The 55831-nt window shown below is 64.8% G+C and carries 53 protein-coding genes and 1 other RNA gene (2 of these 54 only partly in view); 25 read left to right on the top strand and 29 right to left on the bottom strand.

From position 1 onward, the window contains the following. Positions 1-1618, top strand: partial view of a hypothetical protein gene (locus QTI24_RS13335; RefSeq protein WP_286601025.1) — the 3' portion only. It extends 23 nt beyond the left edge of the window; the window shows 1618 of its 1641 coding nt (coding positions 24-1641); its start codon lies beyond the left edge, outside the window; it ends in the stop codon at positions 1616-1618. Positions 1619-1669: 51 nt separating this feature from the next. Here the strand turns inward: QTI24_RS13335 and QTI24_RS13330 are convergent, their stop codons facing one another. Then, positions 1670-2629, bottom strand: a complete 960-nt coding sequence (locus QTI24_RS13330) for a class I SAM-dependent methyltransferase (RefSeq protein ID WP_286601023.1) — start codon at positions 2627-2629, stop codon at positions 1670-1672. Positions 2630-2858: 229 nt separating this feature from the next. Between QTI24_RS13330 and QTI24_RS13325 the strand changes: the two genes are divergently transcribed. Continuing rightward, a complete protein-coding gene (locus tag QTI24_RS13325; RefSeq protein ID WP_286601397.1) occupies positions 2859-3893 on the top strand; it encodes a class I SAM-dependent methyltransferase in 1035 nt (344 codons plus the stop codon). 45 nt (positions 3894-3938) lie between these two features. On the opposite strand, the gene QTI24_RS13320 is transcribed toward QTI24_RS13325, so the two are convergent. The 4 genes from QTI24_RS13320 to QTI24_RS13305 all read right to left on the bottom strand — a co-directional run bounded on the left by QTI24_RS13320 (position 3939) and on the right by QTI24_RS13305 (position 7418). After that, on the bottom strand, positions 3939-5168 hold the full coding sequence (locus QTI24_RS13320; protein ID WP_286601022.1) for a class I SAM-dependent methyltransferase: 1230 nt from the start codon (positions 5166-5168) through the stop codon (positions 3939-3941). A gap of 296 nt (positions 5169-5464) precedes the next feature. Beyond that, on the bottom strand, positions 5465-6061 hold the full coding sequence (locus QTI24_RS13315; protein ID WP_286601020.1) for a hypothetical protein: 597 nt from the start codon (positions 6059-6061) through the stop codon (positions 5465-5467). After that, the gene (locus tag QTI24_RS13310; protein ID WP_286601017.1) at positions 6058-6468 is read right to left on the bottom strand and encodes a GtrA family protein; all 411 of its coding nucleotides are present in this window, start codon (positions 6466-6468) and stop codon (positions 6058-6060) included. The genes QTI24_RS13315 and QTI24_RS13310 overlap by 4 nt, the downstream gene beginning before the upstream one ends. After that, positions 6465-7418 carry a glycosyltransferase gene (locus QTI24_RS13305; protein ID WP_286601015.1) on the bottom strand — a complete coding sequence of 318 codons (954 nt, stop codon included), beginning with the start codon at positions 7416-7418 and terminating at the stop codon, positions 6465-6467. The genes QTI24_RS13310 and QTI24_RS13305 overlap by 4 nt, the downstream gene beginning before the upstream one ends. Before the next feature lie 301 nt (positions 7419-7719). Here QTI24_RS13305 and QTI24_RS13300 point away from each other — a divergent pair, with 301 nt between their 5' ends. Next, entirely contained in the window at positions 7720-8433 is a 714-nt protein-coding gene (locus QTI24_RS13300) for a class I SAM-dependent methyltransferase (protein ID WP_503011253.1), read from the top strand. Between the two features lie 69 nt (positions 8434-8502). Here the strand turns inward: QTI24_RS13300 and rfbC are convergent, their stop codons facing one another. From rfbC to rfbB, 4 genes are read right to left on the bottom strand one after another with little or no spacing between them, the layout of a single operon-like run. After that, positions 8503-9048 (bottom strand): dTDP-4-dehydrorhamnose 3,5-epimerase, encoded by a 546-nt coding sequence (rfbC, locus tag QTI24_RS13295; RefSeq protein ID WP_286601013.1) that lies wholly within the window; start codon positions 9046-9048, stop codon positions 8503-8505. Continuing rightward, positions 9045-9932: a glucose-1-phosphate thymidylyltransferase RfbA gene (gene rfbA, locus QTI24_RS13290; RefSeq protein WP_286601010.1), complete on the bottom strand. Its 888-nt coding sequence runs from the start codon at positions 9930-9932 to the stop codon at positions 9045-9047. The genes rfbC and rfbA overlap by 4 nt, the downstream gene beginning before the upstream one ends. Before the next feature lie 21 nt (positions 9933-9953). Next, complete coding sequence (gene rfbD, locus QTI24_RS13285; RefSeq protein ID WP_286601008.1) at positions 9954-10844, bottom strand: dTDP-4-dehydrorhamnose reductase; 891 nt, start codon at positions 10842-10844, stop codon at positions 9954-9956. Further along, positions 10841-11920, bottom strand: coding sequence for a dTDP-glucose 4,6-dehydratase (rfbB, locus tag QTI24_RS13280; RefSeq protein ID WP_286601006.1), 1080 nt, complete (start codon positions 11918-11920; stop codon positions 10841-10843). Before rfbB ends, rfbD begins: the two co-directional genes overlap by 4 nt. Before the next feature lie 154 nt (positions 11921-12074). On the opposite strand from rfbB, the gene QTI24_RS13275 reads away from it, so the two are divergent. The 4 genes from QTI24_RS13275 to QTI24_RS13260 all read left to right on the top strand — a co-directional run bounded on the left by QTI24_RS13275 (position 12075) and on the right by QTI24_RS13260 (position 14505). Next, a complete protein-coding gene (locus QTI24_RS13275) occupies positions 12075-12560 on the top strand; it encodes a phasin family protein (RefSeq protein WP_286601004.1) in 486 nt (161 codons plus the stop codon). A 116-nt stretch (positions 12561-12676) separates the two neighbouring features. Next, positions 12677-13351, top strand: a complete 675-nt coding sequence (locus QTI24_RS13270; protein WP_286601002.1) for a TetR/AcrR family transcriptional regulator — start codon at positions 12677-12679, stop codon at positions 13349-13351. Between the two features lie 12 nt (positions 13352-13363). Continuing rightward, positions 13364-14194, top strand: a complete 831-nt coding sequence (locus tag QTI24_RS13265) for a tetratricopeptide repeat protein (protein ID WP_286601000.1) — start codon at positions 13364-13366, stop codon at positions 14192-14194. 56 nt (positions 14195-14250) lie between these two features. Next, the gene (locus tag QTI24_RS13260) at positions 14251-14505 is read left to right on the top strand and encodes an acyl-CoA-binding protein (RefSeq protein WP_286571267.1); all 255 of its coding nucleotides are present in this window, start codon (positions 14251-14253) and stop codon (positions 14503-14505) included. A gap of 36 nt (positions 14506-14541) precedes the next feature. Here QTI24_RS13260 and QTI24_RS13255 read toward each other — a convergent pair whose 3' ends face one another. The 3 genes from QTI24_RS13255 to QTI24_RS13245 are packed head-to-tail and all read right to left on the bottom strand — an operon-like array spanning position 14542 to position 18072. Next, positions 14542-14877 carry a polyhydroxyalkanoic acid system family protein gene (locus QTI24_RS13255; RefSeq protein WP_286600997.1) on the bottom strand — a complete coding sequence of 112 codons (336 nt, stop codon included), beginning with the start codon at positions 14875-14877 and terminating at the stop codon, positions 14542-14544. Further along, positions 14870-16027: an aminopeptidase gene (locus QTI24_RS13250; protein WP_286601394.1), complete on the bottom strand. Its 1158-nt coding sequence runs from the start codon at positions 16025-16027 to the stop codon at positions 14870-14872. Before QTI24_RS13250 ends, QTI24_RS13255 begins: the two co-directional genes overlap by 8 nt. After that, complete coding sequence (locus QTI24_RS13245; protein ID WP_286600995.1) at positions 16027-18072, bottom strand: molybdopterin-containing oxidoreductase family protein; 2046 nt, start codon at positions 18070-18072, stop codon at positions 16027-16029. The genes QTI24_RS13250 and QTI24_RS13245 overlap by 1 nt, the downstream gene beginning before the upstream one ends. A gap of 72 nt (positions 18073-18144) precedes the next feature. On the opposite strand from QTI24_RS13245, the gene QTI24_RS13240 reads away from it, so the two are divergent. Then, a complete protein-coding gene (locus QTI24_RS13240) occupies positions 18145-19272 on the top strand; it encodes an ABC transporter substrate-binding protein (RefSeq protein ID WP_286600993.1) in 1128 nt (375 codons plus the stop codon). On the opposite strand, the gene QTI24_RS13235 is transcribed toward QTI24_RS13240, so the two are convergent. Beyond that, positions 19269-19904, bottom strand: a complete 636-nt coding sequence (locus QTI24_RS13235; protein ID WP_286600992.1) for a 2-hydroxychromene-2-carboxylate isomerase — start codon at positions 19902-19904, stop codon at positions 19269-19271. The two genes, QTI24_RS13240 and QTI24_RS13235, sit on opposite strands and share 4 nt — an antisense overlap. Before the next feature lie 21 nt (positions 19905-19925). Here QTI24_RS13235 and QTI24_RS13230 point away from each other — a divergent pair, with 21 nt between their 5' ends. After that, positions 19926-21491: an FAD-dependent oxidoreductase gene (locus QTI24_RS13230; RefSeq protein ID WP_286600991.1), complete on the top strand. Its 1566-nt coding sequence runs from the start codon at positions 19926-19928 to the stop codon at positions 21489-21491. A gap of 20 nt (positions 21492-21511) precedes the next feature. On the opposite strand, the gene QTI24_RS13225 is transcribed toward QTI24_RS13230, so the two are convergent. Both QTI24_RS13225 and QTI24_RS13220 read right to left on the bottom strand, forming a co-directional pair. Then, positions 21512-22420, bottom strand: coding sequence for a ketopantoate reductase family protein (locus QTI24_RS13225; RefSeq protein WP_286601392.1), 909 nt, complete (start codon positions 22418-22420; stop codon positions 21512-21514). A 35-nt stretch (positions 22421-22455) separates the two neighbouring features. Then, the gene (locus QTI24_RS13220; protein ID WP_286600989.1) at positions 22456-22953 is read right to left on the bottom strand and encodes a nucleoside deaminase; all 498 of its coding nucleotides are present in this window, start codon (positions 22951-22953) and stop codon (positions 22456-22458) included. Positions 22954-23122: 169 nt separating this feature from the next. Here QTI24_RS13220 and QTI24_RS13215 point away from each other — a divergent pair, with 169 nt between their 5' ends. From QTI24_RS13215 to QTI24_RS13195, 5 genes are all read left to right on the top strand, one after another. Then, positions 23123-23746, top strand: coding sequence for a sensor histidine kinase (locus QTI24_RS13215; protein WP_286600987.1), 624 nt, complete (start codon positions 23123-23125; stop codon positions 23744-23746). An 84-nt stretch (positions 23747-23830) separates the two neighbouring features. Then, on the top strand, positions 23831-24691 hold the full coding sequence (locus tag QTI24_RS13210) for a dioxygenase family protein (protein WP_286600984.1): 861 nt from the start codon (positions 23831-23833) through the stop codon (positions 24689-24691). 54 nt (positions 24692-24745) lie between these two features. Then, positions 24746-26275, top strand: a complete 1530-nt coding sequence (locus QTI24_RS13205) for an ATP-binding protein (protein ID WP_286600983.1) — start codon at positions 24746-24748, stop codon at positions 26273-26275. Next, on the top strand, positions 26272-26952 hold the full coding sequence (locus tag QTI24_RS13200; protein ID WP_286600982.1) for a response regulator: 681 nt from the start codon (positions 26272-26274) through the stop codon (positions 26950-26952). The genes QTI24_RS13205 and QTI24_RS13200 overlap by 4 nt, the downstream gene beginning before the upstream one ends. 55 nt (positions 26953-27007) lie before the next feature. After that, complete coding sequence (locus tag QTI24_RS13195) at positions 27008-27277, top strand: hypothetical protein (protein ID WP_286600980.1); 270 nt, start codon at positions 27008-27010, stop codon at positions 27275-27277. A 21-nt stretch (positions 27278-27298) separates the two neighbouring features. Here QTI24_RS13195 and QTI24_RS13190 read toward each other — a convergent pair whose 3' ends face one another. Then, positions 27299-28273: a magnesium and cobalt transport protein CorA gene (locus QTI24_RS13190; RefSeq protein WP_286600978.1), complete on the bottom strand. Its 975-nt coding sequence runs from the start codon at positions 28271-28273 to the stop codon at positions 27299-27301. A 67-nt stretch (positions 28274-28340) separates the two neighbouring features. Beyond that, a complete protein-coding gene (locus QTI24_RS13185; RefSeq protein ID WP_286600976.1) occupies positions 28341-29090 on the bottom strand; it encodes an SDR family oxidoreductase in 750 nt (249 codons plus the stop codon). Positions 29091-29251: 161 nt separating this feature from the next. Between QTI24_RS13185 and QTI24_RS13180 the strand changes: the two genes are divergently transcribed. Continuing rightward, a complete protein-coding gene (locus QTI24_RS13180; protein ID WP_286600974.1) occupies positions 29252-30172 on the top strand; it encodes a LysR family transcriptional regulator in 921 nt (306 codons plus the stop codon). Positions 30173-30204: 32 nt separating this feature from the next. Here QTI24_RS13180 and QTI24_RS13175 read toward each other — a convergent pair whose 3' ends face one another. Then, positions 30205-30990 (bottom strand): slipin family protein, encoded by a 786-nt coding sequence (locus QTI24_RS13175; RefSeq protein ID WP_286600973.1) that lies wholly within the window; start codon positions 30988-30990, stop codon positions 30205-30207. A gap of 3 nt (positions 30991-30993) precedes the next feature. After that, the gene (locus QTI24_RS13170) at positions 30994-32349 is read right to left on the bottom strand and encodes an NfeD family protein (protein WP_286600972.1); all 1356 of its coding nucleotides are present in this window, start codon (positions 32347-32349) and stop codon (positions 30994-30996) included. Positions 32350-32515: 166 nt separating this feature from the next. On the opposite strand from QTI24_RS13170, the gene QTI24_RS13165 reads away from it, so the two are divergent. Further along, the gene (locus QTI24_RS13165) at positions 32516-33025 is read left to right on the top strand and encodes a tetratricopeptide repeat protein (protein WP_286600971.1); all 510 of its coding nucleotides are present in this window, start codon (positions 32516-32518) and stop codon (positions 33023-33025) included. Positions 33026-33043: 18 nt separating this feature from the next. Here the strand turns inward: QTI24_RS13165 and QTI24_RS13160 are convergent, their stop codons facing one another. Then, positions 33044-34048: a Bug family tripartite tricarboxylate transporter substrate binding protein gene (locus QTI24_RS13160; protein WP_286600970.1), complete on the bottom strand. Its 1005-nt coding sequence runs from the start codon at positions 34046-34048 to the stop codon at positions 33044-33046. A 126-nt stretch (positions 34049-34174) separates the two neighbouring features. Between QTI24_RS13160 and QTI24_RS13155 the strand changes: the two genes are divergently transcribed. The 3 genes from QTI24_RS13155 to QTI24_RS13145 all read left to right on the top strand — a co-directional run bounded on the left by QTI24_RS13155 (position 34175) and on the right by QTI24_RS13145 (position 36980). After that, a complete protein-coding gene (locus tag QTI24_RS13155; protein WP_286600968.1) occupies positions 34175-35860 on the top strand; it encodes an MBL fold metallo-hydrolase in 1686 nt (561 codons plus the stop codon). Between the two features lie 10 nt (positions 35861-35870). Next, positions 35871-36578 (top strand): RNA pseudouridine synthase, encoded by a 708-nt coding sequence (locus QTI24_RS13150; protein WP_286600967.1) that lies wholly within the window; start codon positions 35871-35873, stop codon positions 36576-36578. Between the two features lie 267 nt (positions 36579-36845). Further along, positions 36846-36980, top strand: a complete 135-nt coding sequence (locus QTI24_RS13145) for a hypothetical protein (protein WP_286600964.1) — start codon at positions 36846-36848, stop codon at positions 36978-36980. Between the two features lie 1623 nt (positions 36981-38603). Here the strand turns inward: QTI24_RS13145 and QTI24_RS13140 are convergent. Both QTI24_RS13140 and rnpB read right to left on the bottom strand, forming a co-directional pair. Then, the gene (locus tag QTI24_RS13140) at positions 38604-38933 is read right to left on the bottom strand and encodes a hypothetical protein (RefSeq protein ID WP_286600963.1); all 330 of its coding nucleotides are present in this window, start codon (positions 38931-38933) and stop codon (positions 38604-38606) included. Positions 38934-39084: 151 nt separating this feature from the next. Beyond that, positions 39085-39421, bottom strand: an RNA gene (gene rnpB / locus QTI24_RS13135) — RNase P RNA component class A. Positions 39422-39482: 61 nt separating this feature from the next. Between rnpB and cysK the strand changes: the two genes are divergently transcribed. Together cysK and QTI24_RS13125 are read left to right on the top strand one after the other, a co-directional pair. Continuing rightward, positions 39483-40403, top strand: a complete 921-nt coding sequence (cysK, locus tag QTI24_RS13130; protein WP_286600962.1) for a cysteine synthase A — start codon at positions 39483-39485, stop codon at positions 40401-40403. Positions 40404-40474: 71 nt separating this feature from the next. Continuing rightward, positions 40475-42133 carry an NAD(P)/FAD-dependent oxidoreductase gene (locus tag QTI24_RS13125; protein WP_286600961.1) on the top strand — a complete coding sequence of 553 codons (1659 nt, stop codon included), beginning with the start codon at positions 40475-40477 and terminating at the stop codon, positions 42131-42133. A 61-nt stretch (positions 42134-42194) separates the two neighbouring features. Here QTI24_RS13125 and htpX read toward each other — a convergent pair whose 3' ends face one another. From htpX to QTI24_RS13090, 7 genes are all read right to left on the bottom strand, one after another. Further along, positions 42195-43070 carry a protease HtpX gene (gene htpX / locus QTI24_RS13120; protein WP_286600959.1) on the bottom strand — a complete coding sequence of 292 codons (876 nt, stop codon included), beginning with the start codon at positions 43068-43070 and terminating at the stop codon, positions 42195-42197. 54 nt (positions 43071-43124) lie between these two features. Then, a complete protein-coding gene (locus QTI24_RS13115) occupies positions 43125-43913 on the bottom strand; it encodes a DUF3025 domain-containing protein (RefSeq protein ID WP_286600957.1) in 789 nt (262 codons plus the stop codon). Next, complete coding sequence (locus tag QTI24_RS13110; RefSeq protein WP_286600955.1) at positions 43910-44647, bottom strand: NYN domain-containing protein; 738 nt, start codon at positions 44645-44647, stop codon at positions 43910-43912. The genes QTI24_RS13115 and QTI24_RS13110 overlap by 4 nt, the downstream gene beginning before the upstream one ends. Next, positions 44644-45684, bottom strand: coding sequence for a dihydroorotase (gene pyrC / locus QTI24_RS13105; RefSeq protein WP_286600953.1), 1041 nt, complete (start codon positions 45682-45684; stop codon positions 44644-44646). The genes QTI24_RS13110 and pyrC overlap by 4 nt, the downstream gene beginning before the upstream one ends. Before the next feature lie 57 nt (positions 45685-45741). Further along, entirely contained in the window at positions 45742-46395 is a 654-nt protein-coding gene (locus QTI24_RS13100) for a redoxin domain-containing protein (protein WP_286600952.1), read from the bottom strand. 22 nt (positions 46396-46417) lie between these two features. Continuing rightward, the gene (locus QTI24_RS13095; RefSeq protein ID WP_286600951.1) at positions 46418-49681 is read right to left on the bottom strand and encodes an adenylate/guanylate cyclase domain-containing protein; all 3264 of its coding nucleotides are present in this window, start codon (positions 49679-49681) and stop codon (positions 46418-46420) included. 65 nt (positions 49682-49746) lie between these two features. Then, positions 49747-50661, bottom strand: coding sequence for a LysR family transcriptional regulator (locus tag QTI24_RS13090; RefSeq protein WP_286600950.1), 915 nt, complete (start codon positions 50659-50661; stop codon positions 49747-49749). A 133-nt stretch (positions 50662-50794) separates the two neighbouring features. On the opposite strand from QTI24_RS13090, the gene QTI24_RS13085 reads away from it, so the two are divergent. The 4 genes in view from QTI24_RS13085 to QTI24_RS13070 are tightly spaced (at most 11 nt apart) and all read left to right on the top strand, a layout consistent with a single transcriptional unit that may run on beyond the window. Further along, on the top strand, positions 50795-52924 hold the full coding sequence (locus tag QTI24_RS13085) for a 3-hydroxyacyl-CoA dehydrogenase NAD-binding domain-containing protein (protein ID WP_286600949.1): 2130 nt from the start codon (positions 50795-50797) through the stop codon (positions 52922-52924). Positions 52925-52935: 11 nt separating this feature from the next. Then, positions 52936-54126 carry an acetyl-CoA C-acyltransferase gene (locus QTI24_RS13080; RefSeq protein ID WP_286600947.1) on the top strand — a complete coding sequence of 397 codons (1191 nt, stop codon included), beginning with the start codon at positions 52936-52938 and terminating at the stop codon, positions 54124-54126. Between the two features lie 10 nt (positions 54127-54136). Next, the gene (locus tag QTI24_RS13075; protein ID WP_286600946.1) at positions 54137-55345 is read left to right on the top strand and encodes an acyl-CoA dehydrogenase family protein; all 1209 of its coding nucleotides are present in this window, start codon (positions 54137-54139) and stop codon (positions 55343-55345) included. 10 nt (positions 55346-55355) lie between these two features. Continuing rightward, positions 55356-55831, top strand: the 5' portion of a protein-coding gene (locus QTI24_RS13070; protein ID WP_286600944.1) for an acyl-CoA dehydrogenase family protein. It continues 661 nt past the right edge of the window; 476 of the gene's 1137 nt are visible here — the first part of the coding sequence; its start codon is at positions 55356-55358; the stop codon falls past the right edge of the window.

The following is a 55831-nucleotide window of genomic DNA, read 5'->3' as shown; positions in this document are numbered from 1 at the left end:
CCAGCAACCCATGCCGAGGAAAGCGCGGCGAACTGATATGCCTCCTCTCAAAGAAATCAAAATTCCACTGTGGATCAGCCTTGGCCTCGGCGCGCTCGTCTACTGCTTCTTCTATTTCAACTACCCCGCCTTGCCTGGCAATTCGCTGGTGCACCCCCTCGGATGGTGGGGTTGGTTCGATCAAGGCGAGTACATCAAGGCCGCACGGGCGCTGATGCAAGGCGACTTCTCAGCGGGCAAGCACGCTTATCCGCCGCTTTATCCGGCCATCGGCTCGATCCTCCTGCCTTGGGTGCCGGTTCATCCGTTCTTTTTCTTCAACCTGCTTGGGTTGTTGACATTCGCGAACGTCTTCATGGTGTTCGCGACACGCTACACGTCGCAGGTCGAAGCATTCGCCCTTCTGGCGTTGTCAGTTTATTTCAACGAAATCATCATTCTGAACTTCGCCATACCGTGGACGTCGACGGGAACAGCCCTGCTCTATTCGCTCACGATCTACCGTTTGCTGCAGAAGTCAAAGCCGGGGCGGCCGTTGGCGTCCATCCCGGTCGAAAGCGCCAAGGCTTTTCTGTTTTCCGGCACGTTCAGTCTGCTCGCAATTCTCCGGCCTATCGATGCTGGCGCCGCGGCCGTGTTCTACCCCGCTTATCTCTACTTTTCGTTCAAGAGCTTGGGAGGTGCCACGTCACAGGTTCGGGCTAAGGCGCTTTTCTTCCAAGCACTTGCACTCGGTGCTGGTTTGCTCATCGGCCTCGGACTGTTTCTGTTGTTCAATCTCAAAGTCCACGGTCATGTGCTAGGTGGATACTATTCGAGCGCCCTCGCCAACGGCTACTTCCCGTTTGAGCTGCCTAGAAAAGTGTTCTCGCTTGTCTTCGATGCCAACACCGTCTTCTTGGAGCCGGGTGCTTCGCTGATCAGCCATTTCCCTTGGTTGGCGCTCAGCATTATCGGCGCTATTGGTTGCCTCATCTGGGGTTCCGCGATGCTGAAGATCATGGCAGCGGCCATCTGCCTTCAGTTCTCCCTATATGCACCTTACGGAGACTTGACTCCGGTCTCAATCTGGCGCTACTACAACATCCACTACTTCAAATGGATGTTTCCGTACCTTGCTTTCTTCGCTTGGCTGGTGCTGCGTTGGATCTTTGAGCATGCCTCGCTTAGCACGTTGAGGGAGACCGCATTTCGCGCGGTAGTGATTCTTGCATGCGCCGCTGTTTTATTGATGCCACGATTCAGCGTCACGCCCACGGGTCCGATAGTCCTACGACAGGTCGACGCAGAGAATCGGGTCGCCTTTTCTTCCAACGGAGATGCCATCGATTTCATCGACGTCGAGGGATTGGCTGGCGGTTTCAACGAAATTTTCTTGGGCGATCACAAGCTCTTGGCCGATGGCGAGCCGATGCATCGCGTCAAGGATTTCAAGCTAGTGCCTTCCCCCGGCGGAGTTCGCATCTTCTTCAATCAAACTGTCCATGCCAGGGAATTCTTGCTGACGCCAGTAGGACTGAACTTCGCTCCAGGTGGGCTACGGCTGACGGCCTCTAGCTACCGTTTCACGTTGGGCAAACCAAAGCTAATCCATGATATCGCCACGGCAAATCATTGAAAAAAGGTCCGCAGCGTTGAGATCTGGCATTCACGCCGACGTGTATCTCATTCAGAGCGGCTTACGAATGATGAGCAAGATTGAAGTGCTCACGAAGCCATGAATCTTAAGCTTTAGGTGTTGGCGGCCGTGCGTATACCAGGGCGGGAAGTCGTACGCAAGGTCGTGCTGCTCATGTCCCGGGTCGAAGTTCAAAGACTCGATACCACACCCCATCCCACGCAGCCGTAGGTCGAAGGCCTCGATGTCCTTCCGCCGATAGATTACGTCGTCGCCAATTTCCACAGTTGCGTCGTTCGACGAAACGTTGAACTCGGTGGTGTGAACTGCGATTCCACCAGGCTTGAGGCATTCGAGCGAGTCAATAAGAAACTGCAGTCCTGCTTCGAGACTGCCAAGGTGCTCGAACGAACACGAACTCCAATTGAAGTCGTACGCCTCCTTCGGCACTTCGCCCAGGTTGCGCATGTCGATGTTGCGGTACCTCGCACACGCACCAAATTCAGCTTCAGACAGGATCTTGGGCCAGCAGATCGTTTTGAGCGAATCACCAAGTTGACCAGTTTCGGCCCAGGCTTCCCTCGATCCGTCACTATGGAAGTCGGACGCGACCAGGTCGACGCCGCGAGCAGCGAACAGAGAAGGCAGAGGTTCTTGGCCGACGGCAAAGCCAATGCCAGCGCGACCCGGCCTCAACATGTCCCGCTCTTCAAGGGCCTGCGCCACCGCACTCCACTCCCAGAGCTTGCGATGAAGCCACTTTCCCCTCATGCCTTGCCAGACTGGTCCCCACACCGCGACCTGATCCTGCGGCAGGTCGGGAGCCGCATCGGCGATCTGCTGAGTCCAACGGCGATACCACTCGGAGGAGAAGTCCTGTTGACGGCAGATCATCGACGCGATAGCTGGCCCGGTCGAACGGTCCAACTCATGCCGCACAACATGCTCGATGCCCCTACGTATCGGCGTCCAAAATGAACGCAGAGTACTTTTCGGGAGAGTTTTCAGCATTGACCTCCGTTGTGATGTGGGGAGCAGTGACTATAGGGCTTCATCGCACGCCCCCGAGCACAAGGAACTAATGCGTGCTGCGCTGGTGCAGCGGGAGCGAATGTGGCACCCTCGCTAGGCGGGCTGGGACGGAGGCCCAACACTTTCTTGAACAGTCCGAAGAGCGCCTTGGCAATCCAGTTTGCCGTATGCTGCGCGTTAGATGCAGGTCACAAGAAAGGCCTAGGTGATGATCAAGGAAATTGCGCTTCGAATTCCACAGGTCCGACGCTTAAGAGACAGCCGCGACGAGTTGAAGAACGCTCTCGACTCGATGGGTAAGCGCGCGCGAGACTTGGAGGATGAGCTACGTGCACTGCGCTCCCTGCGTCCGCCGGCCGAAAGTCCTTTCTATGCCTATTTTTCGAATTTCGATGCAATAGAAATGATTCGCAGGCACGAGGTCCATGGGCTTCATCCTACACCGGGTTTCCAAACAAATTGGCTGGGCGTTTTGGTGGATCCGAAGATCCATCCGTTTCTGGCTACATCAGGCAATCAACTCGAGCCGGTCCCCCTTCCGGCAAACTGGCACGCAGACATCGCCGAATGGGCAGCCGTACTTCAGTCCGTTGAAAACGCGCCTCGCGACTCGTTCACAATGATCGAGTTGGGGTGTGGATGGGGCTGCTGGATGAATAACGCAGGCGTCGCTGCCCGTCGAACCGGGCGCAAAGTCCATGTTGTTGGCGTTGAAGGCGACGCTGGACACATCCAGTTTGCCCAAGAGGCGCTTATGCGTAACGGCTTTCGATCTGACGAATTCACCATTTACCGCGGAATCGCCGCGGCTGCATGCGGCACAGCGCTATTTCCACGTCAAGAGCACGCCGGGCATTCTTGGGGACTAGAACCGGTCTTTGGGGCAACTCAGGCGGAACAGGATGAGGCCGCCGCATTTGGAAGTCATGACATTCTTCCAATGATCGCCTTGGCGGACGCAATTGGAGAGCACAGCAGGGTTGATCTCGTGCATATCGATATTCAAGGAGGCGAAGCGGACCTCGTCGAACAATGCATGTCGCTGATTGACCAAAAGGTCGCGTATCTGGTGATTGGCACGCATTCAAAAAAGATAGAGGCTCGCCTTTTCGATCTCTTAGGCGAGGCAGGATGGCGGATCGAGATGGAGCGCCCCGCCTTCTATGACGTCAAATCCACCCGGCCGATTTTATATGTTGACGGGCTGCAGGGATGGCGCAATCCTTTGCTCATGAATCCTTAATATACCCCATCATGGTGGCGCTCTCTCATATACACTAACACAAGCTCACCGCCCGTCGTCCTTGCGCGTCGCGATGAATGTTACGCCCATTGCATTGATGAAGTTGTGTTTTTCGACATTCCAACCAAGATCGTCAAGCAGGTCTAAAATGTAATTTTCACGAAACGACAATTCAAGCCAGCCGAATTTCCTGATGCAATAAATCGCCTGGCCATCCGGATTAACGCCCCACGGATAAGGGAGTGCGTTGTTGATGGTCTCGCCCGCAAGCACCAACTTGCCTCCTGGTTTTAGTATTCGGGGGATCGCCTTGAGCAATCTCACATGATCCGAGCAGTGATGAAAGCACTCGAAAAAGAGCACTGCATCAAACTTCCGACCGAGATTTTCAGCATTAAAAAAATCGCCAACCGCAAGCTCGGCCTCTAATCCAAGTGCGTTGATTCGGCGCCTCACCATTTCTACGAAGTTCGGAGCTATGTCTATACCTGTGACTTCATAGCCCGCCATGGCCAGTTGCACGGTCGTGTTACCCCATCCAAACCCAAACTCGAGAATGCTCGCCCCCGCCTTCATATCCATCACATGGATGACGTGGCCCACGGCCATCAGCATGTCGCCGATCATCTTTGCGTTGCCTGACTGGTAGGGCACCGGCCTACGAACAGAACTTTCCAGATCGTAGTCGGTCTCTTCACTGCTGACCTCGTAGGTCTCGCGGTTTGCTATAAGAGAATATGTATTCATCACCCACCGCATATAGGCGCCAGAAGTCGGCGCCACGGCGAAGGGTTGAATCTCCAACCAAAAATCATTGAGCGCGTCGTGATAGCCATCCGGGTCTTCCGCAAGGAGACGATCGATGAGAGCAATCTCCTTATCGATATCTTGTAGTTGAATCTTGCGTTTGCTGCTGAAAAGCTGAAGGCGCTGGAACTCTTCGGATTGCCGCACGACACCTTCGAAATCATTCGCGGTCCGATGTGCGACAAGTTGCGAGGCAATGATCTCTTCGCTCTCAGGCTTTCGCCTCAAAAGATCACGATAGATCTTAATTAGCTGGTCGCGTGTAAACGTCCGTGGCTCGTCGGCCACGACTGATGGCTGGATCGCTGCTCGATGCCGCAACTTGTACTCCTGTGACTCGAGGATCGACGAAATCAATGTTACGACGCCACCGTGGGTCGAGCAATGAGACCTAACCGCTTCCTCTGATTCAGGCTCCCGGCCCAGCAAGGCTAAGTAAGCGTTGACCACTTCTTCGCGTGTTACCATGAGTATGTTCCTTTAGCGTGTTCGTATAGCAATCACTGCTGTCGTGACCATTTTCCACAATCATTGGACGACACGTTGGTGGCAAAAACTGTCGGTCCCGTAGGCAAATCCAAGAGCGGCGGATCGCGTTGAGCACCCGTTGACCTGAGCACCTCAAGCCTTCCCCGCTCGGGACTTTGCGCGCATTTGCCGAAATACACTCGGATCAGGCGCCGGTGTTGGGCGGACTGAGAGGTCATGCATTGATTCGCAATGGCAACCAGAAAATATTCTGGGCCAGGTCAATCGCGACGGGCTCATTTGCAGGTGTAGTCGACCTCCGGCGCACTGGCGCGAAAAGGGTTTGTCAAGTCGTCAGTGTACTGACCCATAAGCAAGCGCTTCTTGGGCAGTAAGTGGGTTCGGAAGAAGCGGCTGAAGCTCGCCAGCCGCTCACCCTTTGGCGTAAGAAGCACGCAACCATGGTCGATGCGGATCGTGCCGGACTGGAGTTGTTCCGTCAGGCGCACATCGACGAGCCGATGCTCCTCGAGGTACTCCTGCGTGAAGACCACCGCAAAGCGGCTTTCCTGAATGCCGCCACCGCGCTGCTGCAGTTTTTCCAAAATGTAGAAGGACAGCGAACGGTCGAGCACCGTCGGCACAGAAATCGCCAGTGCGTAGGCGGTCAGCAGCCAAATCAGCAGCATCTGGGACTTCTCGAAAGCGCCAAAGAGGGCAAAGGTCTTGCAGCGCCAGACGATAGCGCTGGTGGCAAGGGCAGCGAGAATACCGTCTACGATCGCGCTGTAGAACACCACGTCGACCCGGAAAAAGGTGATGTGCAGCCAATAGATCAGGCAGGCGAAGGCGATGAAGATCGTGGAGGCGAACAGAAATTTTCCGGTTTTCATGGGGCGGAGAACACCAGCAATTTGTTACCCAGATAGCTCAACATCGTTTGAATCGTCGTCGCAATCAAGAAGCCGGCTGTGTAGTTCAACCGGAAAAAGTCGGTCCATGCGAACAGCATCAGACCATGCAGGCACGCGATGGGCAGGTACAGCGCCAGGAAGCGCCGGGCTTGCCTACCCCATGGCAACTCTTTGCGACGAAACACGAAATACCGGTTGCCGAGGAAAGACGCCATGATGCCGAACCACGCCGCAATGAAGTTCGCCACTCCCGCCGATGGAATATCAAGCAACTTGAGGTTGACCGTTAGCACGAGGTAGTGCACCGCAGCGGCTGCAAGGCCGTTGACGAGGAAGCGCCCGATTTCCGCACCGCGCGAACCCGAAGGTCTGAATCGCAGGATCACGCAGGAACTCCTTCGCTGTGCTCGACGACGTCAATGAAATGACGATACCCGGTATCCGCAGGCGCGCCCAATTTGCTCACGCCGGTCAACATCAAGCTCATGAGTGCGAGCGAGCCGGTCTGTAGGAAGACCAGCAGCAGGATGCCCAGCGACACCGAAAACCAGCCCGGCGTGGCGTGGCCCGACACCTTGAGGCAAACCGCGATCAGTCCGCCAATGAAAGCCAGCGCGCCCACCAGCGTTGACGCGATGCCCACGCGTACGAGCACGTCTTCGGCAAATACCATCACGCCGCGAAAGCCGTGCAGTGCCAGCCCGACGAAGTTCATCTTGCTCTTGCCGGCGTAACGCGACCCGCGGTCGAGCGGACAATTGATGACGCGAAGGCGGGAGCAAAGCACGCAGCTGGCTACATGGGTCCAGAGTTCCTGCATCGCCGCCAAACGCCGGACCGCCGCAGGCTCGAGTGCCATGAAATTTCCGAAACTGATGCGGCGTCCGGTCAGTATCTTGAACAATCTCTTGTAGACCTCGTAGAACGCCTTGAAGCGCCACGTCTCGACGCGAGTGCGACGGACCGCGACCGCCAGGTCCACGTCGGGAGCATCCAACGCGTGCAACAGGCTGGGAATCGATCCGGGCAGGTCTTCGCCATCGGAATCCATGACCACCACTCGCGCCGCCGGCATGTGCTCGGCGACGTAACTCAGCCCGATGGCGATAGCCCGCTGATGTCCGACGTTCCGGCGAAGGCGCAGCACCGTGCCGGCGAGGCCGCTCTCGCTCAGTTTGCGCACATCGACCGGTTGTCGCACCGAGCCGTCGTCCACCGCCACAACTCGCACGTTGTCACCAAAGACTTTCGCCAGTTCCTGAAATAGCCGGCTGGACGCTTCGCCGTCTTCGAACACGGGGGTGATCACGACCAAAGTGGAGGGGATAGTGTTCATTAACCGGCTGGAAGTGAAAAGGGGATCGGACGCACAGCGCGACCCGAATACGGCCCCCGGGGAACTGGTCTCTCGCCCGACCAGAACGAATATTTCTATTGTGCCGCAGACCAGCGAGGCCGCCGCCGCATGTCGTGCCAGCGTGCCTCACGGAGAATCCGGGACCAAATGCCGAAGCAGGAAACTTAAATGATACTGAAGACCGGCGACATCGCCTTCATCAGCGCCACGTCTTGCTCCGCTGCGACGCCGTAGGGACGTTGCTCGTCAACGCCAAAGACTTTTCCTAGACAATGCGGGCATGACGACGAACATCGACTATGTCGGATCCGAACTGGAAATCTTCTCTCATGCCACCAACTGGAAGGCATACTGGTCCAATGCGATCTCCGGATACCTTGGCAAGTCGGTGGTGGACGTCGGCGCCGGTATCGGCGCGACCGCACAGACGTTGAAGACGCGGCACTTCGACCGTTGGGTCGAACTCGAACCGGATTCCGAGCAAACGAAGAAGATTCGGCGCGCCCAGCTCGAGGGCGCGATTCCTGCGGACTATGAAATCGTCTGCGGCATCTCGCGCGATCTGGATCCTCGCAGCCTGTTCGACACCGCCCTTTATATCGACGTGCTCGAACACATTGAGGACGACCGCGAGGAGTTGGCAACCATTTCAAACTTCGTGAGTCCGGGTGGGCACATCGTGATCGTCGCCCCGGCGCACAACTACCTCTATACCGAGTTCGACAAGAAGATCGGCCACTTCCGGAGATACGATCGCGACTCCCTCATTGCGATAAAGCCTGCAAACTTCGAAGTCGTGAACACCGGCTACCTGGATAGCGTAGGTATGCTTGCCAGCGTGGCGAACAAGTTCTTCCTCAAGTCCGGGACGCCGAGCCTAGGGCAGGTCAAGCTCTGGGACGGCTTCATGGTGCCGATCTCGAGATTGCTGGACAAGGTCTTGATGCATCGGCTCGGTAAGTCGATTGTTTTTGTATTGCGCAAGGCTGCTTGAACGCTGCGTCGTGATCTGCAAGGTGCCTGTCCGGTCGGTGATCATGGACAATGCCAATTCATCGCCTAATCAAAAGAACTCCGCTTCCGCCCACTTGTCACCAGCTTGATCCTTCGCAGAAAGTTGCACGTCAGCTCCAATATCAGGCCACTCGATGCCAATCAACGGATCGTTCCAAACGATGGACCTCTCGTGCGCGGGGGCGTAGTAGTCCGTCGTCTTGTAGAGAAAATCCGCTGACTCGCTGACTACCAGGAAACCGTGTGCAAAGCCCTCAGGCACCCACAACTGCCTGTAATTGTCTTCGGAGAGCTGGACGCCTACCCATTTGCCGAACGTCGGGGACAACCTGCGAATATCCACTACCACGTCGTAAACCTCGCCTCGCACCACGCGCACCAGTTTCCCCTGCGGCTGCTGGATCTGGTAGTGCAGGCCGCGCAGCACTCCCTTGGCCGAGCGAGAATGGTTGTCCTGGACAAAATTCACGCGCCGCCCGACCGCCTCGTGGAACACCTGTTCATTGAAGCTCTCGAAGAAGAAGCCGCGCGCATCGCCAAACACCTTGGGCTCAATGATTAGCACCTCGGGAATCGCTGTCGGCGTGATTTTCACGAGCGCACCTCGTCAGAGAGCAAGCGGATGAGGTACCTGCCGTATCCGCTCTTTTCCAGCGGCTTGGCAAGTGCCTCAAGTTGTTCGGTCGTGATGAAGCCGTGGCGCCAAGCCACCTCTTCCGGACATGCAATCTTGAGCCCTTGCCGATGCTCCAGCGTTGCAATGAACTGCCCGGCTTCCATGAGGCTATCGTGCGTCCCTGTATCAAGCCACGCATAGCCACGCTGCATGATCTGCACGTTCAGAGTTCCGCGGTCAAGGTAGGCCTGATTCACCGCCGTGATCTCCAACTCGCCGCGTGCACTCGGCTTCACCGCCTTCGCGATGTCGACCACCTGGTTGTCGTAGAAATAGAGCCCGGTCACCGCGTAACTGCTCTTCGGCTTGATGGGCTTTTCCTCAATGCTGCTGGCCTTTCCATTCGCATCGAAAGCGACCACGCCATAGCGTTCAGGGTCTTGTACGTGATACGCAAACACAGTCGCACCGGCCTGCTTTGCATCGGCGTCGGAAAGAAGATTCACCAAGTCATGACCATAGAAAATATTGTCCCCCAGCACCAGCGCACTCGACGCGCTTCCGATGAACTTGTCGCCGATGATGAACGCCTGCGCCAGCCCGTCCGGACTCGGCTGCACTGCGTACTGCAGGTTGATGCCCCACTGGCTGCCGTCACCCAGCAGTTGCTGGAAGCGCGGCGTGTCCTGCGGCGTGCTGATGATGAGGATGTCGCGCATGCCGCCGAGCATCAGCGTGCTGAGCGGGTAGTAGATCATCGGCTTGTCGTACACCGGGAGCAGTTGCTTGCTCATCGCCAGGGTCGCCGGGTGGAGGCGGGTGCCGGAGCCGCCGGCCAGGATGATGCCTTTGCGTTGCGTCATGAATCTTTCTTTGTAGTGGGATCAGAGCGTTTCGCGCAGCATGCGCGCGACGCCCGCTTGCCAGCGTGGCAAGACGAGGCCGAAGGTGGTCTGGAGCTTCGCGGTATTGAGGCGCGAGTTGTTCGGCCGCGCGGCCGGCGTCGGAAACGCGCTGGTCGGCACCGGATCCACCGCGCCGGGGCCAGCTTTGAGTTCCACGCCCGCGGCCTGGGCCTGCTCCAGCACGAAGCGCGCATAACCATGCCACGTGGTTTCGCCGCCTGCCACGAGGTGATAGAGCCCGACCTTGCCGGGATCGCGCAGCGTGTCGCGGATCGCGTGGGCTGTCACGTCCGCCAGCAGTTCGGCCCCGGTCGGCGCGCCGAACTGGTCATCGATGACCGTCAGCCGATCACGCTCCCTCGCCAGGCGCAGCATGGTCTTCGCGAAGTTGCCGCCGCGCGCCGCATACACCCAGCTCGTGCGAAAGATCAGGTGCCGCGCGCAGTGCTGCGCGACCAGTTGCTCGCCTTCGAGCTTGGTGCGACCGTAGACGCTCAAGGGGCCCGTCGCGTCGTCCTCTTTCCAGGGCTTGTCGCCACTGCCATCGAAAACGTAGTCGGTCGAATAGTGAACCATGAGAGCGCCAATTTGCTGCGCAGCCTCCGCCACCACGCCCGGGGACGTTGCATTCAGCTTGCGCGCCAATTCAGGTTCGCTTTCGGCCTTGTCGACCGCCGTATGCGCCGCCGCATTGACGATGACATCCGGCCGCACCTTCAGCACCGTCTCGGCCAGTTGATCGGGACGGCTGAAGTCCGCATGAAAGTCCGTGCTGTCGAAATCCAGCGCGACCAGTTCGCCGAGCGGCGCCAGGCTGCGCTGCAACTCCCAGCCGACCTGCCCGCCCTTGCCAAGCAGCAGCACCTTCATGCTTTCGCCTTCGCGGGCGCGCCCGCATATTGCTTCTGGACCCAGTCGCGGTAAGCCCCGCTCTGGACGTTGCGCACCCATTCGCCGTTGGCAAGATACCACTCGACCGTCTTGCGGATGCCCGTGTCGAAGGTCTCCGCCGGTTTCCAGCCCAACTCACGCTCGAGCTTGCGCGCATCGATCGCGTAGCGCCGGTCGTGGCCCGGACGGTCGGTGACATAGGTGATCTGCTCGCGGTAGCTCTTGCCATCGGCGCGAGGGCGGAGTTCGTCGAGCAGTGCGCACACCGTGTTGACGATCTCGATGTTGGGCTTCTCGTTCCAACCACCCACGTTGTAGGTCTCACCGAGGCGGCCCGCTTCGAGGACGCGCCGGATCGCGCTGCAATGATCCTTGACGTAGAGCCAGTCGCGGACCTGCATGCCGTCGCCGTACACCGGCAGCGACTTGCCGGCGAGTGCGTTGACGATCATCAGAGGGATGAGCTTCTCGGGGAAGTGAAACGGTCCGTAGTTGTTCGAGCAATTGGTCGTGACCACCGGCAGGCCGTACGTGTGATGCCACGCCCGGACCAGGTGGTCGCTGGCCGCCTTGCTGGCCGAATAGGGACTGTTGGGCTCGTACTTGTTCTCTTCCGTGAAGGCTGGATCGGATGCCGACAGCGAACCGTAGACCTCATCGGTCGAGACGTGCAGAAAGCGGAAGGCTTCTTTCTGGTCTGCGGGCAGTGCGTTCCAATGGCCGCGCACGGACTCCAGCAAGCGGAAAGTGCCGAGCACGTTGGTTTGAACGAAATCCTCGGGCCCGTGGATGGAACGATCCACATGGGATTCGGCCGCGAAGTTCACCACGGCACGCGGCTTATGTTCCGCCAAGAGCTTGTCGACCAGCTCGCTATCGCCGATGTCCCCTTGCACGAACAGATGGCCGGCGTTGTCCTTGAGCGAAGCAAGCGTTTCAAGATTGCCGGCATAGGTCAGCTTGTCTAGATTCACGACGCCTTCGTCGCTTTGGGCAATCCAGTCGAGAACGAAATTGGCGCCAATAAAGCCGGCGCCGCCGGTAACTAGGATCATCGGAGGTCCCTGTCTGTTTTCGGAATATCGCCTGCCGGCGGGCAAGGCGCGGATTATCCCATCCGAGAATGTTTCAATCGGCAGCTAGACCCCCGCCTCTACACCGGCCCGTCCGACCCCGGCTAGAGTCCCAGAGACCTTCAAGGAACCCACCATGTCCACTCCCGAAGACGACAAACCCGCAGACCGCATCAAAGACTCCGCCCAACAGATCTGGCTCGCCGGCCTCGGCGCCTTCGCCAAGATGCAGCAGGAAGGCAGCAAGGCCTTCGAGGCGCTGGTGAAGGATGGTGTGGGCGTCCAGAAGAAGACGCAGCAGGCCGCCGAGGAAACCCTGGCACAGGCGCAGGCCCGGATGGCCGGCTTCGCGAGCGAATTCGGCACCAAGGCCGCGGGCGGCTGGGGCAAGCTGGAGAACATCTTCGAGGAGCGCGTCGCGCGCGCTCTCGAGAAGCTGGGCATGCCCTCGGCCCAGGAAGTCGCGGCGCTTCAAGCACGGGTTGAGGTCCTCGAGGCGCAGTTGCGCGGCAAGGCCGCGGCCGGCGCGCCGGCCCGTCCGGCGCCGCGCAAGACGGCCGCTCGCAAGTCGCCGGACAGCGCCAAGCCGTCGCAGCGTCACAAGGCCAGCGGCGGTACCTGAACCAGCCTGACCAGCAACTGAGCCCCGTCACCGGGGCGGGGAGGCGGAGATCGCTGCACCGGGCGCGACAGAGTTGCGCTAGAGTCTCCCCCAAGAGACAAAAACGGGGCTCCGACATGGCCAAGAAAGCGCCACGCCGCACTGCGCAACGCATCCTCGAAGCCGCACTTGACCTGTTCAACCGGTTCGGGGAACCGAACGTCTCGACGACCCTTGTGGCCGGCGAACTCAATATCAGCCCCGGCAACCTCTACTACCACTACCCGGCCAAGGACGAGCTGATCAACCGGCTCTACGAAGGCTACGAGACCGAGCTCAACACACTGCTGCACGCGAGCGAAGGTGTGCACGATGTCGAGGACGCATGGTTCTTCATGCACAGCCTGTTCGAGCTCATCTGGCGCTACCGCTTCCTCTACCGTGACTTGAACGACCTGCTGAGCAAGAACCGCCACCTCGAGACGCAATTCCAGCTCGTGCTCAAGAACAAGGCACGTGCGATCCGAACCCTGCTGGCCGGGCTGGGCCGCGCCGGGCATCTCGACATCGACACGCGCGAGGTCGACACTTTGGCGCAGAGCATGGTGGTGGTGCTCACCTATTGGCTCAGCTACGAATACGTACGCAATCCGCGCGAGGCGCTCGAGCCCGGGCATGCCCAGGGCGCCCTTCTTCGCGGCGCCCATCACACGCTGCACTTGCTCGCGCCCTATCTTGCGACGGAGCAACGGCGGCATTTGCTCACACTCAGTAGCGCCTATTCCGGCGAAGATCAACCTGCAACGGTCTGACCCCCCTATCGAATGACCCCACCGGACCTCCAACCACTCCCGCTGCTGTCCGCTGGCGCCCCTCCCGCAACGGCGCCATGGACCCGATTGCCCTACCCCGATGCCCCCAAATTCAACAGCTCCAACCTGCTGACGCACTGGCCCCGCCTGCATGCCGGCCAAGGCTTGCAGCCCCCGGTGCCGGGCCCCTTGGCAGAAGGCTGGGCGCTCTATCACAGCGGGGAGTTCGAGCGAGCCGTGGCGATCGCGCTGACGCACGGCCACGACGGCCTGGCGCTCGCCAACCAGGCCACTGCCATCTATGCCAACTACCTGGAGCCACGCGAATCGGTCCGGCTGGCGCTGTTCAAGCAGGTGGCAGAGCGCGCCACCGCCCAGGTCGCCGCCGAACCCGACAACTGCCAGGCACTGTATTGGCAGGCCTACGCCTTGGGACGCTACAGCCAGGGCATCAGCGTGGCGCGCGCGCTGGCGCAAGGCCTGGGTGGCAAGGTCAAGGGGGCGCTAGAACGAGTGATCGAGTTGCAGCCGCTCCATGCCGATGCGCACGCGGCGCTCGGCGCGTTCCACGCCGAAGTCATCGACAAGGTTGGCTCGCTGGTGGGCCGCATGACCTACGGCGTGCGCGCCGACACGGCCATCGAACTCTTCGAGCGCAGCTTGCAGCTCAACCCTCACTCGGCCAGCGTGCTGATGGAGTACGCCCGAGGGCTGCTGATGCTTCAAGGCGATTCGCGCATGGCCGAGGCCACCCGGCTCTACGAAAAGGCGGCAGCCCTTGAGCCGGTTGACGCTCGCGAGCGCCTGGATGTGGAGCTGGCGCGCGCCGGGCTGTCTGATTGAGGTTTATCGACGACGTCGTCACTTAAGATCCCGTCTTTTGACGAGACCTTGCCGCCATGTCTGACCTGAACGCCCAGTTCGAAGCTGCCCAAGCCAATTCCAAACTGCTTGCCGAGCGCCCGGACAATCCGACGCTGCTCAAGATCTACGGTCTCTTCAAGCAGGCTACCGCCGGCGACAACGCAGAGAAGAAGCCGAGCTTCAGCGACATCGTCGCCCGCGCGAAGTGGGATGCCTGGACCTCGCGCAAGGGCTTGAGCGCCGACGAAGCCAAGCAGCAGTACATCGACCTGATCGAATCGCTGCGCTGAGCCGGTGAGCGATGCCGCCGTGCCCGGCGGCGCGCTTCACAACCAGTCTTTGTCGTTGTAGGCGTCGTCGTCCGCCGGCGCCTTGGCGCCGAGCAAGGCGTCCAGGCTCTGCTGCAAACGCTGCTCGATCTGCTCGCTGAAGCTTCCGTACAGCAAGCCCAGCGTCGCATCCAACGTAAAGGTATCGGCGCTGACCTCGACACTGCCGTCGATGCCGGCCCGGTTGAACTGGGCCACGTCGCAGGTCTCGCCTTCGGCATAGGTGCACTCGATGCCGTAGTCCTCCTCCACCCGCTGCATCCACTGGCGCGCGACCTCGCGCGCGGCGGCCAATCCCAGGCTGTGATTGCGTTCGATGTGAATGTCAGACACCGGGGGCTCCGTTCTTGGTGTTGTTGGGCTTGCAGCACGGGGCCTGCGTTTGCATAAGGTCCGTCGCCGCAGGCGCAGCGGTCCTGAGCGCCTGGTCGCGTCCGTCCTTGGGTAACTTGGCCAGCTGTTTCACGGCAGCGTAGAAGCGCGGCCAGTCTTCGCCCTCGCGCTCGAACAGGGCCTCGAAGCCGGGCACCAGTTCGTCGTAGGCAGCCTGGGCGCCGAAGGTCGCGTTGTTGGCGCGTGCCACCCAGCCGTCGTAGGCGCCCTGCCGGGGGCCGGTCCAGCCGGCGCGCAGCGCGGCGTAGCGCTGGCGAAACGCCTCCATGGCTGCCTTCTTCCTGGCATCGACCGTCTCCCAGTCTTTCGCCTGGGCTTCCTTCGACGTGTAGATCTCCTGCAGCGCACGCCGCGTGTCGGCCGTGAGGGCGCGAAACTGCTGGCGGCGCGCATCGAACTGTGCATATTCGAGCCGAGCCGCGTCGCTGGCATGCGTCTTCAGCCAGCGAGCGCCGCCGATGCGTTCGACTGCTGTCGCGAACGATTCGTTGAACATCGTGTCCCCGGGCACATAGAGCACCTGGTGCGCAAGCTCATGGAAGACGATGCGCGCCAGTTCCCCTTCCGGATAGCCGATGAAAGTGGAGAGCAATGGATCGCCGCCGGCCCAGTTCATCCAGCCGAGCGTCGAGTACGCGGGCACCGGATAGACGGAGGTCTCGAGTCCCTGCGCCTGCAGTTCGGCGGCTTCCGCCTTGGCGGCGGCTTCGTCGTAGTAGCCCCGGTAGCCGATGCAGCCTGCGACCGGGAAGCACCAGGTCTTCAGCGTCAGCGAATGGGGCGACGCCGCAACCACGTTCCAGACCGCGGCGTTGCGATGCAGATCAGCATAGGCCTTGTAGCTGTCGTTGTCGGGCAAGCCGAGTTCAGTCACCGCAAAGCGGCGCACCCGCGTGGTGAGTTCGAGCTTGGCCTTGAGGGCGGCAGAGGTCGTCGGGTCTTCCAGCCACTGGTCCACCGGTCGTGCAGCGCGCATCAGCCCCAGATGGCCGCTGGCCGATTGCCAGTAGTAGCTGACATCGGCGCAGCCCGCGAGCATCGCCAGCCCTGCAACCGTCGCGCATGCCGCGAAACGCCTGCGAGCCGCCATCATGGTGCGACCGCAGCTTCCGCGACGGACTCCACCTCGACCAGGCAGTCGTAGAAGGTCGGACCGCGCCCGATGTCCGTCAGCCGCTGGCTCGTGAGCTGGTTGACGTTGGTGCCGTCCAGTCCCAGTTTGCGCCACCAGATCCCGAGGCCGTGCACCACGCCCGGCCGGGCGCGCCGCGAGACCTCGGCGCGGCAGTGGTGCTCGCCGCGCCGATTGAAGACGCGCACCGTGGCGCCGTCCACGATGCCGCGCGCCAGGGCGTCGGCTTCGTTGATCTCCAGCAGCGGCTCGCCCTCGATCGCGCGCAGGCTGCGCACGTTGACGAAGCTGGAGTTGAGGAAGTTGCGCGCCGGCGGCGAGATCATCGCTAGCGGAAACTCCTTCGAGCTGCCAGCCGGTTCGTAGTTGGGCACATGGTCGGGCAAGCCGTCCTGGCCGTGCGCGGCTAGCCGGGCGCTGAAGAACTCGCAGCGGCCCGACGGCGTCGGGAAGTTTCCTTGGGCGTAGGGTGCATCGGGCAGCTTCAGCGTGGCAAAGCCTTCCGCCTGCAACGCCTCGAAGTCGACCGCCTCCGGGCTGAAAGCGGCGCGACACAGGGTCTCGTCATCGTCGGCGAAACAGGGCTCGTCGAATCCCATGCGCTTCGCGAGCTCGCGAAACACCCAGGTATTGCTGCGCGCCTGGCCGCGCGGCGCGACCGCGGGCTGGTTCAGCATCACGTCGGTGTGACCGTAGCTGAAGTGGATGTCCCAGTGCTCCAGCTGCGTGGTGGCCGGCAGCACGTAGTCCGCGTAGTCGGCGGTGTCGGTCTGGAATTGCTCCAACACCACGGTGAAGAGGTCCTCGCGCGCGAACCCGGCGACCACCTTGCCCGACTCCGGCGCGATGGCGACCGGATTGCTGTTGTAGACGACCAATGCCTCGATCGGATTCGCCGTATCGAGCAGCGCGTCGCCGATCGACGTCATGTTGATCGTGCGCGGGCGCCGGCCCGCCAGCAGATCGGGCCGCTGCAACGCCGCCCGGTCCACCGGGAACAAGCCCGAGCTGCTGAGCAGCAATCCGCCCGCCCGATCGCGCCACGCGCCGACCAACGCCGGCAGGCAAGCCACCGCACGCGCGGCATTGCCGCCGCCGCGCACGCGCTGCATGCCGTAGTTGAGCCGGATGGCTGCGGGCTTGGTGCTTCCATAGGCGCGTGCCAGTTCGACGATCTGCGCCTCCGGCACGCCGCAGACTGCTGCCGCACGCGACGGCGGCCATTGCAAGGCCCGCTCGCGAAGCTGCGCCCAACCCACCGTGTAACGCTCGATGTAGTCATGGTCGAGCCAGTCGTTCACGATCAGCTCGTGCATCAGCGCGAACGCCAGCGCCGCGTCGGTGCCCGGAAGCAAGGCGATGTGCTCGTCGCACTTGTCCGCTGTCTCTGTCTTGCGAGGATCGATGCACACCAATCGTGCGCCGGAACGTTTGGCGGCTTGCGCGTGGCGCCAGAAGTGCAGGTTGCTCGCAATCGAGTTGCTGCCCCAGATCAGGATCAGCTTCGCGTCGGCGAAAAACTCGACCCGCATCCCGACCTTGCCACCCAAAGTAAAACCTAAGGCCTCACCGCCTGCGGTCGAGCAGATGGTGCGGTCCAGCAGCGACGCACCGAGCTTGTGGAAAAAACGACGGTCCATCGATTCGCCCTGCACGAGACCCATCGTTCCTGCGTAACTGTAAGGCACAATCTTTTCCGGATTGTTACTTCTGACTTCATCGAGTCGCGCCGCGATGTCCGCCAGCGCCTGATCCCAGCTCACCGGCTCGAAGAGGCCACTCCCCTTGGGGCCGGAGCGCTTCAGGGGCTGCAACAGACGTTCGGGGTGGTCGTTGCGTTCGATATAGCGCGAAACCTTGGTGCACAGCACGCCCGCCGTGTGTGGATGGGCCGGATTGCCCTGCAGCTTGACGGCGACGCCGTCGTGCACGGTCGTGACGAGCGCGCAGGTATCGGGGCAGTCGTGCGGGCAGGCGCCGAGCACTTGGGTTTCGAGAGTCATGAGTCAAACAGGGGCAGCAGCCAATCGGGCGAGTCTAAGTTGTGCGTCGCGAATGCGCGCGGAGGGGTTTTCATGAAGTTGAATCGCAGGCATTTTTCGATCGCTACCGGGGCAGCAGCGCTCGCCGGCGCCAATTGGGCGCGCGCGCAGAGCGAAACGCCGATCATCCTGGGCCAGTCGGCACCGTTCACCGGCCCCGCCGCGCAACTCGGCATCCAGTTCTACGAAGGCGCCAAGCTCTTCCTGGACCAGTACAACGCGCAGCCCGGCCACAGAGACGTCGCCATCAAGTTCCTGGACGACGGCTACGAGCCCGACCGCTGCGCGGCCAATACCAAGAAGCTGATCGACGACGACGCCTTCGCACTGTTCGGCTACATCGGCACGCCCACCAGCCTGGCCGCGATGCCGCTCGCGGTGAACGCCAAGATTCCCTTCATCGCGCCCTTTACCGGCGCCATGGCCTTGCGCGAGCCCTTCCACAAGAACGTGTTCCATCTGCGCGCCTCGTACAACGATGAGACCGCGCTGATCGTGAAGCAACTCACCCACCTGGGCTTGAAGAAGATCGCGGTCTTCTATCAAAACGATGCCTACGGCAAGGCCGGTCTGGACGGCGTGACGCTCGCGTTGTCACAAATGGACCTCAAGCCGGCAGCGCTGGCCACGGTCGAGCGGAACTCGGCCGACGTTTCCGCGGCGGTCAAGAGCATCGTGGCGGCACGCCCGGACGCGGTGGTCCAGGTCAGCGCGTACAAGTCGTGCGCCGCCTTCATCCGAGAAGCGCGCAAGGCGGGCTACGGTGGCACGTTCTTCAATGTGTCCTTCGTCGGCACGCAGGCGCTGGCCGACGAACTCGGCAAGGACGGCGCCGGCGTGGTCGTCACGCAGGTCGTGCCCTCGCCCTACAACGCGGCGAACGGCATCACGCGCGAATTCAACGATACATTGCGCAAGGCCGGCGGCAACACCAAGGCCAATTTCTCGAGCCTCGAGGGCTACCTGGCCGCGAAGGTGCTGGTCGAAGGTCTGCGGCGCGCACCTGGCAAGGTCACGCGCGAGGGCCTGATCACCGGGCTCGAAAGCATCGACAGGCAACAGTTCGGCGGCTTCGAGGTCTCGTTCTCGCCGCGCAATCACGTGGCATCGAAGTTCGTCGAACTGTCGATGATCACGGGCGACGGCCGGATCCGTACCTAGGCGCCGCGCGCAGCCCTGAGGCGATCCAGCGCGCGATCGAGGAACACCAGCCGGTCCTGGCCCCAGAAGCGCTCGCCGTCGAGGATGTAGGTCGGCGCGCCGAAAACACCTCTTTCCACGGCTTCGGCGCTGTTCGCGCGATAGACGGCAAGCGTTTCCGGCATCTGTTCCAGTGCCTGCAGCGCCGCGCCGTCGTAGCCGTTCTCGTCGGCGACGGCAATGCGCACCGCCGCGTCGGAGGTATCCCGCTCTTCCGCCCACAGCGCGCGCAGCAGCGCGTGCGAGAGCGGCTGCGCGTCGAGCCCCTGCAACTGCGCCGCAATGACCATCCAACCCGGGTACTTGTTCCAGTTCGGATCGCTGGCCGCACCTTTCGGGTAGTGCGCCGGTTCGAGGTTCAGGGCCATGCCGAGGTGATCGCGCCAGCGCGCGAGTTCGAGCGCGTGGTAGGTGCGGCGCGGCTCGGGCCGCGTCTTGAGCGGAATGCCGCCGGTCTGCGGAACCACGGCCTGGAAGTCGTAGGGCTTGAGCGTGAGCTGCACATGGTGGCGGCGCACGATGTCTTGCAGATGCGGGCCGCCGAGATAGGCCCAGGGCGAAGAGAGGCTGTAGTAGCAGTCGAGTGCGATCATGTTCTGGATTATCTTCAGGCAATGGCTTCCGACGACTCCTCTCCCGACGCACTGCCCCCGGTGCCACTGCAATTCATCGCGAGCCCGCGCGACGCGGCGGCGCTCGGGCGCCTGGCTACGCAGGCCCGCGCCGATCTCGAACGCATCAACGTGCCGCCGCCCGCGTGGGTGCTGCCGGCCGAATCATCGACCGCCGAGGCGCCCGTGCTCGACGTTCTGGTCGCCGGCGCCGGCATGTGCGGGCAGACCGCCGCCTTCGCGCTGCGCCGGGAAGGCGTCACGAACATCCGGGTGATCGACCGCGCCGCCCGCGGCGACGAAGGTCCGTGGGGCACCTATGCCCGCATGCTGACCCTGCGCAGCCCCAAGCACGTGGGCGGGCCGGAACTGGGCGTTCCTTCGCTGAGCTTTCGCGCCTGGTACGAAGCCCAGCACGGCGAAGGCAGCGAAGGCTCCGCCGAAGGCACGCCGGGCTGGCTGGCGCTGCACAAGATCGGCCGCGTCGATTGGCGCGACTACCTGCTGTGGGTGCGCGACACCGTCGGCCTGCAGATCGACAACGGCGTGTCGCTGCGGTCGGTGTCGCACGCCGATGGCGGCCGCGTGCTTTTGATCGAGCTGGAGGACGCCCAAGGCCGGCGCGAGATCGTGCGCACGCGGCAACTCGTGCTCGCGCTGGGCCGTGACGGCAGCGGCGCGCCACGCTGGCCGGCGTTTCCTTCGCTGCGGCGTGCCGACCCGCATGCGGCAGGGCGCGTGTTCCATTCCGCCGACCCGATCGACTTCGCGGCCTGGGAAGGCCGGCGCATCGGCGTCCTCGGCGCCGGGGCCTCGGCTTTCGACAACGCCGCCTGCGCGCTCGAAGCCGGCGCCGCGAAGGTGACGCTGTTCGCGCGCCGCACGCAATTGCCGCAGATCAACAAAAGCAAGGCGGCGTCGAGCCATGGATTCCTGCGCGGTTTCGAGGGGCTGGACGACGCGCGCAAGTGGCGCGTCTACACCTACATCTTCGACGAGCAGGTGCCACCGCCGTGGGAGACCGTGCGCCGCTGCGACGCACACGACGCCTTCGAACTGCGGCTGGGCACGCCCTGGGATGACGTCGCACCCGATGAGGACGGCGTCACCGTCACCCTGCCCGACGGCGGCAGCGAGCGCTTCGATGCGGTGATCTTCGGCACCGGCTTCGACGTGGACCTGCTCGACCGGCCGGAGATCGCGCCCTACACGGCGCAGATCGATAGCTGGGCGAATCACGTTTCGGCAACCGAGGCCGAGCATCACCCGGAGCCTGCGCGCTTTCCCTATCTGGGCGCAGGGTTCGAATTGCGCAGCGCGGACCCGGCCAGCTCGCAGGCCGACGCACTGGCGCGCATGCGCCTGTTCAATTGGGGCGCGACGATGAGCCACGGCGCGTTGGCCGGGGACATCCCCGGCCTGGCCATCGGCGCGACGCGACTCGCCCAGGCCATCGCGCGCGACCTTTTCGTGGAGGATGCCGACCGGCACTGGGAACGCCTGCAGGCGCACGAGGAGCCCGAACTGATCGCCACCCGGTGGTACGTGGCGGACAAGCCGTCCGACTGATCCCCGCAGCCCGGCGCAGGTCAGTGCGCTGGGGCTTGCGCCTGACGGTCCTCGATCAGCTTGACCAGCGTGTAGAGCGTGCGATTGACGGGCGCCGGCACACCCAGGGCATCGCCCTTGCGCATCACGTAGCCGTTGAGATGGTCGATCTCGCTGCGCTTGCCGCGCGCCAGGTCTTGCGCGGTGGATGAAAACTGCGATGGCATGGTCTGCGCGATGCGCTCCACCGCTTGCCACGTGTCCCCAGGCACAGTGACGCCTCCCGCACGGGCGACGGCCAGGCATTCCTCCACCACATCGCGCATCACGGCATCCACGCCCACGCCCTGCACGACACGTCCATAGGGAAGCTGCGAGATGGCGGACAAGGCGTTGTAGGCGCAGTTGAGGATCAGCTTGGCCCACAGCGAGCCGATGACGTTGTCGGAAATCTGCGTCGGCACGCCGGCTTCCGCCAGCAGCGCCGCGACCTGCTCGCTGGCCTTCGACGGGGCAATGACCAGTTCGCCACGCCCGTGATGCTTGACATGGCCGGGACCCGCCATTTCGGTGGCCACGTAGACCACCGCGGCAGCCACCTCCTGCGGCACGAGCGCCTGCAGGCGCTCGGCGTTGTCCACGCCGTTCTGCAGCGTGATCACGAGCGCATCGGGCATCAGATGCGGCCGGATTTCCATCGCGGCACTCTCGGTGTCGGTGGACTTGACGCAAAAGAGCACGAGCCCCGCGCCCGCCACCGCGCTGGCATCGGTGCTCGCCTGCATCGGCACATGGGTCCTGAAGCTCTGCGTGTCGAGCAGGAGGCCATCGCGGCGGACGGCCTCGACGTGCTGAGGCCTTCCGATCAGCGTGACTGCATGGCCTGCCCGCGCCAGCATGCCGCCGTAGTAGCAGCCCACCGCACCGGCGCCCATCACGGCGATCTTCATCGGGTTCGATCCCGGGACCTTCATGGGCTCGGCTGTCATGACTGCGTCCGCCGGCCCGCCGCCCACGCCTCCAGCACCGCTACCGCCGCACGGTCGAGTTTCTGCTCCGAAGGCATGGCACGCTCCGCAAGCGGTGCACCCGCCTCGGCACGCAGTTCCTCCACATCGATGGGATGACGAGCCTCCACGGCCACACCCGCAAACGCCTCGCCGGACTGCGCAAGCGAAGCAGCGTAGTAGAGCTTGCCGATGCCCGCGATCCGCATCGCGGCCACGCACAACGCGCAAGGCTCGCACGATGTGTAGAGATCGCAACCGCTCAGATCGACGCTCCTCAGATTCCGACAGGCATCGCGAATGGCCTCGACCTCGCCATGCGAGGTGGGATCGAAATGGGCCACGGAGTGATTGAAGCCCTCGCCCACCACCGTGCCGTCTTTCACGACCACGGCGCCGAATGGCTCGGTGCCCGGCGTATCGAGCGCCTTCGCCGACAGCGCGATGGCGCGCTTCATGAATTCTTCCTGATACATCGTCACTCCTGGTTTCTAGGTCGTTCGAAGGCACCCGCCGAAAGCCGAAGCGATGGCGTGCGCCGGGATTGCGGAGAGATATTGAAGGCCCGATGAGGCGCGCGGGAGCTGTTGCGTCGGGAGCGGAGACAGGGACTAATGCGACGCATCGTCACCACCTCTGCCTTGCATGAACACGGCCCAGATCGCCATTGCCACCTTCGTCTTCATCCTGCTTTCCGTATTCTGGCGCCTCTTGAATCAGCGCAGCGCGGGATCCGCCGCGGCGACGCGCCCCCGACCGGCTCCCTCCATGCCGCGCGCATGCAACCAGGCCGACGTCCGGCAGCTGCTGCACCAGATGTCCGAGTCCATGCGCGCCCGGCTCCACGATGCCGGCATGGCGCTGGAGCTGAAGCTCCCCGCCGACCCACTTCCCGTACTCCTCGATCGATCCGGCATGCAGGAGGTCATTGCGCACATCGTCGAACTCGCCTGCCGCACCATGATGGCCGGGAGCACCCTGCATGTGCTGGGCCGGCTCGACGGCACGCAAGCCGTCGTCAACTTCATGGACTGCGCGCCGGGCACCGATGAGCCTCGTCTCGCACGATGTTTCGACGCGGCGTCCGCCCAGCGCGCGCGGCCCCGCGGCGACTGCGAATCGATCGCGAGCGTCGCCCTCTGCGCGCAGATCGTCGGAGAGCACCGGGGCCGCATCTACGCGGCGCCGTCGCCACTGGGACGCCTGGGCATCACCTTGCGGCTGCCGCTGCAGGGCCTTGGCGCCAGAGCTGCCCCGGTCCGGCTCTAGGGCCTTTGCACACGTTTTCTCCCAGATCGCCACGCACAGTCGGCCCATCGCGTACTTGGCGCATTCCGCGCAGGAGAAACTCAGATGAAAACGGATTCACCACCGACCGACGGCGGCAGGCGTCACATGCTGGGCACGCTCGGTTCGCTGGGCCTGTTCGCGTTGGGCGGATGCGGCGGCGGCGGCACCGACACGTCGACATTGGCGCCGATCATGACCAGCGGCGTCTCCACCGCGGCCACCACGGCCACGACGGCGGCGACCACGAGCACCGCCGCCGACACGACCACGACCTCCAGCGCCTGCCTGGTCGTGCCCGAGGAGACCGCGGGTCCCTACCCCGCCGACGGCTCGAACGCCAGCAACAACAACTACAACGTGCTCGCCCTCTCCGGCATCGTCCGCTCGGACATCCGAACCAACGTCGGCGGCACGGCACAGGTCGGCGGCGCGCCCCTGACGCTCACCATCACACTGACCAACACGAAGACCAGTTGCGCGCCGCTGGCCGGCTATGCCATCTATCTGTGGCATTGCACGCGCGAAGGGACTTACTCGGTCTACACCACGCAAAGCCTGAGCGACAACCACTTGCGCGGCGTGCAGGAGACGGATGCGAACGGCACGGTCAGTTTCACCACCGTCGTGCCAGGCTGCTACGCAGGGCGCATGCCGCACATGCACCTGGAGATCTATCCGAGCCTGTCGAACGCCAAGTCGGCAGGCAGCAAGGTCAAGACGACGCAGTTGGCCTTCCCGACAGAGACGCTGCGCGCCATCTACAACAGTGCCACCGGCTATTCGCAGAGCGTCGCCAACCTGAACGCGATCAGCTTCGCGACAGACAACGTGTTCAGCGACGGCACCTCGCTCGAGATGGTGAACTTCAGCGGCGATGCCACCAGCGGCTACAGCGCGAACATCGCCATCGCGATATCGGCCTGACCGGCTCTGCCCACAGGCATGCCGCACAATGCGGCTCGCCCGCCCGCCGCCACCATGCCTCGCCTGACGCTGTTTCGAAAGATCTTCCTTGCGCTGGCGGTGCTGCTGCTGGCGCTGCTGCTGATCTTCGCGGGCTTCTCGCGCCTCGGCTTGCAGCGCGGGCTCGGTCCGTACGTCGCGGAGATCGAGATCCGCCGCATGGACTGGCTCGCCGAACTTCTCAAGAAGCACCACACGGAGAAAGGCAACTGGGACACCCTGCGCAATGACCCGCGCGCGTGGCACGATGTGCAGATGGGCGGTTTCGGGCCGATGCGGGACATGCGGCCGCCTTCGTGGCAAGGCCGCCCGCCGCCCCGGGATGCGGGTGGGCCTCCGCCCGGCCCGCCACCCGATCTGCTTCCTTCACGCCGCATGCCGCCCCCTCCCCCGCCGCCGGATGCCTCGGGCGGTCCTGGCGGCAATCCGGATTCCGTCTACCAGCGCCTGGGCCTCGTCGACGCCAAAGACGCCTGGGTGGCCGGCGCCAAGGTAGCCCCTTCGATCGCCGCTCGGCTCCCGCTGCGCGAAGGCGACCGGCTGATCGGCACCCTTCTCCTCGCGCCGCTGCAGGGGCTGGAGAGCGATGCCGACCGCGCCTTCGTCGCTCGGCAGTCGAGCTTCGTCATCTGGACCGGCGTGGCGGGCCTGGTCATTGCGCTGCTGCTGTCGTGGCTGCTGGCGCGTCGATGGTTCGCGCGCATCGACGCGCTGACGCAGGGTGCGCAGCGCGTCGCGCAGGGACGTCTGGATGCGCGCGTGCCGGTCCATGGCCAGGACGAACTTGCCCTGCTGGGCCGCACCTTCAACGACATGGCCGAGCGTCTCGATCACATCGAGGCTTCGCGCCGCGCCTGGCTGGCGGACGTCGCGCACGAGTTGCGCACGCCGCTGGCCGCGATGCGTGCCGAGATCGAGGCGCTGCAGGACGGCATTCGCCGCTTCGACGACAAGACCGCGCTTCGATTGCACCGCCAGGTGATGCGGCTCGGGCAACTCGTCGACGACCTGCGCAGCAGCATGCGCGAGCAGGACGAGGCATCGCCGCCCTTTGCGCCGATGTTTCCACTTGCGCTCCTGAAAGAGGCGCTGGCGCTCACGCGCGAACGCTTCGCGCAACGCGGGATCCTGCTCGATGCAAGCGCACTCGACGCGCTGGCGGCCGATCACCAGCCGCTGATGCATGGCGACGCGCGCCGTCTGCACCAGGCTTTCATGAACCTGATCGAGAACACGCTGTCCTACACGGACACCGGTGGCCGGCTGCAGATCGGCGCGCACGTCGACAGCGACCCGGGCGCGCAGCGGCTGGTGCTTCAGTTCGACGACAGCGCGCCCGGCGTCGCGCCCGGCGAACTGCCCCGCCTGTTCGAGCGCCTGTTTCGCGCAGAGGGCTCCCGCAACCGGGCCCTGGGCGGCTCCGGCCTCGGGTTGGCGATCTGCCGCGCCACCATCGAGGCGCACGGGGGTTCGATCGATGCAGCGCCGTCAGCGCTCGGCGGATTGCGCATCACCGTGACGCTGCCGCTGGAGGGAACGTCATGACCCGCATCCTGGTCGTCGAGGACGAGGACGACATCGCCTCGGTGCTCGTGGACTACCTGCGGCACGCGGGCTACGACACCGAGCGCGTCGCCGACGGCGAGAGTGCCCTGGAGCGCATGGTCGCGAATCCGCCGGATCTCACGCTGCTCGACGTCATGCTGCCGCGGCTGGATGGCATGGCGGTGCTCCAGCAGGCACGGCAGCACACGGCCCATCCCGTCATCATGCTCACCGCCCGCATCGAGGAAGTCGACCGGCTGCTCGGCCTTGAACTGGGCGCCGACGACTACGTATGCAAGCCCTTTTCGCCACGCGAGGTGGTGGCGCGCGTGCGTGCCGTGCTTCGTCGCAGCCCTGCCGGCGATGCATCGCCACCGATCCCGAAACGGCTGCTGCTGGACGACGCTCACTGGCGCGCGACGCTCGACGGCGCGCCGCTGAGCCTCACGCGCCTCGAATTCAGGCTGCTCCAGGTGCTGTCGCGCCAGGCGGGCCGGATCTTCTCGCGCTCGCAATTGCTGGACCTCGCCTACGAGGACGCCGCCGACGTGACCGAGCGCGCGGTGGACAGCCACATCAAGAACCTGCGCCGCAAACTGGCCGCGGCCGGGCCGGCGCACGATTGGGTCCGCTCTGTCTACGGCGTCGGCTTCGCGTTCGAAGAGCCCGGCAGTTGAAGCTCCCACATTCCTCCGAAGTTGCCCGCGACCATCGGCAGCAAGGAGATTGCAGATGAACCGAACCCAGGGATGGGGCCTGCTGCCCCTCATCGCCATTCTTCAAGGCTGCGTGATGCCGCCGCCCCCTCCGCCGCCACGGCCACCACCGCCCCACCATCGCGAAGGACGGCCGCCACCGCCTCCGGAATTCATGAAGGCTTGCGAAGGACGGCAGGAGAGCACCAGCGTGCAGATCGCGGGGCGGCGTGGCGAGCCCATCGACGGCATGTGCCAGCGCACTCCGGATGGCCGGCTTGTCTTCGTGCCTGCACCGCCGCACTGAGGCCAAGGGCGCGCCAACTGCTCAGACCCAACCCGCGCGCCTGAAACGGTAGTACAGGTAGCCGCAGCAGCCGACGATGAGCGCCAACGCGACGGCGTAGCCGTAGCGCCAGTCCAGCTCAGGCATGTTCTTGAAGTTCATGCCCCAGATGCCCGCGAAGGCGGTGCACACCGCGAAGATGGCAGCCCAGGCGGCCAGGCGCTTGGTCACCTCGCCGTCCTCGATGGTGACCATCGAGAGGTTGACCTGGATCGCCGTGCCGATCGTGTCCCGGATCGCATCGATGGAGGCGTTGATGCGGCCGAGATGGTCGACCACGTCGCGAAAATAGTCCTGCGATCCCAGGCAGATCTGCGGCACCCGACCGCCGTACAGCCTGCTGGCGCCTTCGAGCAGCGGCGCGACCGCGTGCTTGAGCACCGTGAGGCGCTGCTTCAGGTCGTACAGCCGCTTGATGCTCTCGCGCGCCGCACCCTTGGTGAAGATCCGCTGTTCGATGGTTTCGATCTCGACTTCGAAGGCATCGATGACCGGAAAATAGCGGTCGACCACCGCGTCCATCAGCGCGTAGAGCACGAAGCCCGGGCCGTGCCTGAGCAACTCGGGTTCCCGCTCGCAGCGCTCGCGCACTTCGACGAAGCCGTGCTCGCTGCGATTGCGCACCGACACCACGTAGTTGTGCCCGACGAAGACATCGATCTCCCCAATGCCCAGCCTCGCCGTCTCCGGGTCACTCGGCTCCAGCAGGTGCATGACGGCGAAGAGCGAATCCTCGTACTCCTCGACCTTCGGCCGCTGATGGCCATGCTGGGCATCCTCGACCGCCAACGGGTGCAGGCCGAACTCGGCCTGAAGCTCGTTCAGTTCTTCAGGCGTCGCATCGTGCAGCGCCACCCACACGAAGCAGCCGGGCAGCGAGAGGTAATCGCTGATTTTCGAGACCGGAATGTCGGCGAGCTTGGTGCCGTCCTCGTAGACGACGCAGTTGATGAGCATGCGAAGAGCCCGGGCAGTGACGATGACGAGACCATCTTGCCACGGGCTCGCGCCGCCGCCGCGCGGATCAGAGCTGGCTCATGCCGCCGTCCACGATGATCTCCGTGCCGACGATGAAGGCGGACTCCGTCGCTGACAGATGCAGCACGGTGGACGCGATTTCATCCGGCGTGCCGAAGCGGCCCAGCGGAATTTGCGCCTGGATCTGCGCCGCGGTGGCTTCCAGCGCCGCCGAGTCCAGGCCCAGCTTGCCGTAGAGCGGCGTATGCACCGGGCCCGGGCTCACCACGTTGACCCTCGCGCCCCGCGGCAGCAGTTCGGCCGAGAGCGTCTTCGCCAGCGAGATGACCGCCGCCTTGCTCGCGGCGTAGACCGCGCTGTTCGGCATGCCGATGTGCGCGTTGATCGAGCCGTTGATCACGATGGAAGCGCCTTGGTCCAGCAGCGGGGTCAGCGCCTGGATCTGGAAGAAGACGCCCTTGACGTTGATGTCGAAGGTCTCATCCCAGAAGGCTTCGGTCACATCCGCCAGGCCGGCGAACCGGGCAACGCCCGCATTGAGGAAGACGGCGCTGAGCTTCACGCCATGGCCGGAGAGGGCCGCCGCAAGTTCCTTCGCCGATGCCGGCACGCCCGCATCGTTGCGGATGGCCAGGGCACGAGGGCCGAGTTCCGCCTGCGTCCTTTCCAGCGCCGCGGCGTCGCGCCCGGTGACGATGACCCGCGCGCCTTCGGCGGCGAAGGCCTTGGCGGCTGCGAGGCCGATGCCGCTCGTGCCGCCGGTGACGAGGACTGTCTTGTCTTGAAAGCGATTCATGGTGTGAACTCCAGTGGTTGCGGTGGATATACCGTGATGTGAATGGTCCGCTTTCAGGCCCTCTTTGACGTACCACTGCCGCGACGAACATGTGCGAAGGCTTCGAACATGTGGAGCCCACCATGCCATGATCTCGCCCAACCCGTTCGAGGAACCCGAAGATGCTGTCAGATGACGAACTCGCACTGCTGGAGGCCATTCGGGAAAGCGGCAGCCTCTCCCGTGCAGCCGCCCGGCTGGGCAAGGCGCCTTCGACGATCTCGCACGCGGCCCGGCAGCTCGAGGAAAGATTCGACGCACTGCTGTTCGACCGCCGCCGCTACCGCTTGCAGCTCACACCCGCCGGGCAACTCCTCGCACAGGAGTCGACGAGACTGGCGCTGGATGTGTCGCGGCTCTCTCAGCGTGTTCGGCAGGTCGCCAGTGGCTGGGAGGATCGTCTGTGGATCGTGACGGACGAGATCATCGAGTTCGAGTCGCTGCTCCCGGTGATCGCTGCCTTCGATGCGCTGGAGTCCGGCGTCCCGTTGCGTGTGACGCACGAAGTCCTCAAAGGCACCTGGGAGGCGCTGCGGGACGGCCGCGCCGACATCGTCGTCGGGGCCACCAACGAGCCGCCTGCCATCCAGGGGCTGCGCTGGTTCGAGCTTGGCGTCATGGATTGGGTGTTCGCCGTTTCGCCGCGGCATCCGCTCGCCGAGGCAAAAGAGCCGCTGGTCCGTGACCTCGTCACCGGCCACCGCGCCGTCGTGGTCGCGGACACATCGCGCGGCACCGAAGGCAGTGCCTACGGCATCCACGGCGGCCAGGCGACGCTGGCCGTGCCGACCATGCACGCGAAGATCCTGGCGCAGCGCGATGGCCTCGGCGTCGGCTGGCTGCCTCGGCAGCGCATCGCTTCGCTGCTGCAGCGCGGCGAACTGGTCGAGAAGAACACCGCCGACCCGCGCGAGCCCAACCTCCTCTACGTCGCCTGGCGCGGCGACCATGAGGGCCGTGCGCTGGACTGGTGGCTGGAGCAGCTCAAGCAGCCGCGCCTTGCGAAGCGGCTGGTGCAGGGCCTGGACACGTTCGTGCGCTGAGCGCGAGGTGGGAAAACCGGCCCGTCACGTCCTCACGCGTCAGAGCCTCCAGGCCTGCGGTTCATCCCCTGCAGCAACGGCCCGATGATGTCCACCGGCAACGGGAACACGATGGTCGAGTTCTTGTCGGCCGCGATCACGGTGAGCGTTTCGAGGTAACGAAGCTGCAGCGCCTGCGGATGGCGTCCCAGGATCTCGGCCGCTTCAGACAGCTTCTCGGAGGCCTGCAGCTCGCCTTCGGCATGGATCACCTTGGCGCGCCGCTCGCGCTCGGCCTCGGCCTGGCGCGCGATCGCGCGCACCATGTTTTCGTTCAGGTCCACGTGCTTGATCTCGACGTTGGTCACCTTGATGCCCCAGACGAAGGTTTGCGCCTCGAGCGTCTTCTGGATGTCGAGATTGAGCCGCTCCCGTTCGGCCAGCAGGTCGTCGAGTTCGTGCTTGCCGAGCACCGCGCGCAAGGTGGTCTGCGCGAGTTGACTGGTGGCCTCGAAATACTTCTCGACCTGGATGATGGCCTTCTCGGGGTCGATGACGCGGAAGTACAGCACCGCGTTCACCTTGACCGACACGTTGTCGCGGGTGATCAGGTCCTGGCTCGGAATGTCGAGCACCATCACGCGCAAGCCGACGCGCACCATCTGCTGGATGCCGGGAATCAGGATCACCAGGCCCGGCCCCTTGACCTTCCAGAAACGCCCCAGCTGGAACACCACGCCGCGCTCGTACTCGCGCAGGATGCGCAGCGACGCCGCTGCGAGCATCGCGCCCAACAAGACGATGAAGCCGATGAACACGAAGCTGAAGTTGATGAACATGCGTCACGCTCCGGCCGGGCTCTCCTGGATGTCCTCGGCCACCTGCAAGGCCAGGCCCTGCACGCGGGTCACGCGAATACGCCGGCCGGGGCGCAAACCTTCCGCGCCGCGCACCTTCCAATAGTCGCCCTGGATCTGCGCCCAGCCTTCCCCGTCCGCGAACTCCACCAGTTCGCCGGTGGCACCGACCAATGTCGAGACTCCAACCGCCGGCGGACGCCGACGCGTCCTGGCCGCCACGCCCCCGATCACGAGGATGAATAGCGCCGAACCGACGGCCAGCAATCCGATGAGCCAGAGCGGCACGCCGAAGCCCGGCACGTCGTTGTCGATCAGGAGCAGCGCGCCGATCGAAAACGCCGCGACACCGCCGATGCCCAGCACGCCGAAGGTCGGCAGGAACGCCTCCGCGATGAGGAAGGCCACGCCCAGCAGGATCAGCCCCAGCCCCGCGTAGTTGACCGGCAGCATCTGCAGCCCGAAGAGCGCCAGCATGAGGCAGATGGCGCCCACCACGCCGGGCAGCACGAAGCCCGGATTCGAGAACTCGAAAAGCAGGCCATAGACGCCCAGCATCAGCAGGATCAGCGCCAGGCTCGGCTCGGTGATGACCGACAGCAGCCGGCTGCGCCAGTCGGCCTCGACCACCAGCAACTCGGCGTTCTGTGTCGCCAACCGCATGTTGCCTTCGGCGGTGCGGACTTCGCGGCCGTTGACCTGCTTCAGCAGGTCGGGCACATCCTTCGCGATGAGGGTGATGACGTTCTTCTGCAGCGCCTCCTGGGCGGAGAGGCTGACCGATTCGCGCACCGCCTGTTCGCCCCAGTCCGCATTGCGCCCGCGCAGTTGCGCGAGGCTGCGGATGTAGGCGGATGCATCGGCAAGGCGCTTGGCCGTCATCGCGTCATCCGGCCCCTTGCCGGAGGATTCCGGCTTGCCGGCCGGCGTGGCCGGTGTCGGCATGCCGATGGCGACCGGTGTCGCGGCGCCGAGATTGGAGGCCGGTGCCATGGCGGCGATGTGGCTGGCGTAAAGGATGTACGTCCCTGCGCTCGCGGCGCGCGCCCCGTTCGGCGCGACGTAGGTCGCGACCGGTACCGGCGAGGCAAGGATGTGCTTGATGATGCTGCGCATCGAGGCGTCCAGCCCGCCGGGCGTGTCGATCTGGATCACGGCCAGCCGCGCGTTCTCCGCCGCAGCCAGCTTGAGCCCGCGGCGCACGTAGTCGACGGAGGCCGGACCGATGGCGCCGTCGAGATCCATCAGAACGACGCGGCCGGGTTGTCCGGTCGAGGCGGCGGGAGGCACGGCTTGGGCTTGGACCACTCCCGCCGCGAGGGCGAGGAGGACCAGTCCCATCAACCATGTTCTGGCGGACCTCATCGCTTCATTCTAGGGAGCGCGCGCGGCGCTGTCACATGTCGCATCCGGGTGTTGACACCTGTTCACCGCAGGATTCGAATGCAGCCAAAGCCAACAGCGATTCGCGAGGCGGGGCGGGGAGGAACGACCTGGAGCACTCATCATGCGCAAGAGAGCATTGGCGACGGCGGCGTGCCTCGTTTTCCTGAGCCTTCCTGCCTGGCCCGCGGGCGGCGGCGGTGGTGGGGGTGGTGGAGGCGGCGGGGGCGGTGGCGGCGGAGGCGGGACCGAGGTGAAGAACCTCGATCCCAACTATGTCGCCGGGCAGGCCGCGATCAAGTCGGAACAATGGACCGACGCCATCGGGCGCCTGACGCTGGTCATCCAGATCGATCCGAACAACGCGGACGCGTGGAACCTGCTGGGCTTCGCCTACCGCCACACGGGCGACATGGACAACTCCTTCAAGCACTACGAAAGAGCGCTGCAGCTCAATCCCAAACACCGGGACGCCCACGAATACATGGGCGAGGCCTATCTGCAGGTCGGCCGCGTCGAGGACGCGGAGAAGCATCTGAAGGCGCTCGACAAACTGTGCTGGCTACCCTGCGAGCAGTACACCGAGTTGAAGGAAAAGATCCAGGACTACAAGAAGTCGCACAGCAAGAGTTGATCCGTCGGCCCTGCTCGCTCAGTCGATGCTTATGTTGGCGGCCTTGGCGACCTCGGCCCATTTCACGCGGTTGTCGTGAACGGTCTGCTTGAACTGCGCGGGCGTCTCGATGCGCACGGTGTTGCCCTGGCCTTCGAACTTCTCGCGGAGTTCGGGCTGCTCGAGCACGGACTTGATGGCGATGTTGAGCTTGTCGACGATGCGCGGGTCGGTGCCCTTGGGCGCGAAGATGCCGAACCAGATCGAGCTGTCGAAACCCTTGGTACCCGGGATGCCACTCGATGCGATGGTCGGCACTTCCTTGATGGCGGCCACAGGCTGGGCCGTGGTGACGCCCAGCAGCCGCACCTTGCCCGCCTTGTACTGCTGCAGCACGGTCTGCACCTGGTTCATGATGCAGCAGGTCTCGCCACGCACGACGGAGGTGATGGCCTCGGGACCGCCCTTGTAGGGCACGTGCACCATGTCCAGGCCCAGGCGTGAATTGAATTCGGCAAAGGCCATGTGCGTGCCCGCGCCGTTGCCGGTGGACGCGTAGTTGTACTTTCCGGGATTCGCCTTCACCAGATCGACGAACTCCTTGAGCGTCTTCACGTTCATCACGTCGGCGTTGATGGTGAGCACGTTCGACACGTCGAGCACGGGCGCCACGGGGATGAAGTCGGCCTCGACGTCGAAGGGCAGCTTCTTGTAGAGCGCCGCATTGCTGCCGTGCGTGGCCGCGGTGCCGAAGGCGAGCGTGTAGCCATCAGGCCTGGCTCGCGCCACGTACTCGCTGGCGATGTTGCCGGCCGCGCCCGACTTGTAGTCGATGATGACCGGCTGGCCGAGCTTGTGCTGCAGCGGCTCCTGGATGGCACGGGCCACGACGTCGACGCCGGAACCGGCCGGGAAGCCCATGATCATGGTGACAGGCTGCTGGGGCCAATCGGGCTGCGCAAGGGCCAGGGGCGCCGCGCCGCACAGCGCAATGGCCGAGAGCGCGACAAGACGCCGCGCGCGGCTGGAGAGAGAATCGGACATGACAGTCTTTCGAGACGGATGAGCAGGCCGGAATTGTGGCGTTTTGCTCATGAAGGATCGTGTAGAAGCTTATGCACACGGTCGCCGCACGCGGACTTTTCACCCCACTCCCGATAATCGCGACCCATGGTACGCCCCACCCAACTGATTCATCCCCAACGCGAACCGGCGCCCGTGCGTGCCGCCGCGACCGTATTGCTGCTGCGCGATACGCCGGAAGGCGTCGAGGTATTGATGACGCGGCGCTCATCGACTGCAAGCTTCGCGCCAGGCGCCTACGTGTTCCCTGGCGGGCGCATCGATGAAGGCGACACGACCGCGCGCGCCATCGCCACGCGCCGCCGCACGCAGAGCCGGGTGCAGCTCACGCAGGCCATCGCCGCCGTCCGCGAGAGCTTCGAGGAACTGGGCGTGCTGCTCGCCCACCACCCCGACGGCCGGCCGGTGAGCGCCGAGGAAGTTGCCGCCATGGACCGCAGCACCGCCACGACCACCGTGGCCTTCGCCGACCAGTGCGTCGAACGCGGCCTGCTGCTGTCGACCGACAAGGTCTACACATTCGCGCACTGGATCACCGACCGCGACCTGCCCAAGCGCTTCGACGTGCCCTTCCTCGTCGCCCGCATGCCTGAAGGCCAGACGCCGGCGGCCGACGAGACCGAGCAGTTCGAGCCCTGCTGGGTGCGGCCCGCCGATGCGCTGGAGCGCCACGCGGCTGGCACCTTCTTCATGATCTACCCGACGCTGCGCACGCTCGAAAGGCTGGCCGCCTACAAGACGGTCGACGCCGTGCTCGACGCCTGCGCCAACCGCCCTGCCGGCGAAGGCCCGTTGTGGACCAGTTGTCCGCGCGCCGGGATGCTCGCAGGACAGGAAGCGCGCTACATGGAAACCGACTCGCCCTACGGCGAGCTCGCGATGGTCAGCCCCGACGGCCAGATCGTGCACGCGCTCGACTGGCAGTGCGAACATTCCGTGCCCTTGCTGAAGAACGTGCAGCGCCTGACGGCGCCCAACCCGAGCGCGATGACCGGCCCCGGCACCAACAGCTACATCGTTGGGGACGCCGCCACCGGCTACGTCGTCATCGATCCGGGACCGAACGACTTCGACCATATCGGCCGCCTGTGGCGCACGACGCGTGGCGACATCCGCATGATCGTCTGCACCCATTCGCATGCTGACCATTCGCCCGGCGCCCTGCCCTTGCAAAAGCTGTGCAAGACCCAGCCACCCATTCTCGGGCTGGCCTCCGCGCCGACGGCACGCTCCACGGCGCGGTTCACGCCCGATCGCGAGCTGAAGGACGGCGAGCGCCTGGTCCTGTCCCCGCAGGCGTCCGCCGCCAAGGAAGAAGCCGCGGCGCACACCCATACGCTGCGCGTGGTGCACACCCCGGGCCATGCGGCCAACCACCTGTGCCTGGTTCTCGAGGAAGACGGCCTGCTGTTCTCCGGCGACCACGTGCTCAACGGCAGCACGACCGTGGTCGATCCGCCGGACGGCAACATGAACGCCTATCTCGATTCGCTCGACAAGCTGGACGCCACCTGCGCCGCGGGCGGCGTCGCGTTCATCCTGCCCGCCCACGGCTACGTGCTGGGCGAGGCGCGTGCTGCGATCGCCTACCTGAAGGCGCACCGCCTGAAGCGCGAAGCCAAGATCGCCGCCGCCATGCGCGAACTGCCCGAGGGCACGCCGGAGGACTGGCTGCCCATCGCCTACAGCGACGTCCCCGAACGCATGTGGCCCGTGGCGGCTCGCTCGCTGGCGGCGCACATCGAGCGCATCCAGCAATTGACCCAGCCATGAGGATGCCCCTGTGACCGAAGCCGACGAAGGCATCCGCCTGGCCAAGCGCGTCGCCGCGCTCGCCGGATGTTCCCGGCGCGAGGCGGAACTGCTGATCGAAAACGGCGCCGTGCGCGTCGACGGCGAACCGACGCTGCTGCCGCAATCGCGCGTGCGCCCCGAACAGTCGGTCGAAATCGAAGCCGGCGCACGGCCGCAGCCCGTGGTGCCCGTCACCCTGCTGCTTCACAAGCCCGCCGGCATGCCCACCGACAACGCCCACCGCCTGCTGGTGGCTGCCAACCATCACGAACCCGAACGCGCCGGCCTGCGCTTCCTGCCGCGCCACGTCGCGGCGCAGCGCTGCATGACACCCCTGGAAACCGGCGCGAGCGGCCTCGTCGTCTTCACCCAGGAGTGGCGCGTCGAGCGCAAGCTGCAGGAAGACGCCGGCATCCTCGAACACGAGGTCATGGTCGACGTCGCCGGCCCGGTCGGTCCCGAAACCCTGGCGCGCCTCGAACGCTCTTCCGCCCGCGTCAGCATCGGCCAGCAAGCCGAAGGCCACACCGGCCTGCGCTTCGCGCTCAAAGGCGCCCGCCCCGGTCAGATCGCCCACATCTGCGACGACGCCGGCCTCCAGATCCTCGCCATGAAGCGCATCCGCATAGGCCGAGTCCCCCTGGCCGGCCTGCTCCCCAACCAGTGGCGCTACCTGACCCCCACCGAACGCTTTTAACAGGGGAAAGAGGTCCGCCGGAACGGCCGGACCTGTTCGGAAGGGCCGCCGCGCCCGGCAGGAGGTTAGCGAAGCGAAACGAAGTGCGCGAAGCCTGGGGGCGAGGCAAAAAAGGTGTGAAGCCCGCCTTCCGAAAATTTACTGTTTTCGGGGTCTGTCGCTAGTCGTCGTCTGCGAGTGAGAACGGGGTCAAATCGGTACGAATCGCTTCAAAGTATTCGTACCGGGTTTTCTCAACTTTTCACTCAGTTCTAGAGGATTTCCTAGATGGCTACGACGACGATGAAGATGACCGAGGCGACGGTACGCGATGCCGCGCCGGGTGAGTACTGCGATAAGAAGGTGCCGGCGTTCCGGCTCTCGGTGGGCGACAAGGGCCGCTCGTTCGGGGCGCGGCTTTGAGAACGGTATGGGTCGGCGTGCCGGGGAGGCGATCCGGGATATGCGTGTCCCGAGGCGCGAAGGGCATGGCGTGGATCGGGAGCGAGCGGTCATCGTTGTATTCCCCCGGCCAGTACCGCCCTCTATTCTCGGCACGCTTGAACTGCGCAATATCTTTAATAAGTTGGCGAGCTAGGGGCTCAGGGCATTTCCCTGTACGGACAGCCTCATAAAGAAGTGTCTTGAATCCTGGAGCGAGCATCGTTTCCATTGCTTCGGGATTGAGACAATTGGGAATAGGCATTTAGACTCCAATTCGAGAGTGGCGCTATATACGCCTCGCGTCGATAAAAGTCTAGTCTTTTTACCGAATGAGCGCAAATTGAATTGCGTAAATAATAGTTGCCGTTGAATTAACATAGACGAAGGACGAGCCGGATGCACCAGCTTTGGGCGATCTGCGCACAGGACTTCAAATTTCACCGTCCTTACAAAAGCACCCAAAAGTTCTCTTCGCATTTTGAAAATTCGGGATGACACTACCGCTCCACCAACTCGGAGGGAATTCCCATGAGAGCATTTAACGCACGGCCCGTGCGAGCCACTGCTTTTGCCTTCGCTTCCGTATTGGGTCTAGCAGGCCCCGCTTTTGCCGACTTCACTGTTGAATTCCCCGATCCGTCTGCAGGCCTCCCAGCAGGGTGCCCGGGCTTTACCCTGAGAGTTCAGGGCATAGGTGATTCTCCTCCGGTAAGGAGAGACACCTCGGAGATGCTGATAACGGCTGGCCGAGGCGCCCAACTGACGTTCACCAATCTCACCAATTCGCAGACTCTCACATTGAAATCCAACGGGTCCGTAAGTAAGTCATCAAAAAACGCCGACGGTACTTTCACGGTGCAAAGCACGGGTCATAACGTCATTGTGATGTTCCCAAGCGATGAGCCGGCTGGTCCCTCGACCACGCTTTATGCGGGCCGAGTCACATACATTCAGGACGGCACCCACACCACGATTTTAGGCACGAGCGGCAAGTCAGTCGACATTTGTGGCGCCTTGAAATAGAGGCTTGTAGCGCTGCATATTCTGTATGCAGTGCATTTCGACCTGACGGGGGGACCCAGCCGCTGGATGGCCCCCTCGCCGTGAATGCTCCCCCCATCCAACCTAGCCGCCGATCGACATTGATTCCACGCCACGCCGGCCTAATTGCTTGGCTGGCTGCGAATTGGGTCCAACCATTGGCAAGAGGATTACGTCGAGATATGGCCCCGCCCCGTCGGTGCATCCAGCTATTTGCTCGGCCCATCGGCGCATTGAGTGCCTGCGCGGCTCGGCGTGAAGCTCGTCGCTTTAAGGTTGTCCTTACAGGACAGTGACTTAGCTGGCCGTCGCTAGGCAAAGCGACTAGGAAGTGAGGCCGAATCGTCTAGGCAGCGTTTCCGGCCCGAAGCCTCGCTAGGTATCGTCGCCGCCGCTTCGACGCTGCGTAGGGCCCTTCTCATCGGTCGCATCGGGGCTTTTAAACGGGCTCGCGTATCGCGGGAACGCCGAGGCGGCGGCGGGCTGCTTGGCCTCGGCTAGAACCTGCTTTGGGCCTGGCTCTACCTTGGTCGTCTCGATGTCCTCAATGAGGCGTCTGCCCTACTTGGTAGCTGGGCCGTCTCTTCGACAGCCATGGGAACTCGGCCTGACTTGCTCTAGCGTCTGCGCGTGGTTCTCGTAGGTCACTACCCGGCGCACAGGGCCCTCGACTTGGCGAAGGATGACCTTGTTAAGCAGCGCCGGGTTGCGCTTGAGGTAGTCCTTGCCACCTAGCTCGACATACGCCTGTCGGCTGTGGATCGAGAGCATGTCGGTCAGCGATTGCTCGATGGGGATTACCTCGTCAATTTCCGGGGGTGGCCTTTCCTCGCCCACGTCGCCTGCTTCGCACTTCTCATCGAGGTAATCCTGATAAGTCCATGTCGTCATGCTTCGTACTGACCCGCCCCGCTCGGCTCAAGAAGAAGTTTCTTTCAGGGGTTGTCTTGTGCTCGAAACTAGCCGCCAGGTTGCCCTAGCGGTTTTCCTAGTTCAGCCTCAAACTTGAGACCCCCAGTTCACTCGGGGACGGCGAAGAAAAGTGTGAAGCCCGCCTATAAGCCGGATTCTGTGCACCAAGGCCACTTGCGAGACCTCGGCGTGACCGCCATTACTCTGGGCCGTTTGTCGCCAAACGGCTCGGTGCCACCTACCCGCCAGCTCTGCGGAACCACATCGACGCTGGCCTACTTGGTGTTGCTGCGCGCAGAGATTGCCCGTTTCACCCGACCTGGGTTGCCCCCGGCCGACTCGTCTCTGTTGCTCTGATCCTCACCTCACGGTGGAGAGCGGTTAGCTCCTGCGCTGTCCTGTGCAGTCCGGACGTTCCTCCAGTGCGCTCTTTCGAGACATGCACCAGCGGCGGTCCGGCGTGCTTCACCGGGCGATTATCGCCACAATGGCGGTCCAATTCTGTTCCCCCGGGCCCAAGGAGATTGCATGAAGGCAAACACCATTCTTCAAACCATCGGCAACACGCCGCACGTCCGCATCCAGCGCCTGTTCGGCCACGCGACGCAACAGGTCTGGATCAAGTCCGAGCGGGCCAACCCGGGCGGTTCCATCAAGGACCGCATCGCGCTGTCGATGGTCGAGGATGCCGAGCGGTCCGGCGCGCTGAAGCCCGGCGGCACGATCGTGGAGCCTACGTCCGGCAACACCGGCATCGGCCTCGCGATGGTCGCGGCCGTCAAGGGCTACAAGCTGATCCTCGTGATGCCCGACAGCATGTCGGTCGAGCGCCGCCGGCTGATGCTGGCCTATGGCGCGACCTTCGACCTCACGCCGCGCGAAAAGGGCATGAAAGGCTCGATCGCCCGCGCCGAGGAAATCGTCGCCGGCACCCCCGGCGCATGGATGCCGCAGCAGTTCAACAACCCGGCCAACGTGGCGGTGCACGAAAGCACCACGGCGGAGGAAATCGCAGCCGACTTTCCGGAGGGCATCGACGTGCTGATCACCGGCGTGGGCACTGGCGGCCACATCACCGGCTGCGCCCGAGTGCTCAAGAAGAAGTGGCCGAAGCTGCAGGTCTTCGCGGTCGAGCCGGTGGCCTCGCCCGTGATCTCCGGCGGCCAGCCATCGCCTCATCCGATCCAGGGCATCGGCGCGGGCTTCATCCCGAAGAATCTCGATACCGAGCTGCTCGACGGCGTGCTCCAGGTCGATGCCGAACCCGCGCGCGAAATGGCGCGCCGCTGCGCCCGCGAGGAAGGCATGCTGGTCGGCATCTCGTCCGGCGCGACCCTCGTCGCGATCGCGCAGAAGCTGCCCTCGCTGCCGCCCAACGCCGTGGTGCTGGGCTTCAACTACGACACCGGCGAGCGCTACCTGTCGGTCGACGGCTTCCTGCCGGCCTGACCCCGCACCGGCGGCGCCACGCAGCGTTGCCGATAATCGGCGTCCCTGCTTGATAAACACAAGCCCACGACATGCTGAGAATCTCCGAAATCAAACTGCCGCTCGACCACGACAGTGCGGCACTCCCGAAGGCCGTCGCCACCACGCTGGGCATTTCCCCCGAGGCGGTGAGCGACATCCACGTCTTCAAGCGCAGCTTCGACGCCCGCAAGGCCGATCTGCTGCAGGTCTACATCGTCGACGTTGCGCTGGCCGATCCGGCGCTCGAAGCCCAGGTCCTTGCCAGGTTCGCGGAGAACCCGCGCGTCGGCCCCACGCCCGACATGACATGGCGCGCACCGGCGCAGGCTCCTGCTGAATTGCCTCTGCGGCCGGTGGTGATCGGCTTCGGTCCCTGCGGCATCTTCGCTGCGCTGGTGCTGGCCCAGATGGGCTTCAAGCCCATCGTGCTGGAGCGCGGCAAGACCGTGCGCCAGCGCACCAAGGACACCTGGGGCCTGTGGCGCAAGAGCGTGCTCAACCCCGAGTCGAACGTGCAGTTCGGCGAAGGCGGTGCTGGCACTTTCTCCGACGGCAAGCTCTACAGCCAGATCAAGGATCCGCGCTTCCTCGGCCGCAAGGTGATGGAAGAGTTCGTCAAGGCCGGCGCGCCACCGGAGATCCTCTACGTCGCGCATCCGCACATCGGCACCTTCAAGCTGGTGAAGGTGGTGGAGAACATCCGCGAGCAGATCGTCGCGCTCGGCGGCGAGATCCGCTTCGAGCAGCGCGTCGTCGACGTGCTGATCGAGGACGGTCCGAAGGGCAAGCACCTGCGCGGACTCACCGTGCTCGACCAGCGCACCGGCGAGCGCAGCGAGATGCGCGCCGACCACGTGGTGATGGCGCTCGGCCACAGCTCGCGCGATACCTTCGAGATGCTGCACGAGCGCGGCGTGCACATCGAGGCCAAGCCCTTCTCGATCGGCTTCCGTGTCGAGCATCCTCAGGGTCTGATCGATCGCGCCCGCTGGGGCCGGCACGCCGGCCATCCGCTGCTCGGCGCGGCCGACTACAAGCTGGTGCACCACGCGGGCAATGGCCGCTCCGTCTACAGCTTCTGCATGTGCCCGGGCGGCACGGTGGTGGCCGCGACCAGCGAGCCAGGCCGCGTCGTGACCAATGGCATGAGCCAGTACTCGCGCAACGAACGCAATGCGAATGCGGGCATCGTGGTGGGCATCGAGCCGCGCGACTATCCGGGCTGGGAAGACGGCCGCATCGGCCCGGCGCTGGCGGGTATCGCGCTGCAGCGTCAGCTGGAATCCAACGCCTTCGTGCTCGGAGGCGGCGACTACCGCGCGCCGGGCCAGTTGGTCGGCGACTTCGTCGCGGGCAAGCCGTCGACGGCGCTCGGCAGCGTCGAGCCGTCGTACAAGCCGGGCGTGACGCCGGGCGACCTCCACGCCGCGCTGCCCGCGTATGCCATCGAGGCGATGCGCGAAGCCTTCCCGGCCTTCGGACGCAAGATCAAGGGCTTCGACCTGCACGACGCCGTGCTGACCGGCGTCGAGACGCGCACGTCCTCGCCCATCAAGATCGCGCGCGGCGAGGATTACCAGAGCCTCAACGTGCGCGGGCTGTATCCGGCCGGCGAAGGCGCGAGCTACGCGGGCGGCATCCTGTCGGCGGGGGTCGATGGGATCAGGGTGGCCGAAGCGGTGGCGTTCGGCATCACGCAAGCCGACTGATACGTTCGGCCCCGCCCACGAAAAAGCCGCCCGAAGGCGGCTTTTTTGCTGCAGCGGCCGATCAGCCCTGTGCGTTCTGGAGCGCAGCGATGCGCTCCTCGATCGGCGGGTGCGTTGCAAACAGGCTGCCGAGCTTGCCGGTGATGCCCATCGCCTCGACCGACTTCGGCAGTTCGCCGGCCGGCAGGCCGCCCAGGCGGGCCAGCGCGTTCATCATCGGCTGCTTGCGGCCCATCAGCTGCGCGGCACCGGCATCCGCGCGGAATTCGCGCTGGCGGGAGAACCACGCCACCACGATCGCGGCGGCGAAGCCGAGCACGATGTCGAGCACGATGGTGGTCACGAAGTAACCGATGCCGGGACCGGAAGAACGCTCGTCGTTGCGGCGCAGGAAGCTGTCGACCGCATAGCCGATCACCCGCGACAGGAACACGACGAAGGTGTTCATCACGCCCTGGATGAGCGTCATCGTGACCATGTCGCCGTTGGCGACGTGCGCGACTTCATGGCCGATCACGGCTTCGACCTCTTCGCGCGTCATGTTCTGCAGCAGCCCGGTCGACACGGCCACCAGCGACGAGTTCTTGAACGCGCCGGTGGCGAAGGCGTTGGGCTCGCCCTCGAAGATGCCGACCTCGGGCATGCCGATGCCGGCCTTGTCGGCGAAGTTCTTGACGGTCTGCACGATCCAGGCCTCGTCGGGCGATTGCGGGTCGTTGATGATCCGCACGCCGGCCGACCACTTGGCCATCGGCTTGCTGATGAGCAGCGAGATGATTGCGCCACCGAAGCCCATGATGAGCGCGAAGCCCAGCAGCGCCGTGAGGTTCAGCCCGTTCGCCGTGAGGAAGCGGTTGACGCCGAGCAGGCTGGCGACGACGCCCAGCACCGCCACCACCATGACGTTGGTCAGGACAAACAGAAGGATGCGTTTCAAGTTGGATTCTCCGTGGGGAAACGAGGTGCACAGATGGGGGCCGGGCGGCGCGCTTCAAGCGCCACCCTGCAGGGCCGTTTGGGTTGGACTTGGTTCTGGGACCCTGCGCGGACGAAAGACCTCCGAGTCATCATAGAAGGAAAAGTTCTCGTTTTGCTTCCACCAGCCGGGCACACCCAGCACTGGCAGCGGCACGAAAGGCTTGGTCGCAAGATGCGCCGAGTCCAGGGCCGAGATGATGGATGCATCGTCGGCCTTGATCGAGGGAATATCCCCCGGTCCCATCAGGACATGCGCGGTGGCCGCCTTCCTCGGCGACGCCAGCTTCTCGAGCAGCGCATGGCCGAAGACGAGCAGGCGCGCCTCGCGCCACAACCCACGCCGGGCGACGAAGAGCCGCTGCCAGTCCCGCGCGATGAGCGCCTCCCACAACGCGGGCGGCGCTTCGAGCACGGCGCCGTTTTCATCGAACAGGGTCAGCGCATCGCGCAACGGGCCGCGCGTGGCGCCGACGCCGGCACGCGCGATCTCGGTCGCCTGCAATTCGTTGAGGCGCCGCTTGGCTTGCGGAAAATGCAGCCAGACCAGGCCGTTGAAAAGATCGTGCAGGTTGTCGCGCGTCGGGACGCATGCGGTGCGAAAAATGAAGGCTTCATACGCTTCGCCGACCGGTGCGCTGTCCCCCGGCACGAATCGCAGCGGACCGGCGGGCAGGTCGATGGCGACCGACTCGGCGGACAGGGTTTCCGCCACGCCGGCGCCCTGCCCGGCGCTCTCCAGAACGCGCGCGGCTCGTGGCGCGTAGGGGGCCAACCAAGGCTGCGCGGCGTCGGCGGGATTCACGACGGCACGGGGCCGACGTACTGCACCTTGTTGGGCGTCTTCTCCGGTGTCAGCAGGAACAACTCGGGGTGTTTCTTGAAAAGCTTCGGCGAACTCGCGCTCTTGCCCAGCAGCTTCGCGGCGCGCAGCCGTTCCGCAGCCACGTTGAGTTCCACCTTGTTGCCCATGCCCAGTTCGGCGACCGCGTCGAGGATGCGGATGACCTCTTCAGGCAACACCGGCGCGGGCGGCGCGGCCCTGGGCGCCACGGCCTTCACGCGCCGCGGGGCCCGCTTGGCAGCGGTCTTCGCCACCGCCGCCTTCGGTGCCTGATGGTGCTGGAGATCGATGAAGCTGTCGTAGATCGCCACCGTGTCGTCGCCGGTCTTGCCCTGCTGGCCGATGCCGCAGACGCGGCAGCCTTTTTCGCGCAGCCGGATCACGAGCGGCGCGAAGTCCGAATCGGAAGACACCAGCACCGCGATGTCCGGTCGCTCGGCCACTGCGAGATCCATGGCGTCGACCGCGAGCGCGATGTCGGTGCTGTTCTTGCCGGCGGAGAGATTCACCATGGGCCGCACCGAAAGCCGCTTGAACAGGCCTTGCTGCTTCATCGCGGTCTCCGCATTGCAGTAGGCGCGCCGCACATGGATGGCGCCGTGCTCGGTCATCGTCCGCTCCACGGCCTGCTCGATCACGTCGGCGGAGACGTTGTCGGCGTCGATCAGCAGCATCACACGCGGCGGCGTGTTCACGCGAGCCTCCAGGCGACCGTTTCGCCGCCGCGCAGCGGCTTCAGTGTGGCGTCGCCATAAGGCACCGTCTCGGGCACGGTCCAGCTTTCGCGGCGCAGCGTGATGGTGTCGGCGTTGCGCGGCAGGCCGTAGAAGTCGGCGCCATGGAAGCTCGCGAAACCTTCCAGCTTGTCGAGCGCACCCGCGTTGTCGAAGGCCTCGGCGTACAGCTCGATCGCGGTGAGCGCTGTGTAGCAGCCGGCGCAGCCCACCGCATGCTCCTTGAGGTGTGCGGGATGCGGCGCGCTGTCGGTGCCCAGGAAGAAGCGGTCGCTGCCGCTGGTCGCAGCCTCGACCAGCGCCACGCGATGCGTCTCGCGCTTGAGCACCGGCAGGCAGTAGTAGTGCGGTCGGATGCCGCCGGTGAAGATGGCGTTGCGGTTATAGAGCAGATGGTGCGCGGTGATGGTGGCGGCGGTGAAGCGGCTCGCATCGCGCACGTACTGGGCGCCCTCCTTTGTCGTGAGGTGCTCGAACACCACCCTGAGTTCGGGGAAGTCGCGACGCAGCGGGATCATCACGCGGTCGATGAACACGGCCTCGCGGTCGAACAGGTCGATCGCCGGATCCGTGACCTCGCCGTGGATGAGCAGCAGCAGGCCGTGCTTCTGCATCGCTTCCAGCGTGGCGTAGGTCTTGCGGATGTCGGTCACGCCGGCATCGCTGTTGGTGGTCGCGCCTGCGGGGTAGAGCTTGAGTGCTCGCACGCCTGCCGCTGCGGCGCGCTCGATTTCCTCGGGCGCGAGCTTGTCGGTGAGATAGAGCGACATCACTGGCTCGAAGCGGACACCAGCGGGCACCGCTTCGAGGATGCGTGCACGGTAGTCGATGGCCTGCTGCGCCGTGGTCACGGGCGGGCGCAGGTTCGGCATGATCAGCGCGCGGCCGACCTGGCGTGCGGAATGCGGCACGACGGCTTGGAGCGCGGCGCCGTCGCGCACGTGCAGGTGCCAGTCATCGGGGCGGGTGATGGTGAGGGTGTCGGCTGGGCTAGTCATGGGCAGGATTGTCCCATCGCCGTGCGCGGCCCCGCGTGAATCAGGCCCGCGTGCGCCTCAGGCAGCGCAGGCGCGCGCCGCGCCGAGGATCACGTCTTCGGAGGGCAGCTTGCCGATGCCGGGCAAGCCCTCTGCGGCGCACTCGATTTCCGCCCAGCGCACGATGCCGTCGCGATCGATCATGAACTGCGCCTTCAGTTGCGGCCATTGCTTGTCGACTTCACCCAGGTCGGTCGGCGTGCAGGCGTAGCCGTCGAGTTCGCCGATCACCTTGGCGGCCTGGGAAATCGGCAGCGGTTCGGGCAGATCGCCGAAAGGATTGACTCGGACCTCATCCAGCTGCTGGAGCAGCTCGGGCGTCGACTCGGGCTTCGGAACCCCGAAGGCGCGGTGGGTCGACAGCTCGGGGTCGGATGCCAGGCGCAGCCGCGTCGGCCTGAACTTGAAGTACAGCCGCGCGTTTTCGGGTTCGGTCGCCACGACGGCCAGTGTCTCGACTCCCACCGCCTTCAGCTTCTGTTCGAGCGCGCCGAGCTGGACGAGCTGTCGTCGGCAGAACGGGCACCACAGACCCACCATCAGCGCGAGGAACACCGGGCTGCGTCCGCGGTAGTCGGCGAGCGAAACGGTCTCGGGCCCGGCGACTGCCGGAAGGGAGAAGTCGGGGGCCGGGTCGCCCGGCGCCACGGGATGATTCATCACGAATGCCATGTCGAGGCTCCTTCAGGCAGGTTCAGCAGAGGAACGGAAGCACCATCAGGGCGTCGGGCTCGAGGCCGGCGCGCTCGCATACCGCTTGTGCCAGGGCGAGGTAGGTTTCCGCCTGTGCGGGGCTCCCGGCATCGAGGTACAGCGTAGCCAAACCATCGTAGCAGGGAAAGAGCAGTTGAGGCTCGTCGATCCGCTCGGCCAATTGCAACGCTTCCTTGTAAGAAGCGAAGGCGCGCGCACTATCGCCATGGCACTGATATATCTGGCCCAGCACGATCAGCGGCACCGCAAGGTGATCGAGCAGTCCCAGGCGGCGATCGAGGCTGGCGGCGGCACGCGCAGCCTCGATGCCCTCGGCCTCGCAGCGGTTGGTCAGCGCGCAATAGGCGACCGCGAGATTCGCGTAGAGCCGTGACTGGAAGCCGAGGTCGCCCACTTTCCGGGCAGTTTCCAGGCCGCGCAGGCAGGTCTCGATGCTGCGCTGCGGGTCGAGCGACGCATACAGCACGCCCAGGTTGGTGTAGCCGCGGCAGGCCGCCTGCAGCATATTGTTCGCCTCGGCCTGCGCGACGCTGCGTTCGACATGCTCCACCGCCTCGGCAGGCCGTCCCAGCCGTGCCAGTGCCACGCCGAGCGTGTTGCAGGCCTCGGCGCGCACGACGCTGGCCTCCCGCTCGCGGCCCGTGGGCTCGGAAGGCACCTCCGCCAGGGCGCGCTGAGCCAGCGCGAGCGCGGTGTCGTTGTCGCCGGCCCGGAAAGCCAGCCGGCCCATCTCCTGGAACAGGTGCGCGCGTTCGATCCGGTCGCCTTCTTCGCCCAGGCGGTCGAGACCGGCGCTGAAGCAGGCGCTGGCGCGCTCGCGCTCGCCGGCCTCCCAGTGCAGGCCGCCCGTCTTGCGCAACACGCGCGCGGTGCGGACCGGATCGTCTCGCCGTTCGTCCGCGCGCTGGACAACCGCATATTGGGCGAGCGCATCGGTGCGCCGCCCCTGCAGGCCGAACAGGTCGGCCAGGCGCTCGCGCGCGTCGAGTTCCGCCGTCTCGACCTCGGCCTTCGCGGCAACCGTGTCGACCGTCGATTCGTCCAGCGTGTGCAGCGCGCGTTCGTAGTGGCGAATGGCGTCGTCGTTGGCGTAGACGGCGCGCGCCCAGTCGCCGGCGGCCACGAGGTAGCGAGCCCCGCGTGCCTTGTCCGGCGACAGGCTCCAATGGTGCGCCAGCGCCTCCAGCTCGACCAGACGCAGGGGGCTGCGCGCCTGCTCGTCGATGGGCGCCTGCGCGTCGACGCCCAGCACGAATTCCAGCGCGAAGCCGGCACGTTGGTGGAGTTCGGTGCGCCGCGAGAGCAGCAGGTTCTGATAGGCCACTTCGTGCAGCAGCGCATGGGTGAAGCACCAGCCTTGCCCATCTGCCCGGATGAGGTCGGCGGCCGCGAGCCGATGCAACGAGGCTTCGACCGATCGCGGCTCGCTCGCGATGCGTTGCAACAGCGCGCCGTCGAACCCGACTCCCCACACCGCCGCTTCTTGAAGCACCCGCCGGTCGTCCACGCCCAATCCGTCGATGCGCGACAACAGCAGCCCGTACAGCGTCGGCGGAACATCCACGCTGTCGCACGGGTCCTCGCAGACCCAGCGCCCTTCCTTTTTCACCAGCAGGCCGCGCCCGGCCAGGCTGCGAACGATCTCCTCGACGAACAACGGGTTGCCTCCGGCACGCGCCGCGACGAAATCGAGCACGGGCGCCAGGTCATCGTCCGCGGACGCTTCCAGCAGGTGACGCACGAGCGATCGAGACTCCTGCTCGTGGAGCGGACCCAGCTCGATCACGGAGGGTTCGGCCCGCTCGGTGCGCAGCGAACGCGCATCGGGACGCTGAAAGACCAGCACCATCAACGGCCGGTCCGCGAGTTGGTCGACCACCTCGCCCAGCAGATCGACGGACGCCGCATCGGCCCAGTGCAGATCGTCGACCACGACCATCACCGGTTGCTGCGACAGCCGGCGCTCGATCAGCGCCCGTGCTGCCAGGGTGATCTGGCGCTGGAGTTGCTCGGGTTCGATGTCGCGCGGCTTCGTGTCCTGGATGCCGAGCAGGTAGTTCAGCACCTTCCCCACTGCATCGGCTTCGTCGGCGTTGGCGCCGAGGGACGTCAAACCCTCTTGCAGCTTGCGCCGGGCCGATTCCAATGACTCCCCCGCATCCACGCGGTACGCATCGCGAAACAGCGCGCCGAAGGTGCCATAGGTGGGCTCGCCGAGCGATGAACAGTTGGCGCGACGAACGCCCGTCGCCGTCAAACGTTCGTCGCCTTCGAGGCGCGCGAAGAACTCGGCGAGCAGCCGGGACTTGCCGGCCCCGGCCTCGCCGACGACGCTGACCACCTGCGCCTTCCCGCCCTGCATGCGGTCGAACGCAGCCAGCAGACGTTCGACCGCATCGCCGCGCCCGACCATCGGCGCCGCGAGCCCGAGGTCGGCGAGGCCGCGGGCGGAGGCCAGTTCCGTGCGCACGCCGATCAGGCAATGCACGCGAAGGGGCTCCGCCTTGCCGCGTAGCGCCAGTTCGGAGGGCGGCTCGAATTCGAAGCGGTGCCTCACCATTGCATGGGTCGCTTCCGACACCAGCACCCTGCCCGGCGCCGCGGCCGTGAGCAATCGCGACGCGGTGTTCACCGTATCGCCGGTGACCGCATACGCGCCGCCAGTGCCGCTGCCCAGGCTGCCGGCCACCACCGCGCCGGTGTGAACGCCGATGTGCAGCGTGACCGGCCGTCCGAGGCGCGCCATCCACTGCGCGCTCAGCTGCTCGACGCCTTGCATCATCTCCTGCGCTGCTTCCACGGCGCGCAGCGGGTCGTCCTCGTGCGCGCGGGGCGCGCCGAACACCGCCATCACTGCGTCGCCCACGAACTTCTCGACGAAGCCGTCGTAGCGCGCAATGGACTGCGCCATCGCGGCAAACAACGCGTTCTGGAAGGTGCGCAGCGTTTCGGGGTCCAGCCCTTCGGCGAGCGACGTGAAGCCCGTCAGATCGGCGAACACCACGGTGACCTGGCGGCGATCCGCCTCATGGCTGGGCTCGCTGATGGCCGGTGTCGGCGGCACGCTGGCGATCGCCGGGCCCGCCGCCGCCCGCGCCGTGCCGCAGCGCGGGCAGAACGCAAAGTCGGACTCGCATTCGTATCCGCACGACACGCAGGAACAGGCGAGCCGTCGCCCGCAGCGCTGGCAGAAGGATGACGTGGGCAGCACATCGGCGCCGCAGCCGGCACAGGTCGTGGTCATCGAGCGTTCCGTGCCCCGATGCTGCCGCACTTCCGCCGCCCGCGCCATGGCGGGCGCCCGGGGTGCTACGCGTCCTGCGCGGCGCCTGCTGCCGTGCCTCGGGCGCGCTCCAGGATGAAATCGATGAAGGTCCGCGTCGCGCGCGTGTGCTGGCGGTTCGGCATGTAGAGCATGAACATTTGCGTGCCGAAGATGCTGAGCCGCCAGTCGTCGAGCGTGGTCACGACGTCGCCGCGCCGCACGTCGTCATTCACGACGTAGTCGGGCACCAGCCCGATACCCAGGCCGGCGAGGATGGCCTGCCTCAGGAAGAGAAAGTTCTCGGAGATCAGCGTGGGCTCCAGCACCACCTCGCGGCGCTCCTCCCCCTGATAGGCCGACACGCGCAACTGCCGTCCGATCACGGCTGCGGTGACCACCGGCGCGGCCTGCAATTCATCGAGCTGGGTGGGCAGCGCGTGTTCCCGTGCATAGGCAGTCGATGCGCAGGCCACGTAGCGCACCGGGCCCAGTTCGCGCGCAACGAGGTTCTGCGGCGGCTCGGGGATCACGCGGATCGCGATATCCACTTCGTCGCGCAAGAGATCCTCGATGCGGTTCTCGAAAAGCACGTCCAGCACGATGCCGGGGTACTGTCGCTTGAAGTCGATGAGCCACTCGGACATGACGAGTTGCCCGTAGCCGCTCGGCACGCTGAGCCGCACGCGACCCTGCAGGCTCTGGCCCAACGTCGTCACCGACTCCCTCGCGGCCATCAGTTCGCCCTGGATGGCAAGGCCGTGCTGGTAGAGCCGCAGGCCGATTTCCGTCGGCTCGGCGCGCCGCGTGGTGCGCCGCACCAGTTGCGCGCCCACCGAGCGTTCGAGCTGGTTCAGGTGATAGCTCACGTTGGCTCGGCTCATCTTCAGCCGTCGCGCGGCGGCGCTCAGATTCCCGGCGTCAAGGATTTCGACCAGCAGGGTCAGCGATTGCAGGTCCATGGCATCGATTCTGTCAAAAATCCTTTGACAGTCTGTCAATGGGTAATGCAATTGTCAAATTGGTGTGCCGGATCAAGAATCGCGGATTCACCCTCTAGGAACCGTCCGGTTCCGCCATCCGGAGACACACAGCATGGCCACGACTCCCACTCCTTCTACGTCCGAACCCGTCACGTTCCAGCGAGATGCCAACGTGCTGGTCGTGACCATCGACAACCCGCCGGTCAATGCGCTGGGCGTCGACGTGCGCCGCGGCCTGGTGGCTGCGATCGATGCGGCCGAAGCCGACAGCGATGTCGCCGCGGTGCTGATCGTGGGTGCAGGGCGCAACTTCATCGCCGGCGCAGACATCCGCGAGTTCGGCAAGACGCCGCAGCCGCCGTCGCTGCCGGAAGTCTGCGGCCGCATCGAGAACTGCAGCAAGCCCGTGGTGGCTGCGATCCACGGTGCGGCGCTCGGTGGCGGGCTGGAGATCGCACTGTCGGCGCACTATCGCCTGGCCGTGGCTTCCGCCAAGCTCGGGCTGCCTGAAGTGCAGCTCGGCCTGCTCCCCGGCTCCGGCGGCACCCAGCGCGCGCCGCGCCTGATCGGCGTGAAGCCCGCGCTCGAACTCATGCTCAGCGGCCGCCACACCGGCGCGAAGGAAGCGCTGTCGCTGGGCCTGATCGACCGTCTCGGCGAAGGCACCGACGCACTGCCGCAAGGCCTCGCCTATGCGAAGGAACTCGTCGCCGCCAAGGCCCCGGTGCGCCGCACGCGCGATGCCCAAGGGCTGGCCGATACCGAAGCCAGCCGTGCCGCACTGGAAGCCGCCCGCGCGGATACGGCCAAGAAGAGCCGCGGCCTGTTCTCGCCGATGAAGATCATCGAAGCGGTCGAAGCCGCGCTCACGCAGCCCTTCGACGAGGGCATGGCGCTCGAACGCAAGTTGTTCCTGCAGTGCATCGACAGCCCGCAGCGCGCGGGCCTGATCCACGCCTTCTTCGCCGAGCGCGAAGTGCTCAAGGCGCCAGAAACCAAGGCCGCGAAGCCCCGCCCGCTGGAGTCGGCGGGCATCGTCGGCGGCGGCACGATGGGCGCAGGCATCGCGGTGGCGATGCTCGACGCCGGCATGCCCGTGACCATGATCGAGCGCGACGAGCCCAGCCTCGCGCGCGGTCGTGCCCATGTCGAGAAGGTCTACGACGGCCTCATCCAGAAGGGCCGCATGACTGCCGAAGCCAAGGCTGCGGTCATGGCGCGCTTCTCGGGCTCGACCTCGTACGACGCGCTGGCCAAGGTCGACATCGTGGTCGAAGCCGTGTTCGAGGAGATGGGCGTCAAGAAGGCCGTCTTCGCCGAACTCGACCGCGTCTGCAAGCCCGGCGCCGTGCTCGCCACGAACACCTCGTACCTGGACATCGACGAGATCGCCGCCAGCATCTCGCGCCCGGCCGACGTGGTGGGCCTGCACTTCTTCTCGCCGGCGAACATCATGAAGCTGCTGGAGATCGTGGTGCCCGGCAAGGTGAGCGCCGACGTGGTCGCCACAGGCTTCGAGCTTGCGAAGAAGCTCAAGAAGGTGCCGGTGCGCGCCGGCGTGTGCGACGGCTTCATCGGCAACCGCATCCTCGCGGTCTATCGCCAGGCCGCCGACCACATGATGGAAGACGGTGCGTCGCCCTACCAGATCGACAAGGCGGTGCGCGACTTCGGCTACCCGATGGGCCCGTTCCAGGTGTCCGATCTCGCGGGCGGCGACATCGGCTGGGCCACGCGCAAGCGCAAGGCCGCCACGCGCGACCCGAAGGCGCGCTACGTGCAGATTGCGGACCGCATCTGCGAGCGCGGGTGGTTCGGCCAGAAGACACAGCGCGGCTACTACCTCTATCCGGAAGGCGCACGCACTGGCACCGATGATCCCGAGGTGCTTGCGATCATCGATGCGGAGCGCCAGCGCGCGGGCATCGCGACGCGCAACTTCACCGACGACGAAATCATGCGCCGCTACATGGCCGCGATGATCAACGAAGGGGCCAACGTCGTGCACCAGCGCATCGCGCTGCGGCCGCTCGACGTCGACGTGACCTTCCTCTACGGCTACGGCTTCCCGCGCCATCGCGGCGGCCCGATGAAGTACGCCGACACCGTGGGCCTCGCCAATGTGCTGGCCGACATCCGCGAATTCGCGAAGCAGGATCCGCTGTTCTGGAAACCCTCGCCGTTGCTCGTCGAGCTGGTCGAACGCGGCGCCGATTTCGCAAGCCTCAACCAGTCCGAATAAGGAGATATCCCATGCGCGAAGCCGTCATCGTCTCAACCGCCCGCACGCCGCTCACCAAGGCGCACCGTGGCGAATTCAACATCACCCCCGGCGCGACGCTGGCAGCCTTTGCAGTCAAGGCCGCGGTCGAGCGCTCGGGCATCGATCCCGCGCTGATCGAGGACGCGATCCTCGGCTGCGGCTACCCCGAAGGCACCACCGGCCGGAACATCGCACGCCAGAGCATCATCCGCGCGGGCCTGCCGATCTCGATCGCCGGCACCACGGTCAACCGCTTCTGCGCCTCGGGCCTGCAGGCGATCGCGATGGCAGCGGGCCGCATCGTGGTCGACGGCGCCCCGGCCATGATCGCGGGCGGCGTGGAAAGCATTTCGCAGATCCGCACCCGCAGCGCCACCGACAGCGGCGACAGCGGCATGGACCCGTGGATCGTCGAGCACAAGCCCGCGCTCTACATGGCGATGATCGAGACCGCCGACATCGTGGCGCAGCGCTACGGCATCAGCCGCGAGGCGCAGGACCGCTTCTCCGCCGAGAGCCAGCGCAAGACCGAGGAAGCGCAGATCGCCGGCCGCTACAAGGAAGAGATCGTGGCCTGCAGCACCACGATGGCCGATACGAACAAGGAAACCAAGGAAGTCACGCAGCGCGAAGTGACGATCGACCACGACACCTGCAACCGCCGCGGCACGACCTACGACGCGCTCGCCAAGCTGCAACCCGTGATGGGCGCGGACAAGTTCGTCACCGCCGGCAATGCATCGCAACTCTCCGATGGCGCCTCGGCCTGTGTGCTGATGGAAGCCAAGGAAGCCGAGCGCGCCAACCTGAAGCCGATGGGCGCATTCCGCGGCATGGCCGTCGCCGGCTGCGAGCCCGACGAGATGGGCATCGGCCCGGTGTTCGCGGTGCCGAAACTGCTGGCGCGCCATGGCCTGAAGGTCGACGATATCGATCTCTGGGAACTCAACGAAGCCTTTGCTTCGCAGTCCATCTACTGCCAGGACAAGCTCGGCATCCCGGCCGAGCGGCTCAACGTCAACGGCGGCGCGATTTCCATCGGCCATCCGTTCGGCATGACGGGCGCGCGGCTGGCCGGCCACGTGCTGATCGAAGGCAAGCGCCGCGGCGCGAAGTACGCCGTCGTCACGATGTGCATCGCCGGCGGCATGGGTGCCGCGGGCCTCTTTGAAATCTATTGAGGAGTCCGCCATGGACCTGAACTTCACCCCCGAAGAAGAAGCCTTCCGCAGCGAAGTGCGCGACTTCCTGAAAGCCAAGCTGCCGGCCCGCCTCTCCGACAAAGTAGCGACCGGCAAGCACCTGAGCAAGGCCGACATGCAGGAATGGCACGCCATCCTCAACGAGCGCGGCTGGCTGGCCAACCACTGGCCCGAACAGTACGGCGGCCCGGGCTGGACCGCGGTCGAGAAGTTCATCTTCGAGAACGAATGCGCGCTGGCGCATTCGCCGCGCATCGTGCCCTTCGGCGTGAACATGCTCGGCCCGGTGCTCATCAAGTACGGCAACGAGGCGCAGAAGCGCCACTGGCTGCCGCGCATCCTCGACGGCTCGGACTGGTGGTGCCAGGGCTACTCGGAACCCGGCGCGGGCTCCGACCTGGCATCGGTCAAGACTTCCGCCGTGCGCGGTGTCGATGCCCAGGGAGACCACTACATCGTCAACGGCCAGAAGACATGGACCACGCTCGGCCAGCACGCGAACATGATCTTCTGCCTCGTGCGCACCAACCGCGAGGCGAAGAAGCAGGAAGGCATCAGCTTCCTGCTGATCGACATGACTTCGCCCGGCATCGAAGTGCGTCCGATCATCACGCTCGACGGCGATCATGAAGTCAACGAGGTGTTCTTCAGCGACGTGCGCGTGCCCGCCGAAAACCTCGTCGGCGAGGAAGACAAGGGCTGGACCTGCGCCAAGTACCTGCTGACCTACGAGCGCACCAACATCGCCGGCGTCGGCTTCTCGGTCGCCGCGATGGAACAGCTCAAGCTCATCGCCGCGAAGCAGACCAGGAACGGCCGCCCACTCGCCGAAGACCCGGCTTTCGCGGCGCGCATGGCGAAGGTCGAGATCGACCTGGAGAACATGAAGACCACCAACCTGCGAGTGATCGCGGCAGTGGCGGGTGGCGGCGTGCCGGGTGCGGAAAGCTCGATGCTCAAGATCCGCGGCACCGAGATCCGCCAGGAGATCTCGTCGCTGACCCGTCGCGCGATGGGTTCGTATGCGCGGCCCTTCGTGGTCGAGGCGCTGAAGGAAGGCTTCGACGGCCAGCCCGTCGGACCGAGCTATGCGGCGCCGGCTGCGGCCCGCTACTTCAACAACCGCAAGCTGTCGATCTTCGGCGGCTCGAACGAAATTCAAAAGAACATCATCTCCAAGATGATCCTCGGACTCTGAAGGAACAGTCATGAACTTCGAACACACCGAAGACCGGCGCATGCTCGCCGACAGCCTGAACCGTTTCATCGCAGAGCAATACGCCTTCGAGACGCGTGACCGCATCGCCAAGTCCGCACAGGGATTCAGCACCGAAATCTGGCAGCAGTTCGCCGAACTCGGCGTGATCGGCGCGCTCTTCAGTGAAGACGACGGTGGCTTCGGCGGCGGCGGCTTCGATGTCGCCGTGGTCTTCGAGGCACTGGGCCGCGGCCTGGTGGTCGAACCGTTGCTGGGCGCGGTGATGGCCGGCGAGGCCATTTCCGTTGCAGGCAACGACACGCAGAAGGGCCTGATGACAGAGATCGTCGGCGGCACCACGATCGCCACGCTGGCACATGACGAACCCGAAACCCACTACGAGCTGAGCCGCGTGCAGACGCGCGCCGAGCGCAGCGGCGACGGCTGGGTGCTGAAGGGCGCCAAGGCGGTCGTGCAGCAGGGCGA

The organism is Variovorax sp. J22P240 (genome assembly GCF_030316855.1).
Lineage (GTDB): Bacteria > Pseudomonadota > Gammaproteobacteria > Burkholderiales > Burkholderiaceae_C > Variovorax.
The sequence above is the reverse complement of the archived record's forward strand: the minus strand, read 5'-3'. Positions and strand labels throughout refer to the sequence as shown.

Bases quoted from the DNA above. Each gene is read 5' to 3' on its own strand.
- QTI24_RS13225 (WP_286601392.1), bottom strand. From the start codon at position 22,420: ATGAAGATCGCCGTGATGGGCGCCGGTGCGGTGGGCTGCTACTACGGC.
- QTI24_RS13180 (WP_286600974.1), top strand. From the start codon at position 29,252: ATGCTGTCAGATGACGAACTCGCACTGCTGGAGGCCATTCGGGAAAGC.
- QTI24_RS13330 (WP_286601023.1), bottom strand. From the start codon at position 2,629: ATGCTGAAAACTCTCCCGAAAAGTACTCTGCGTTCATTTTGGACGCCG.
- QTI24_RS13200 (WP_286600982.1), top strand. From the start codon at position 26,272: ATGACCCGCATCCTGGTCGTCGAGGACGAGGACGACATCGCCTCGGTG.
- QTI24_RS13325 (WP_286601397.1), top strand. From the start codon at position 2,859: ATGATCAAGGAAATTGCGCTTCGAATTCCACAGGTCCGACGCTTAAGA.
- QTI24_RS13190 (WP_286600978.1), bottom strand. From the start codon at position 28,273: ATGCTCATCAACTGCGTCGTCTACGAGGACGGCACCAAGCTCGCCGAC.
- QTI24_RS13140 (WP_286600963.1), bottom strand. From the start codon at position 38,933: ATGACGACATGGACTTATCAGGATTACCTCGATGAGAAGTGCGAAGCA.
- QTI24_RS13170 (WP_286600972.1), bottom strand. From the start codon at position 32,349: ATGGGACTGGTCCTCCTCGCCCTCGCGGCGGGAGTGGTCCAAGCCCAA.
- QTI24_RS13075 (WP_286600946.1), top strand. From the start codon at position 54,137: ATGGACCTGAACTTCACCCCCGAAGAAGAAGCCTTCCGCAGCGAAGTG.
- QTI24_RS13095 (WP_286600951.1), bottom strand. From the start codon at position 49,681: ATGACCACGACCTGTGCCGGCTGCGGCGCCGATGTGCTGCCCACGTCA.
- pyrC (WP_286600953.1), bottom strand. From the start codon at position 45,684: ATGACTAGCCCAGCCGACACCCTCACCATCACCCGCCCCGATGACTGG.
- QTI24_RS13250 (WP_286601394.1), bottom strand. From the start codon at position 16,027: ATGGCGGCTCGCAGGCGTTTCGCGGCATGCGCGACGGTTGCAGGGCTG.
- QTI24_RS13090 (WP_286600950.1), bottom strand. From the start codon at position 50,661: ATGGACCTGCAATCGCTGACCCTGCTGGTCGAAATCCTTGACGCCGGG.
- cysK (WP_286600962.1), top strand. From the start codon at position 39,483: ATGAAGGCAAACACCATTCTTCAAACCATCGGCAACACGCCGCACGTC.
- QTI24_RS13100 (WP_286600952.1), bottom strand. From the start codon at position 46,395: ATGGCATTCGTGATGAATCATCCCGTGGCGCCGGGCGACCCGGCCCCC.
- QTI24_RS13270 (WP_286601002.1), top strand. From the start codon at position 12,677: ATGGCCAAGAAAGCGCCACGCCGCACTGCGCAACGCATCCTCGAAGCC.
- QTI24_RS13320 (WP_286601022.1), bottom strand. From the start codon at position 5,168: ATGGTAACACGCGAAGAAGTGGTCAACGCTTACTTAGCCTTGCTGGGC.
- rfbD (WP_286601008.1), bottom strand. From the start codon at position 10,844: ATGAAGGTGCTGCTGCTTGGCAAGGGCGGGCAGGTCGGCTGGGAGTTG.
- QTI24_RS13185 (WP_286600976.1), bottom strand. From the start codon at position 29,090: ATGAATCGCTTTCAAGACAAGACAGTCCTCGTCACCGGCGGCACGAGC.
- QTI24_RS13210 (WP_286600984.1), top strand. From the start codon at position 23,831: ATGAAAACGGATTCACCACCGACCGACGGCGGCAGGCGTCACATGCTG.
- QTI24_RS13305 (WP_286601015.1), bottom strand. From the start codon at position 7,418: ATGAACACTATCCCCTCCACTTTGGTCGTGATCACCCCCGTGTTCGAA.
- QTI24_RS13085 (WP_286600949.1), top strand. From the start codon at position 50,795: ATGGCCACGACTCCCACTCCTTCTACGTCCGAACCCGTCACGTTCCAG.
- QTI24_RS13165 (WP_286600971.1), top strand. From the start codon at position 32,516: ATGCGCAAGAGAGCATTGGCGACGGCGGCGTGCCTCGTTTTCCTGAGC.
- QTI24_RS13175 (WP_286600973.1), bottom strand. From the start codon at position 30,990: ATGTTCATCAACTTCAGCTTCGTGTTCATCGGCTTCATCGTCTTGTTG.
- QTI24_RS13145 (WP_286600964.1), top strand. From the start codon at position 36,846: ATGGCTACGACGACGATGAAGATGACCGAGGCGACGGTACGCGATGCC.
- QTI24_RS13240 (WP_286600993.1), top strand. From the start codon at position 18,145: ATGAAGTTGAATCGCAGGCATTTTTCGATCGCTACCGGGGCAGCAGCG.
- rfbA (WP_286601010.1), bottom strand. From the start codon at position 9,932: ATGACGCAACGCAAAGGCATCATCCTGGCCGGCGGCTCCGGCACCCGC.
- rfbB (WP_286601006.1), bottom strand. From the start codon at position 11,920: ATGATCCTAGTTACCGGCGGCGCCGGCTTTATTGGCGCCAATTTCGTT.
- QTI24_RS13195 (WP_286600980.1), top strand. From the start codon at position 27,008: ATGAACCGAACCCAGGGATGGGGCCTGCTGCCCCTCATCGCCATTCTT.
- QTI24_RS13220 (WP_286600989.1), bottom strand. From the start codon at position 22,953: ATGTATCAGGAAGAATTCATGAAGCGCGCCATCGCGCTGTCGGCGAAG.
- QTI24_RS13300 (WP_503011253.1), top strand. From the start codon at position 7,720: ATGACGACGAACATCGACTATGTCGGATCCGAACTGGAAATCTTCTCT.
- QTI24_RS13215 (WP_286600987.1), top strand. From the start codon at position 23,123: ATGAACACGGCCCAGATCGCCATTGCCACCTTCGTCTTCATCCTGCTT.
- QTI24_RS13160 (WP_286600970.1), bottom strand. From the start codon at position 34,048: ATGTCCGATTCTCTCTCCAGCCGCGCGCGGCGTCTTGTCGCGCTCTCG.
- QTI24_RS13275 (WP_286601004.1), top strand. From the start codon at position 12,075: ATGTCCACTCCCGAAGACGACAAACCCGCAGACCGCATCAAAGACTCC.
- QTI24_RS13205 (WP_286600983.1), top strand. From the start codon at position 24,746: ATGCCTCGCCTGACGCTGTTTCGAAAGATCTTCCTTGCGCTGGCGGTG.
- QTI24_RS13155 (WP_286600968.1), top strand. From the start codon at position 34,175: ATGGTACGCCCCACCCAACTGATTCATCCCCAACGCGAACCGGCGCCC.
- QTI24_RS13125 (WP_286600961.1), top strand. From the start codon at position 40,475: ATGCTGAGAATCTCCGAAATCAAACTGCCGCTCGACCACGACAGTGCG.
- QTI24_RS13260 (WP_286571267.1), top strand. From the start codon at position 14,251: ATGTCTGACCTGAACGCCCAGTTCGAAGCTGCCCAAGCCAATTCCAAA.
- QTI24_RS13315 (WP_286601020.1), bottom strand. From the start codon at position 6,061: ATGAAAACCGGAAAATTTCTGTTCGCCTCCACGATCTTCATCGCCTTC.
- QTI24_RS13080 (WP_286600947.1), top strand. From the start codon at position 52,936: ATGCGCGAAGCCGTCATCGTCTCAACCGCCCGCACGCCGCTCACCAAG.
- QTI24_RS13235 (WP_286600992.1), bottom strand. From the start codon at position 19,904: ATGATCGCACTCGACTGCTACTACAGCCTCTCTTCGCCCTGGGCCTAT.
- QTI24_RS13265 (WP_286601000.1), top strand. From the start codon at position 13,364: ATGACCCCACCGGACCTCCAACCACTCCCGCTGCTGTCCGCTGGCGCC.
- QTI24_RS13230 (WP_286600991.1), top strand. From the start codon at position 19,926: ATGGCTTCCGACGACTCCTCTCCCGACGCACTGCCCCCGGTGCCACTG.
- QTI24_RS13245 (WP_286600995.1), bottom strand. From the start codon at position 18,072: ATGACTCTCGAAACCCAAGTGCTCGGCGCCTGCCCGCACGACTGCCCC.